General features: G+C 62.1%; 54 protein-coding genes (1 of these 54 only partly in view). 35 read left to right on the plus strand and 19 right to left on the minus strand.

Going from position 1 to position 55983, the window contains the following annotated elements; genetic code table 11:
• Nucleotides 1-194: 194 nt before the first annotated feature.
• Nucleotides 195-410 carry a DUF1127 domain-containing protein gene (locus tag TR61_RS02640; protein ID WP_050928001.1) on the minus strand — a complete coding sequence of 72 codons (216 nt, stop codon included), beginning with the start codon at nt 408-410 and terminating at the stop codon, nt 195-197.
• Nucleotides 411-628: 218 nt separating this feature from the next.
• Between TR61_RS02640 and TR61_RS02645 the strand changes: the two genes are divergently transcribed.
• The 9 genes from TR61_RS02645 to mraY all read left to right on the plus strand — a co-directional run bounded on the left by TR61_RS02645 (nt 629) and on the right by mraY (nt 10383).
• On the plus strand, nt 629-1699 hold the full coding sequence (locus TR61_RS02645) for an Mrp/NBP35 family ATP-binding protein (protein ID WP_050928002.1): 1071 nt from the start codon (nt 629-631) through the stop codon (nt 1697-1699).
• Complete coding sequence (locus tag TR61_RS02650) at nt 1696-2028, plus strand: gamma-glutamylcyclotransferase family protein (RefSeq protein WP_050928003.1); 333 nt, start codon at nt 1696-1698, stop codon at nt 2026-2028. The genes TR61_RS02645 and TR61_RS02650 overlap by 4 nt, the downstream gene beginning before the upstream one ends.
• 628 nt (nt 2029-2656) lie before the next feature.
• On the plus strand, nt 2657-3160 hold the full coding sequence (mraZ, locus tag TR61_RS02655) for a division/cell wall cluster transcriptional repressor MraZ (RefSeq protein ID WP_082181816.1): 504 nt from the start codon (nt 2657-2659) through the stop codon (nt 3158-3160).
• A gap of 2 nt (nt 3161-3162) precedes the next feature.
• Nucleotides 3163-4158: a 16S rRNA (cytosine(1402)-N(4))-methyltransferase RsmH gene (rsmH, locus tag TR61_RS02660; protein WP_050928005.1), complete on the plus strand. Its 996-nt coding sequence runs from the start codon at nt 3163-3165 to the stop codon at nt 4156-4158.
• Nucleotides 4155-4520, plus strand: a complete 366-nt coding sequence (ftsL, locus tag TR61_RS02665; protein ID WP_050928006.1) for a cell division protein FtsL — start codon at nt 4155-4157, stop codon at nt 4518-4520. Before rsmH ends, ftsL begins: the two co-directional genes overlap by 4 nt.
• Nucleotides 4517-6301 (plus strand): peptidoglycan D,D-transpeptidase FtsI family protein, encoded by a 1785-nt coding sequence (locus TR61_RS02670; protein WP_050928007.1) that lies wholly within the window; start codon nt 4517-4519, stop codon nt 6299-6301. The genes ftsL and TR61_RS02670 overlap by 4 nt, the downstream gene beginning before the upstream one ends.
• 18 nt (nt 6302-6319) lie before the next feature.
• Nucleotides 6320-7801 (plus strand): UDP-N-acetylmuramoyl-L-alanyl-D-glutamate--2,6-diaminopimelate ligase, encoded by a 1482-nt coding sequence (locus TR61_RS02675; protein WP_050928008.1) that lies wholly within the window; start codon nt 6320-6322, stop codon nt 7799-7801.
• On the plus strand, nt 7798-9225 hold the full coding sequence (locus TR61_RS02680) for a UDP-N-acetylmuramoyl-tripeptide--D-alanyl-D-alanine ligase (protein WP_050928009.1): 1428 nt from the start codon (nt 7798-7800) through the stop codon (nt 9223-9225). Before TR61_RS02675 ends, TR61_RS02680 begins: the two co-directional genes overlap by 4 nt.
• 36 nt (nt 9226-9261) lie before the next feature.
• A complete protein-coding gene (gene mraY, locus TR61_RS02685) occupies nt 9262-10383 on the plus strand; it encodes a phospho-N-acetylmuramoyl-pentapeptide-transferase (protein WP_050928010.1) in 1122 nt (373 codons plus the stop codon).
• A gap of 109 nt (nt 10384-10492) precedes the next feature.
• On the opposite strand, the gene TR61_RS02690 is transcribed toward mraY, so the two are convergent.
• On the minus strand, nt 10493-10744 hold the full coding sequence (locus tag TR61_RS02690; RefSeq protein WP_050928011.1) for a hypothetical protein: 252 nt from the start codon (nt 10742-10744) through the stop codon (nt 10493-10495).
• Nucleotides 10745-11168: 424 nt separating this feature from the next.
• On the opposite strand from TR61_RS02690, the gene TR61_RS02700 reads away from it, so the two are divergent.
• Genes TR61_RS02700 through murD form a run of 3 tightly spaced genes read left to right on the plus strand, consistent with a single transcriptional unit; the run spans nt 11169 to nt 13685 of the window.
• Nucleotides 11169-11822 carry an SDR family NAD(P)-dependent oxidoreductase gene (locus tag TR61_RS02700; RefSeq protein ID WP_050928013.1) on the plus strand — a complete coding sequence of 218 codons (654 nt, stop codon included), beginning with the start codon at nt 11169-11171 and terminating at the stop codon, nt 11820-11822.
• Nucleotides 11816-12223 (plus strand): ACT domain-containing protein, encoded by a 408-nt coding sequence (locus TR61_RS02705; protein WP_050928014.1) that lies wholly within the window; start codon nt 11816-11818, stop codon nt 12221-12223. The genes TR61_RS02700 and TR61_RS02705 overlap by 7 nt, the downstream gene beginning before the upstream one ends.
• A gap of 52 nt (nt 12224-12275) precedes the next feature.
• Nucleotides 12276-13685, plus strand: a complete 1410-nt coding sequence (gene murD, locus TR61_RS02710; protein ID WP_050928015.1) for a UDP-N-acetylmuramoyl-L-alanine--D-glutamate ligase — start codon at nt 12276-12278, stop codon at nt 13683-13685.
• A gap of 115 nt (nt 13686-13800) precedes the next feature.
• Here murD and TR61_RS02715 read toward each other — a convergent pair whose 3' ends face one another.
• Nucleotides 13801-14988, minus strand: a complete 1188-nt coding sequence (locus TR61_RS02715) for a BaiN/RdsA family NAD(P)/FAD-dependent oxidoreductase (RefSeq protein ID WP_050928016.1) — start codon at nt 14986-14988, stop codon at nt 13801-13803.
• 130 nt (nt 14989-15118) lie between these two features.
• Between TR61_RS02715 and ftsW the strand changes: the two genes are divergently transcribed.
• From ftsW to TR61_RS02795, 16 genes are all read left to right on the plus strand, one after another.
• Entirely contained in the window at nt 15119-16285 is a 1167-nt protein-coding gene (gene ftsW / locus TR61_RS02720; RefSeq protein ID WP_050928017.1) for a putative lipid II flippase FtsW, read from the plus strand.
• Nucleotides 16282-17382, plus strand: a complete 1101-nt coding sequence (locus TR61_RS02725; protein ID WP_050928018.1) for a UDP-N-acetylglucosamine--N-acetylmuramyl-(pentapeptide) pyrophosphoryl-undecaprenol N-acetylglucosamine transferase — start codon at nt 16282-16284, stop codon at nt 17380-17382. The genes ftsW and TR61_RS02725 overlap by 4 nt, the downstream gene beginning before the upstream one ends.
• Nucleotides 17379-18776 (plus strand): UDP-N-acetylmuramate--L-alanine ligase, encoded by a 1398-nt coding sequence (gene murC, locus TR61_RS02730; RefSeq protein WP_050928019.1) that lies wholly within the window; start codon nt 17379-17381, stop codon nt 18774-18776. Before TR61_RS02725 ends, murC begins: the two co-directional genes overlap by 4 nt.
• A gap of 5 nt (nt 18777-18781) precedes the next feature.
• The gene (locus TR61_RS02735; protein WP_050928020.1) at nt 18782-19975 is read left to right on the plus strand and encodes an APC family permease; all 1194 of its coding nucleotides are present in this window, start codon (nt 18782-18784) and stop codon (nt 19973-19975) included.
• Entirely contained in the window at nt 19972-20226 is a 255-nt protein-coding gene (locus TR61_RS02740; protein ID WP_050928021.1) for a DUF2484 family protein, read from the plus strand. The genes TR61_RS02735 and TR61_RS02740 overlap by 4 nt, the downstream gene beginning before the upstream one ends.
• Nucleotides 20223-20480: a DUF2484 family protein gene (locus TR61_RS02745; protein ID WP_050928022.1), complete on the plus strand. Its 258-nt coding sequence runs from the start codon at nt 20223-20225 to the stop codon at nt 20478-20480. Before TR61_RS02740 ends, TR61_RS02745 begins: the two co-directional genes overlap by 4 nt.
• Before the next feature lie 41 nt (nt 20481-20521).
• Nucleotides 20522-20809 (plus strand): hypothetical protein, encoded by a 288-nt coding sequence (locus TR61_RS02750; protein WP_050928023.1) that lies wholly within the window; start codon nt 20522-20524, stop codon nt 20807-20809.
• The gene (gene murB, locus TR61_RS02755) at nt 20802-21764 is read left to right on the plus strand and encodes a UDP-N-acetylmuramate dehydrogenase (protein WP_050928024.1); all 963 of its coding nucleotides are present in this window, start codon (nt 20802-20804) and stop codon (nt 21762-21764) included. The genes TR61_RS02750 and murB overlap by 8 nt, the downstream gene beginning before the upstream one ends.
• Nucleotides 21765-21866: 102 nt before the next feature.
• Nucleotides 21867-22745 (plus strand): D-alanine--D-alanine ligase, encoded by an 879-nt coding sequence (locus TR61_RS02760; protein WP_050928025.1) that lies wholly within the window; start codon nt 21867-21869, stop codon nt 22743-22745.
• On the plus strand, nt 22733-23611 hold the full coding sequence (locus TR61_RS02765; RefSeq protein WP_050928026.1) for a cell division protein FtsQ/DivIB: 879 nt from the start codon (nt 22733-22735) through the stop codon (nt 23609-23611). Before TR61_RS02760 ends, TR61_RS02765 begins: the two co-directional genes overlap by 13 nt.
• 41 nt (nt 23612-23652) lie before the next feature.
• Complete coding sequence (gene ftsA / locus TR61_RS02770) at nt 23653-24987, plus strand: cell division protein FtsA (RefSeq protein WP_050928027.1); 1335 nt, start codon at nt 23653-23655, stop codon at nt 24985-24987.
• Between the two features lie 424 nt (nt 24988-25411).
• Nucleotides 25412-27028 (plus strand): cell division protein FtsZ, encoded by a 1617-nt coding sequence (gene ftsZ / locus TR61_RS02775; protein ID WP_050928028.1) that lies wholly within the window; start codon nt 25412-25414, stop codon nt 27026-27028.
• 217 nt (nt 27029-27245) lie between these two features.
• Nucleotides 27246-28169, plus strand: coding sequence for a UDP-3-O-acyl-N-acetylglucosamine deacetylase (gene lpxC, locus TR61_RS02780; protein WP_050928029.1), 924 nt, complete (start codon nt 27246-27248; stop codon nt 28167-28169).
• 151 nt (nt 28170-28320) lie between these two features.
• Nucleotides 28321-29172 carry an outer membrane protein assembly factor BamD gene (locus TR61_RS02785; protein WP_050928127.1) on the plus strand — a complete coding sequence of 284 codons (852 nt, stop codon included), beginning with the start codon at nt 28321-28323 and terminating at the stop codon, nt 29170-29172.
• Between the two features lie 38 nt (nt 29173-29210).
• Nucleotides 29211-30860, plus strand: coding sequence for a DNA repair protein RecN (gene recN, locus TR61_RS02790; protein ID WP_050928030.1), 1650 nt, complete (start codon nt 29211-29213; stop codon nt 30858-30860).
• A gap of 91 nt (nt 30861-30951) precedes the next feature.
• Nucleotides 30952-32637: a chloride channel protein gene (locus TR61_RS02795; protein ID WP_050928031.1), complete on the plus strand. Its 1686-nt coding sequence runs from the start codon at nt 30952-30954 to the stop codon at nt 32635-32637.
• Between the two features lie 37 nt (nt 32638-32674).
• On the opposite strand, the gene TR61_RS02800 is transcribed toward TR61_RS02795, so the two are convergent.
• From TR61_RS02800 to TR61_RS02825, 6 genes are all read right to left on the minus strand, one after another.
• Nucleotides 32675-33019: a DUF427 domain-containing protein gene (locus tag TR61_RS02800; protein ID WP_050928032.1), complete on the minus strand. Its 345-nt coding sequence runs from the start codon at nt 33017-33019 to the stop codon at nt 32675-32677.
• A 91-nt stretch (nt 33020-33110) separates the two neighbouring features.
• Nucleotides 33111-34904, minus strand: a complete 1794-nt coding sequence (locus TR61_RS02805; RefSeq protein ID WP_050928033.1) for an aminopeptidase P family protein — start codon at nt 34902-34904, stop codon at nt 33111-33113.
• A gap of 172 nt (nt 34905-35076) precedes the next feature.
• Entirely contained in the window at nt 35077-36954 is a 1878-nt protein-coding gene (gene cobT, locus TR61_RS02810) for a cobaltochelatase subunit CobT (RefSeq protein WP_050928034.1), read from the minus strand.
• Nucleotides 36951-37628: an aspartate/glutamate racemase family protein gene (locus TR61_RS02815; RefSeq protein WP_050928035.1), complete on the minus strand. Its 678-nt coding sequence runs from the start codon at nt 37626-37628 to the stop codon at nt 36951-36953. The genes cobT and TR61_RS02815 overlap by 4 nt, the downstream gene beginning before the upstream one ends.
• A gap of 1 nt (nt 37629) precedes the next feature.
• Nucleotides 37630-38616, minus strand: a complete 987-nt coding sequence (gene cobS, locus TR61_RS02820; RefSeq protein ID WP_050928128.1) for a cobaltochelatase subunit CobS — start codon at nt 38614-38616, stop codon at nt 37630-37632.
• Between the two features lie 223 nt (nt 38617-38839).
• Nucleotides 38840-39463: a DnaJ domain-containing protein gene (locus TR61_RS02825; RefSeq protein ID WP_050928036.1), complete on the minus strand. Its 624-nt coding sequence runs from the start codon at nt 39461-39463 to the stop codon at nt 38840-38842.
• Between the two features lie 138 nt (nt 39464-39601).
• Between TR61_RS02825 and TR61_RS02830 the strand changes: the two genes are divergently transcribed.
• Nucleotides 39602-39859, plus strand: a complete 258-nt coding sequence (locus tag TR61_RS02830) for a BolA family protein (RefSeq protein WP_050928037.1) — start codon at nt 39602-39604, stop codon at nt 39857-39859.
• 2 nt (nt 39860-39861) lie between these two features.
• Here the strand turns inward: TR61_RS02830 and TR61_RS19580 are convergent, their stop codons facing one another.
• The 10 genes from TR61_RS19580 to pepN all read right to left on the minus strand — a co-directional run bounded on the left by TR61_RS19580 (nt 39862) and on the right by pepN (nt 49453).
• Nucleotides 39862-40284: a DUF4177 domain-containing protein gene (locus TR61_RS19580; RefSeq protein ID WP_082181818.1), complete on the minus strand. Its 423-nt coding sequence runs from the start codon at nt 40282-40284 to the stop codon at nt 39862-39864.
• A 61-nt stretch (nt 40285-40345) separates the two neighbouring features.
• Entirely contained in the window at nt 40346-40819 is a 474-nt protein-coding gene (locus TR61_RS02840; RefSeq protein WP_050928038.1) for a thioesterase family protein, read from the minus strand.
• A 73-nt stretch (nt 40820-40892) separates the two neighbouring features.
• Complete coding sequence (locus TR61_RS02845) at nt 40893-41246, minus strand: carboxymuconolactone decarboxylase family protein (RefSeq protein WP_050928039.1); 354 nt, start codon at nt 41244-41246, stop codon at nt 40893-40895.
• Nucleotides 41247-41372: 126 nt separating this feature from the next.
• On the minus strand, nt 41373-41942 hold the full coding sequence (locus TR61_RS02850) for an MASE1 domain-containing protein (RefSeq protein WP_050928040.1): 570 nt from the start codon (nt 41940-41942) through the stop codon (nt 41373-41375).
• Nucleotides 41943-42041: 99 nt separating this feature from the next.
• On the minus strand, nt 42042-42308 hold the full coding sequence (locus tag TR61_RS02855; RefSeq protein WP_245626802.1) for a hypothetical protein: 267 nt from the start codon (nt 42306-42308) through the stop codon (nt 42042-42044).
• Between the two features lie 450 nt (nt 42309-42758).
• Complete coding sequence (gene gatB, locus TR61_RS02860; RefSeq protein ID WP_050928042.1) at nt 42759-44270, minus strand: Asp-tRNA(Asn)/Glu-tRNA(Gln) amidotransferase subunit GatB; 1512 nt, start codon at nt 44268-44270, stop codon at nt 42759-42761.
• Between the two features lie 68 nt (nt 44271-44338).
• A complete protein-coding gene (locus TR61_RS02865; protein ID WP_082181819.1) occupies nt 44339-45595 on the minus strand; it encodes a hypothetical protein in 1257 nt (418 codons plus the stop codon).
• A gap of 134 nt (nt 45596-45729) precedes the next feature.
• The gene (locus TR61_RS02870; protein WP_050928043.1) at nt 45730-46161 is read right to left on the minus strand and encodes a hypothetical protein; all 432 of its coding nucleotides are present in this window, start codon (nt 46159-46161) and stop codon (nt 45730-45732) included.
• Nucleotides 46161-46880, minus strand: a complete 720-nt coding sequence (locus tag TR61_RS02875) for an SDR family oxidoreductase (RefSeq protein WP_050928044.1) — start codon at nt 46878-46880, stop codon at nt 46161-46163. Before TR61_RS02875 ends, TR61_RS02870 begins: the two co-directional genes overlap by 1 nt.
• Nucleotides 46877-49453 carry an aminopeptidase N gene (gene pepN / locus TR61_RS02880; RefSeq protein WP_050928045.1) on the minus strand — a complete coding sequence of 859 codons (2577 nt, stop codon included), beginning with the start codon at nt 49451-49453 and terminating at the stop codon, nt 46877-46879. Before pepN ends, TR61_RS02875 begins: the two co-directional genes overlap by 4 nt.
• Nucleotides 49454-49552: 99 nt before the next feature.
• Between pepN and TR61_RS02885 the strand changes: the two genes are divergently transcribed.
• The 6 genes from TR61_RS02885 to TR61_RS02905 all read left to right on the plus strand — a co-directional run.
• Nucleotides 49553-51055 (plus strand): FAD-binding domain-containing protein, encoded by a 1503-nt coding sequence (locus tag TR61_RS02885; protein ID WP_050928130.1) that lies wholly within the window; start codon nt 49553-49555, stop codon nt 51053-51055.
• On the plus strand, nt 51055-51228 hold the full coding sequence (locus tag TR61_RS19585; RefSeq protein ID WP_082181820.1) for a DUF2256 domain-containing protein: 174 nt from the start codon (nt 51055-51057) through the stop codon (nt 51226-51228). The genes TR61_RS02885 and TR61_RS19585 overlap by 1 nt, the downstream gene beginning before the upstream one ends.
• Nucleotides 51229-51310: 82 nt before the next feature.
• Nucleotides 51311-53458, plus strand: a complete 2148-nt coding sequence (locus TR61_RS02890) for a malate synthase G (protein WP_050928046.1) — start codon at nt 51311-51313, stop codon at nt 53456-53458.
• A gap of 74 nt (nt 53459-53532) precedes the next feature.
• Nucleotides 53533-53958: a GlcG/HbpS family heme-binding protein gene (locus tag TR61_RS02895; RefSeq protein WP_050928047.1), complete on the plus strand. Its 426-nt coding sequence runs from the start codon at nt 53533-53535 to the stop codon at nt 53956-53958.
• Between the two features lie 159 nt (nt 53959-54117).
• Nucleotides 54118-54897, plus strand: coding sequence for a gamma-glutamyl-gamma-aminobutyrate hydrolase family protein (locus TR61_RS02900; protein WP_050928048.1), 780 nt, complete (start codon nt 54118-54120; stop codon nt 54895-54897).
• A 118-nt stretch (nt 54898-55015) separates the two neighbouring features.
• Nucleotides 55016-55983, plus strand: the 5' portion of a protein-coding gene (locus TR61_RS02905; protein WP_050928049.1) for a ferredoxin reductase family protein. The gene runs 358 nt beyond the window's last position; only the first 968 of its 1326 coding nucleotides appear in the window; its start codon is at nt 55016-55018; the stop codon falls past the right edge of the window.

Consider the following 55983-nt stretch of genomic DNA (forward strand, 5'->3'; position numbering starts at 1 on the left):
TTGTGTGCGCGCCAGCCCAAGGGAGGAGGAGCGGGCCGCGCGCCTGAGACACCAAACCAGGGAGGAGGAGCGGCCTGGTGTCCATCACGGTGCCGGGCGTGCCCGGCGATATAAAAAGCGGCGGCATCTAGGGAGGAGAAGCGATGCCGCCGCAGATCACAGACCCCAGGGAGGAGGAGAGGGGCCTGATCCGTTTAACTTTCGTACACGGCCATGAGGGCCACGCGTTTCAATTCCGACCGGTGCAGGCCCAGATCGGCCAGCTCCCGGTTTGACAGAGACGCCATTTCACCCAGCGTCTGGCGATACAGCCGCCAGCGGGTAAACCGGGCCTGAAGATCCTGCCACTTACCCGCTAGACCCCAATTGCGGAGGGAAGCGCTTTGGGTGGTCTCGGTCAGTGTGGTCATCGTTCCGGCCTGTGGCTCTCTGCTTGTGGATATTAGAATAGGTTTATGCTGCAGGTGCACAATACCTGCATGTGAAATGCTGCTATGCAGAAATCGCATGGGTGATCTGGTGATTTCCTAAGCGCATTGCATTTTTCTTGGGCGAATTGCCCGGGACGCCTTGCACCTGACGCAACGTTCGCCACTTAAAGGGGCGGCAAGATAGAAAGGTCAGCAGCATGCAAATCACCAAGGACCAGATTCTCTCAACACTCGAACGGTTCGCGCTGCCCGATGGCGGCACGCTTGTCTCGCGCGACATGATTCGCGCACTCACCGTCGAGGGGGATGTGGTCCGCTTCGTGATAGAGGCCCCAAGCGCCGCCATCGCCCAGCAGATGGAGCCGCTGCGAAAGGCGGTCGAGGCGGCCGTGATGCAGCTTGACGGCGTCGCCCAAGCCTCGGTCGTGCTGACAGCGCATGGACCCGCCGAAAAGCCGCCGGCGCCCAGCCTCAAGATCGGCGGGCACCCGAAACCCCAGGCCGGGCCCACGAAACCGTCGGGCGTGCAGCGCATCATTGCCATCGGATCGGGCAAGGGCGGGGTGGGCAAATCCACCGTGTCCGCGAACCTCGCCGTGGCGCTGGCCAAACAGGGCCGCAAGGTGGGGCTGCTTGATGCCGATATCTACGGCCCCTCGCAGCCGCGCATGATGGGCATCAACAAACGCCCCGCCAGCCCGGACGGCAAAACCATCATCCCCCTGCACGCCCATGGCGTCACGCTCATGTCCATCGGCTTCATGCTCGAGGAGGACAAGGCCGTGATCTGGCGTGGCCCGATGCTGATGGGCGCGCTCCAGCAGATGCTGGGGCAGGTCGAATGGGGTGAGTTGGACGTGCTTCTTGTCGACCTGCCGCCGGGCACGGGCGATGTGCAGCTGACGCTGTGCACCAAGTCGGAACTCACCGGTGCGATCGTCGTCTCCACACCGCAGGACGTGGCGCTTCTGGATGCGCGCAAGGCGCTCAACATGTTCGACACGTTGAAAACCCCTGTCCTGGGCCTGATCGAGAACATGTCGATGTTCACCTGCCCGACCTGCGGCACGACCCATGAAATCTTTGGGCAGGGCGGTGTCGCGGCCGAGGCCGAAAAGATGGGCGTCCCGCTTCTGGCGCAGCTGCCCATCGACCTCGACACGCGACTTGCGGGCGATGGCGGCACACCTATCGCGGCGGGCGACAGCCCAATGGCGCAGGCTTATGCCCAGCTGGCCGACCGGCTGGTGCAGGGCGGCATGGCGTGAGCGCAGACACGCGTCTGGCGGCCTACGGCACGCTGGCGCCGGGACGCAAACATGCCGATCAGCTGGCGGGCCTGTCAGGCCGTTGGATCGCGGGCCATGTGCGCGGCCATCTGACCGTGATCCCCAGTGGCCCCGCGCACGGCTATCCCGGCCTGACCCTCGACACCCTGGCCGATCCGGTACCCGTGCAGCTATTTCAATCGCCGGATCTGCCGGATCATTGGGGGCGGCTCGATCGGTTCGAGGGGCCCGCCTATCTGCGCGTCATCGCAGAGGTGATCACCGATCAGGGCAGGCTCAGCGCCTTTCTCTACGCATTGCGGGCCTGACCGCCCTCCCATGGGAGATCATGGGACACACGGGAAATCGTGGGGCAAGGTGCTTTCGCCCTGGTGATTTGCGACGAATCACGCGCCTTAGGGTGGGAATTTCCTGCTGAATCTCTCTCCACTCCCCCCAAAATCACATGTTTCTTAGCGTTCGCCCCGAAAAATCGGGGAAATCATGGGAAGTTTTCCGGCGGGGGTGGTGCGACTATATATTGTGTTTATTTTTCACTGAGAAACAAATTGAGCCAAAATTCGCTGAAAATGTGCCACAATATCTTGTTCCGACCAGCCTTCAAAAACAACATCCGGTGCAATTTCCCTCAAATTCTTATTGATTTCCATGATTTCCCATGTCATCCCTAATATATCAGATAGGCAGCGGCACTCGGGGCACCAAACGACCCCACCGAAACAAAAGACTAAGCAGGTTTCATACAGGCACACGCTTTTATCTGACACCGAGATCCGGCGCGCGGGCGAGCAGACATCCCCCCAGGTGGCGCGCGCAGCTGGACACCCCGCTAGGCGGGACGAGGGCGGCGGGTTGATCAATGGCAGCTGATCAACCCGCCGTTTTCTCATCAAGGGGGACGAATTCGCGGGGGCGCGGAGAAAAAGGGACAGGACCTTGGCAAAAAGGTTCAGAGGTGAAAGCCACCACAAGGTGGACAGCAAGGGTAGGGTGTCGATCCCGGCCTCTTTTCGCCGTGTGCTCGAAGCCTCCGACCCGTCCTGGGAAACCGGCAAGAACCCCGAACTGGTCATCGTCTATGGCGATCACCGCCGCAATTATCTTGAATGCTACACGATCGAAGCGATTGAAGAGGTCGATGCCAAGATCGACCGCCTTCCGCGTGGCTCGGTCCAGCGCAAAATGCTCTCGACGCTCTTTCAGGGCCAATCGCTACCCACATCCGTGGATGAAACCGGGCGTCTGGTCCTGCCCGCCAAGCTCCGCGCCAAGATCGGGCTTGATGACGAGGCGTTCTTCATCGCGGCAGGCGACACCTTCCAGATCTGGAAGCCCGAGACCTACGAGGCCGAGGAGCTTGCCCGCACCGAAGCCTGGCTCGATGAGCTGCCCGAGGATGTCGATCCTCTCATTTATCTCGACGGCATAGAGGAGGGGTAAGGATGGCGGCTGCTGCCCGTCCTGATGACAGCGCCCCCCATATCCCTGTCCTGTTGCGTCCGCTTCTGGCAGCGATTGCTCCTGTGCAGGGCACGTGGCTGGACGGCACCTTCGGCGCGGGCGGCTATACCCGCGCGCTGCTGGATGCCGGGGCCGACCGCGTGATCGCCGTCGACCGCGATCCCCTGGCCTTTGACATGGCCGCCGACTGGGTGGCCGACTATGGCGACCGGCTGATCCTGCGGCATGGTGTCTTCTCGAAAATGGATGAATACGCCACGGATCTGGATGGCGTGGTTCTGGATCTGGGCGTGTCCTCGATGCAGCTTGATCAGGCCGAACGCGGGTTTTCCTTCATGAAAGAGGGGCCTCTGGACATGCGCATGTCCCAGGAGGGCCCCTCTGCCGCCGATCTGGTCAACACCGCCCCCGAAGAAGACCTGGCCAGCATCCTGTTCCACTATGGCGAAGAACGCGCCAGCCGCCGCATCGCCCGCGCCATCACCCGCGCCCGGGCCGAGGCGCCGATCACCACAACCCTGCGCCTTGCCGAGATCATCGAAAGCTGCCTGCCGCGCGCCAAGCCTGGTCAAAGTCACCCTGCCACGCGCAGCTTCCAGGCCCTGCGCATAGCCGTAAACGATGAATATGGTGAGCTTTTCCAAGGTCTTATGGCAGCCGAACGCGCTTTGAAGCCCGGCGGCAAGCTGGCCGTCGTCACCTTCCACTCCATCGAAGACCGTATGGTCAAACGCTTTTTCCAAGCCCGCAGCGGCCAGACCGGCCGCGCCAACCGCTATGCGCCCGAGGCGGAAGAGGCCAAACCGCAGTTCACCTTGCCGTCCCGCAAGGCCATCGGCCCGGACGACCGCGAACTGGCCGAAAACCCGCGCGCCCGATCCGCCAAGCTGCGCGTGGGCATCCGCACCGACGCGCCCAGCGGCCCGATTGACGCCAAATCCATTTCAATGCCCATGCTGGAGGGGCAGAGGCGATGAAAACCTTTCTTTACATCCTGACCGCCGTTGCCGTGATGGGCCTTGCCTTCTGGGCCTATCGCGAGAACTACAAGACCCAGACCGCGCTTGACGATCTGCAGCATCTTCAGCGCGAGGTGGGGCAGGCCCACGCGCGCCTGAACGTGCTGCGCGCCGAATGGGCGTACCTGAACCGCCCCGAACGCCTGCGCGAACTGGCCGATCTGAATTTCGACCGTCTGGGCCTTCTGCCGCTGCGCGCCGACCAATTCGGCCGCGTCGACGAGGTTGCCTTCCCGCCCGAAGAGCCGCTGCCCATCACCAACCCGGTCGAGGTCATGGACCGCGGCGATATGGGCGACACAGGAGAGGTCCGCCCATGATCCGTACACCCCTTCGCCCTCTGGCCCGAATTCTTGAAGCCCGCCGCAAAGGCGAAAACCCAGACGCCATCGAACGCGAGAATATCCGCCTGCGTCACGAGGAAATGCAGGACCGCGCCCGCGCGCGTGCCGAAAGCCGCCTTCTGGTGTTGGGGCTGTTCTTTTTCTGCGCCTTCATGGTCATCGGCGGCCGGATGGGCCTTGTCGCCATGTCCGAGCCGATGGAGCCGCGCGCCCAGGCCCCCGGCGCTCAGATCGCGGCCCAACGCGCCGATATCGTCGACCGCCATGGCCGCATTCTGGCCACCAATTTCGAAACCCACGCGCTTTACGCCCAGCCGCCGCAGATGATCGATCCGGAAGGTGCCGCCGAGAAACTGGCCGAAATCTTCCCCGATCTGGATCGCGAAAAACTGCACCGCCAGTTCACCGGCAAACGCAAATTCGTCTGGGTCAAACGCAAGATCAGCCCCGAACAGAAACAGGCTGTGCATGATCTGGGTGAACCGGGCCTCCTGTTTGGCCCGCGCGAGATGCGCCTTTACCCCAATGGCAAGCTGGCCGCCCATGTGCTGGGCGGTGCGTCCTTCGGCAAGGAAGGCGTCAGCGCGGCCGAGGTCATTGGCGTAGCCGGCGTCGAAAAGCAATTCGACCAGTTCCTGCGCGACCCGGCCAATGGCGGCAAGGCGCTGCAGCTGTCTTTGGATCTCACCATTCAGGCCGCTGCGGAACAGGTGCTTTACGGCGGCATGCGGATCATGAACGCCAAGGGCGCGACCTCGATACTGATGGATGTGCATACGGGCGAGGTGATTTCGGTCGTGTCGCTTCCCGATTTCGACCCGAACGACCGTCCCCGCCCACCCACCGAAGGCGATCCGTCCGACAGCCCTCTTTTCAACCGCGCGGTGCAGGGCGTCTATGAACTGGGCTCTACCTACAAGATCTTCGCCGCCGCCCAGGCGATGGAGCTGGGTCTCGTGAACCCCGACACGATCATCGACACCTCTGGTCCGATGCGGATCGGTGGCTTTCCCATTGGCGAGTTTCGCAACAAGAACTATGGCAAATTGTCTGTCGCCGACATCATCGTGAACTCGTCCAACCGGGGCACGGGCCGCATGGCGCTGGAGATCGGTCCGACGCGCCAGAAAGAGTTTTTGTCGAATCTTGGCATGCTCGACCCCACCCCGTTCGAGATCGTCGAGGCCGCAGGTGGTCAGCCGTTGTTCCCCCAGCGTTGGGGTGAACTCAGTACGGTGACCATCTCCTATGGCCATGGTATGTCGAACACGCCGATGCATCTGGCCGCAGGCTATGCGGCGATTGCCAATGGTGGTCACTATGTCAGCCCGACAATCTTGAAGCAGAACGGGCCCCAATACGGTCCTCGGGTGCTCTCGCCAGAGGTGGCAAAGGCCAGCCAGAAGATCCTGCGCAAGGTGGTTACTGACGGCACCGCCAGTTTCGCCCACGTTCCCGGCTATCCGGTTGGGGGCAAGACCGGCACCGCCGACAAGCCCAAAGCGCGTGGCGGCTATTACGACGACAAGGTGATCGCCACTTTTGCGTCGATGTTCCCCGCCGATGATCCGCAATATGTGCTGGTGGTGACGCTGGATGAACCCGTTGAGACCTCGGGCGACAAACCGCGCCGCACCGCAGGCTGGACCGCCGTGCCCGTGGCCGCTGAAATGATCGCCCGCATCGCACCCCTTCTGGGCATCAGGCCGCAGCTTGAGCCCGGCCCCCGCGCTGCTATAACGCTGACATCAAATTAACACTGTCAGCGGGGGCGCATGGGCAGACCGGCACAGACACTCAGCCAGTTGGCGCTCACCGCCCAGGGCGGACGCGATCCTGAAATCACGGGCCTTGCCGTCGACAGCCGACAGGTCAAGGACGGCTTCCTGTTCGCAGCCTTGCCCGGCTCGCGCGTGCATGGGGGCGAATTCATCCAATACGCCCTGCGAATGGGGGCCGCCGCCATCCTGACCGACAGCGAAGGGGCGCGGATTGCGGCGTCTGAACTCGCGGCCTCCAACGCGGCCCTGATCGTGTCCGAAGACCCGCGTGAGACGCTGGCCTTCACCGCCGCCATCTGGTTCGGCGCGCAGCCCGGCACCATGGTCGCGGTCACCGGAACGAACGGCAAAACCTCGGTCGCCACCTTCGTGCGCCAGATCTGGACGGAACTGGGCCACAACGCCGTCAATGTGGGCACCACCGGCGTCGAAGGTGCGTGGACGGCCCCCTTGGCCCATACCACGCCGGAACCCATCACGTTGCACCGCACCCTGGCCGAAGCCGTGGAACACGGCATCACCCACGCCGCGATGGAGGCCTCGTCCCACGGCCTTGACCAACGCCGCCTCGATGCGGTGCAGATCAAGGCTGCCGCGTTTTCGAACCTCAGCCAGGACCACCTCGATTACCACGCGAATTTCGACGAATACTTCGCCGCCAAGGCTGGTCTTTTCCGCCGCGTCCTGCCCGAAGACGGCACCGCTGTGATCAATCTCGAAGATCCCAAAGGCGTGGAAATGCGCGCCATCGCCGCCGCCCGCGGACAAGAGATCCTGACCGTAGGACGAGGCATGGGCGATCTGAACCTGCTGGGCCAGCGTTTTGACGCAACGGGCCAGGACCTGCGCTTTGCCTTCCGGGGCAATCCGCAGATGGTGCGGCTGAACCTGATCGGCGGCTTTCAGGCGGAAAACATCCTGCTGGCCTGCGGTCTGGTGATCGCAGCCGGGGAGGAGCCTGACCGCGTGTTCGAAACCCTCCCGCACCTGACCACCGTGCGCGGCCGCATGCAGCTTGCCGCCACCCGTGCAAACGGGGCGGCTGTCTATGTCGATTACGCCCATACGCCCGATGCCATCGCCACGGCGCTGAAAGCCCTGCGCCCGCATGTGATCGGTCGGCTGATCGCGATTGTCGGGGCAGGGGGAGACCGCGACACGACCAAACGTCCGCTGATGGGACAAGCCGCCCATGAAAACGCCGACATCGTCTTTGTTACCGACGACAACCCGCGCAGCGAAGACCCCGCCGGCATTCGCGCCGCCGTCATGGCCGGTGCGCCAGATGCCATCGAAGTGGGCGACCGGGCTGAGGCGATCTTGCGCGGCGTCGATGCCCTGCAACCGGGCGACGCGCTGCTGATTGCGGGCAAGGGGCACGAGACGGGCCAGATTGTCGGTGACGACATCCTGCCCTTCGATGACGTGGAACAGGCCTCGGTCGCCGTGGCCGCACTGGACGGGGGGATCGCATGAGCCTTTGGACCGCATCGGAAGCCGCCGCTGCCACAGGTGGCCGCGCCACGGGCAATTGGGAGGTCACAGGCATCTCCATCGACACCCGCACGATCGAACCGGGCGATCTGTTCGTGGCGCTTAAGGCTGCCCGCGACGGTCACGATTTCGTGGCGCAGGCGCTGGATAAAGGGGCAGGCGCGGCCATGGTCTCGCGCATTCCGGACGGTGTGGACCCCGATGCCCCCCTCCTGATCGTCGATGATGTGCAAACCGCGCTCGAAGCACTGGGCCGCGCCGCGCGCGCGCGCACATCTGCGCAGGTCGTGGCAATCACCGGATCGGTCGGCAAGACCTCCACCAAGGAAATGATCGCCAGGATGCTGGGCGATCAGGGCAAGACCCATGCCTCGGTCGCGTCCTACAACAACCACTGGGGTGTGCCGCTGACGCTGGCGCGCATGCCCCGCGACACCGAATACGCGGTGATCGAGATCGGCATGAACCACCCCGGCGAAATCGCCCCGCTGGCGAAAATGGCCCAACCCCATGTGGCGATGATCACCACCGTGGGCAAAGCCCATCTGGAAAACTTCCCCAATGAAGAAGGGATCGCCATCGAAAAGGCGTCGATCCTCGACGGGCTTCTCCCCGGCGGCGCGGCGGTTCTGAATGCCGATATCCCCTTCTCCGGCCTCCTGCACAGAAAAGCGCAGGACGTGGGTGCGCAGACCATCGGCTTTGGCAGGCAGGCGGCGGAGTTCACACTGACCGACGTGAAGGTGCAGGGAGAGGTCACCGTGATCAAAGCCATGGCAGGCGACGATCCACTCCTTTTCAAACTCAACACGCCGGGCACCCATTTCGCCATGAACGCGCTGGGCGCTTTGGCCTGTGTGGACGCCCTCAACGCCGACATGGCGCTTGCCGCCCAATCCTTGGGCCGGTGGAGCCCCTATAAGGGCCGGGGCGTGCGCGAGGTGATCCAGCTGGACGCGGCAGACGAAAACCTCGCCCTCACGCTGATCGACGACAGCTATAACGCCAACCCCGACAGCATGCGCGCCGCTTTGGACGTGCTGGCCGCCTCCACCCCGCGCGACAAGACCGGCCGGGTCAGCAAGGGCCGCCGCATCGCCATTCTGGGCGATATGAAGGAACTGGGTGCGGCCGAACGCGATATGCATGCAGCCCTTGCCGGACTTCCCTCAATGGCGGCGATCGACAAGCTACACACCGTGGGCCCCTTGATGAACGCGCTCCACGCCGCGCTACCTGAAGACAAACGCGGCCTGCATTGCGACACCGCCGCCGAGATGGCCGAAAAGATCCGCGCCCGGCTCGACAGTGGCGATGTTGTGCTGGTCAAGGCCTCTCTCTCCACCGGATTGGGCGTTGTCGTTGACGCGATCCGCAAAATGGGCCAAAGCCCCTCGTCAACATGACGCCATACACAAGATACTGAGTCAGGACCCCGTTATATGCTCTATTGGTTGACCGCGCTGTCTGACGGAGGGGATGTTTTCAACCTCTTCCGCTATATCACCTTCCGCGCGGGCGGGGCCTTCATGACGGCGCTGATCTTCGGCTTTCTCTTCGGCCGTCCCCTGATCAACGTGCTGCGCAAACGGCAAGGCAAGGGACAGCCCATCCGCGATGACGGCCCCGAAAGCCATTTCGCCAAGGCCGGCACGCCCACCATGGGCGGCCTTCTGATCGTGGGCGCGCTTGTCACCTCGACACTGCTCTGGGCCAGATGGGATAACCCCTTTGTCTGGCTTGTTCTTTTCGTCACGCTCAGCTTTGGCCTGATCGGCTTTCTGGACGATTACGCCAAAGTCTCCAAAGGCAATCACAAGGGCGTTCCGGGCCGCGTGCGCCTTCTGGCGGGCTTTGCGATTGCAGGCATTGCCACCTATTGGGCGATGTATGCGCACGGCATCAACGACGCCGATCTGCTCGCGCGGGTCGAGGATTACGACGCCCTGTCAGGTCGCCTTGCGCTGCCTGTCTTCAAGGACGTGCTGATCAATCTGGGCTGGTTCTTCATCCCCTTCGGCATGATCGTGATCGTGGGATCGGCCAACGCGGTGAACCTCACCGATGGCCTTGATGGCCTCGCCATCATGCCCGTGATGATCGCCGCCGGCACCCTTGGCATCATCGCCTATGCCGTGGGCCGGGTCGATTTTACCGAATATCTCGACGTGCACTACGTCCCCGGCACGGGCGAAATCCTGATCTTCTGCGCCGGCCTCTTCGGCGGGGGCCTGGGCTTTTTGTGGTACAACGCCCCGCCCGCAGCCGTCTTTATGGGCGACACCGGATCGCTGGCCCTTGGCGGGGCGCTGGGCGCCATCGCGGTCTCAACCAAGCACGAGCTGGTCCTGGCCATCGTCGGCGGCCTTTTCGTGGTCGAGGCGCTGTCGGTCATCATCCAGGTCGCCTATTTCAAAGCCACCGGCAAACGCGTCTTCCTGATGGCCCCGATCCACCACCATTACGAGAAAAAAGGCTGGGCCGAACCCCAGATCGTGATCCGCTTCTGGATCATCTCGCTCATTCTGGCGATGATCGGATTGGCCACGCTGAAGGTGAGGTAACGGGACAAAGCGCCAAATCGCTGCGGTTGAACCAACGGCGGCTTTCAGAATACACCTTGCCAAAATCGGCCGTCATCGCCGGAGGCAATAACGTGTGGGTTTTGACAGATTAGCGACTTTCTAGCCAACCGAGATCAGCGCGCGCGCCACGTTCACAGTCTTCGAGACTGGCATAGTAGCCTGACATTTCTGGACAAGACCAATAGCCTCCATCGGGGTGGAAAAGTAGCTCATCCTCGCTGACCTTTGTCCAAACATTTTCGTAGTAACGGAAGAACTTGCGGTCGGGGCTCACGCGTATCTCGACGTTGCGTGTCCCGTCCTTGCTTTCAATCTTCTTTTCTACGACCCAGATTTGCATGTCGCCAGTCTAGCAGACCTGCTCCTTAAGCGCCCTAGAAAATTTGAACAATGTGGTCTGCGGCACCAACCCTTGGAAAAACTCCATTTGATCTTTTTTTTCGTTTTTGACCACGTCCAAAGTAGCGGACGTTGGTGTATGACGCAGCATCCAGTAATTTGGGCTCAAAGCCCTCATTCGCCCCTTCCATTCACCCAACTCACGCACCATCCACCCATTAACCGACCGCTGACCTTTCCCACCGCTCGCCGCATTAACCACGATCCGGTGCACAAGACGGTGCACGGGTTGTGCACGCGTTGTGCACGCCCTGTGCACAGCGATTTTCCTTAAAACACAGGCGTTAACCCCACCGAACGCAGCCCCGCGCTGTTCCCGCCGCCGCGCGTTGCGCCGTTCCCCACCGCGCGCTACATGTTTCCCCATGAAAACCGCTCTCATCACCGGTGCAAATCGCGGCATCGGCTATGCCATCGCCAAAGGCTTGCGCCCCGATCACCGCGTCATCATCGGCGCGCGCGATCCCAAGGCAGGCCGTCAGGCTGCGCAGGAACTTGATTGCGACTGGGTGCACCTGGATCTCGAAGATCCCGACACCTTCGGCCCGGCGCTGACCAAGGCAAATGGCATCGATGTGCTGGTCAACAATGCCGGAATTCTTATCGAAACCTCGATGATGGAATACCCGCAAGACTTTGAAACCTCTATGCAAATCATGCTGCACGGCCCCTATCACCTGATCGGCGCCTGCCGGGCGCATATGGAAACGCGGGGCTGGGGCCGCATCGTCAATGTCTCCTCCGGCTGGGGCGCGTTTTCCGAAGGCATGGAGGGGCCGGGCGCCTATGGCGTCGCCAAAGCGGCGCTGAACGCGCTCACCTTCGCGTTGCCTCGCGATCTGCCGGACTGCATCAAGATCAACGCCATGTGCCCCGGCTGGGTCCATACCCGCATGGGCGGCGCCTCGGCCCCCCGCACGCCCGAGGAAGGCGCCGACACTGCCCTCTGGCTCGCGCGCCTGCCCGATGACGGCCCCACCGGCGGCTTCTTCCGCGACCGGAGCCCGATCCCATGGTAACCCCCGTCAAGGACACCCGAGCCATGATCCAGGCCATGGCCCCGACGCGCGCCAACGGCCGGTTCATCTTCTGCACAACTGCCGATCAGGAGCAGGCCAAGCGTTTGATTTCAAAGGCTTTGGCCAGCTTTCAGGAAGGCGAGGGGATGTCTCTGATCCTCCCCCTCGATCTGGCGAAAACCGAAGGCTTCGACACCACACTGCCCATGGTGCAGATCACGCTGCAGGTCCATTCCGCGCTGGACGGTGTGGGCCTGACTACCGCCGTCGCGACCGCGCTCGCGGATCACGGCATCCCTTGCAACATGGTGGCAGGCTATCACCACGACCACGCCTTTGTGCCAGAGGATATGGCGGATGAGGCGCTGGCCATCCTCACGGCGCGCGCGGCCGCATCTTGAACCCGGCAGCCGCCCAAGCCACTGTCAGGCCAAGGAAAAGGCGAGGTGGCAGATGATTCCCGTCCAAGGATTTCAGGATCAACAGGTGGCCGTTCTGGGCCTGGGCCGCTCTGGTCTGACCGCCGCCCGCGCTTTGACCGCAGGGGGCGCCAAACCCTTGGTCTGGGACGATAATCCAGCCGCGCGCGAGGCGGCCGAGGCCGAAGGCTTCACCGTCACCGACCTGCGCAAACAAGGCGCTTTCGACGGCGTCGCGACGCTCATCACCTCGCCCGGCATCCCCCATCTCTATCCCACGCCAAACCCGGTGATCGCCGCCGCTCTGGACGCGGGCGTGCCCGTCGACAACGACATCGGCCTGTTCTTCCGATCGCTGGCCACAAATGACTGGAATCGCTTCGACACCCCGCCGCGCGTGGTCGCGATCACCGGATCGAATGGCAAATCAACGACCTCGGCGCTTTTACACCATATCCTTGAAAACGCAGGAAAAACGGCCCAACTGGCAGGCAATATCGGCCGCGGCGTGCTGGATCTGGACCCGCCCGGCGACGGCGATGTGATCGTGCTGGAGCTTTCCAGCTACCAGACCGAACTGGCCCGTGCATTGACGCCAGACGTGGCGGTCTTCACCAATCTCTCCCCTGACCATTTGGACCGTCACGCAGGCATGGGCGGATATTTCGCCGCCAAGCGCCGCCTCTTCTCCGAAGGCGGTCCCGACCGCGCCGTGATCGGCGTGGACGAAGACGAAGGGCGGTTCCTTGCCGGCCAACTCTCCGAAGGCCCGGGCGATGATCGGGTGATCCGCATCTCGTCCGCGCGAAAGCTTTCGGGGCCAGGCTGGTCGGTCTTTGCGCGCAAAGGCTTCCTCGTTGAACAGCGCAAAGCCCGCCAGGTCGCGTCCATCGATCTGCGCGATATCGCAGGGCTTCCCGGGGTTCACAACCACCAGAACGCCTGCGCGGCCTACGCTGCTGCCCGCGCGCTTGGTCTGTCCCCCAAGGCGATCGAGGCCGGTCTGCGCAGTTTCGCGGGTTTGCCCCACCGCAGCCAACTCATCGCCGAAGCGGGCGGGGTGCGCTATGTCAACGACAGCAAAGCCACCAATATCGACAGCGCAATCAAGGCCTTGGCTGCTTTCCCGTCGATCCGCTGGATCTGCGGCGGGCTCGAAAAGGAAGGCGGGCTTCAGGCGCTGAACGCGGCCACTGGTTCGGTCAAAAAAGCCTATGTCATCGGTCGCGAAGCAGCCGGTTTCGCGCTTCAACTGGATGTGGAGGCGGAGGTCTGCACCACCATGGCAGAGGCCGTGCGCCAGGCGATGGCTGATGCGGAAGAAGGCGACACCGTCCTTCTGGCCCCAGCAGCGGCCAGCTTTGATCAATACAACAACTTCGAAGAGCGGGGCGAGGATTTCGCACGCGAAGTGCGCACCCGTCTGGACGCCCGCGAAGGGTAGAGCGGTCTCTGGGGTATTTTTTAGCCAGAAAGAAGCCGCACAGCGCCCCTGCTTCTTTCTGGCGGAAAATACCCCCGCCGGAGGCAACAAAATCAAAAGAATGCGCCGCAGGCGCTCAATTGGACTGCGCAACGTGAATGGCCTGGCCTGCGGCATGGCCCGAGGCCCAGGCCCATTGGAAGTTGTACCCCCCAAGCCAGCCCGTGACATCCATCGCCTCGCCAATGGCATAGAGGCCAGGGACGGTCTTGCATTCCATGGTAGAGGAGGAGAAGCCCTCCGTCGCGATGCCACCCAGCGTCACCTCCGCCGTACGGTAGCCTTCGGAGCCCGAGGGCAAAAGCTGCCAGTCGGTCAGCGCCGCGCAAATCTTGGATAGGCGCGTATCGGACACATCAGCCAATCGCTTTTCCAGCTTCAGCGCAGGGGAAAGGTGGTCTACCAGCCGCGCGGGTAAATGCGCGGCAAGGGCCGTTTTCACCTGAACCCGTCCGGCGTTTTGGCGCTGGGTGCGTAGGGCGGCGAACAGATCAAGGCCCGGCGCGAGATTGATCGAAATCTCCTCCCCTTCGCGCCAATAGGACGACAACTGGAGGATAGCAGGCCCTGATAACCCCCTATGCGTAAAGAGCATTCCTTCCTCGAAGCCGGTACGTGCATTAGAGGCCCGCACCGGGACCGACACACCGGAAAGATCCGCAAATCGCTTGTCAGGAAAGGTCAGCGGCACGAGGGCGGGCCGTGTTTCGGTCACTGGCAATCCGAACTGTCGTGCCACGTCATAGGCAAAGCCCGTGGCCCCCATCTTCGGGATTGACTTGCCGCCCGAAGCCAGCACCAGCGCCCGAGCCCTCAGGCTGAGGCGGGCGCCCTCCCGCTCTACATCCAGCGCAAAATGACCGTCGCGGTGGGATAGGTCCCTGATGGATGTGTTCAGCCAAAGCTGTGCGCCCGCGCGCTCCATCTCCTCCACCAGCATGGCCACGATCTGGGTGGACTTGCCGTCGCAAAAGAGCTGCCCCAGCGTCTTTTCATGCCAGGCGATGCCATGGGCGTTCACCAGATCGATGAAATCCCACTGCGTATAGCGGGCGAGGGCCGATTTCGCGAAATGGGGGTTTTCCGACAGGAAGTTTTCGGGCCCTGCATAAAGGTTCGTGAAATTGCACCGCCCACCGCCCGAGATGCGGATCTTTTCACCCGGCGCTTTCGCATGGTCGATCACCAGAACGCGCCCGCCCGCATGCGCCGCGCACATCATGCCGGCCGCACCTGCGCCAATGATGATCGTGTCGAATTCCATGCCCCGCGAGGTGCCGCGAAATGACACCCATGGCAAGCGGATAAGGCTGGCACGAAGGCCGATTTCGCGCTAGACTAACAAGATGGACCCCATAAGGGGCGAGCAGAGGCAGACAATCAGGCGGTGATCCATGACGGAAATGGTCTATGGGGCGGTGCCCGCGCAAGGCGGGGAACCTATCCTTCCCAAATGGTGGCGAACCATTGATAAATGGACGATTTCCTGCGTCCTGATCCTTTTCGCCATCGGGCTTCTTCTGGGCTTTGCCGCTTCTCCGCCTTTGGCCGAGCGCAATGGCCACGACCCTTTCCATTATGTCGAACGGCAGGCCTTTTTCGGGGGGCTTGCGCTGATTGCGATGATCGTGACGTCGATGATGTCACCCACTCTGGTGCGGCGCCTGGCGGTGCTGGGTTTTCTGGTGGCCTTCGTGGGCCTTGCGCTTCTGCCTTTCTTTGGCACGGATTTCGGCAAGGGGGCGGTGCGCTGGTATAGCTTGGGCTTTGCCTCGGTCCAGCCTTCGGAATTTCTCAAACCCGGTTTCGTGGTGGTGGCCGCCTGGATGATGGCAGCGAGCCACCAGATCCATGGCCCCCCCGGCACGGCATGGAGCTTTGCGCTCTGTGTGGCGATTGTTCTGATGCTGGCGCTGCAGCCCGATTTCGGGCAGGCGTGTCTGGTGCTGTTCGGCTGGGGCGTGATGTATTTCGTGGCTGGCGCGCCGATGCTGCTTCTGGTGATCATGGCGGGGATGGTCGTGCTGGCAGGATCTTTCGCCTATGCCAATTCCGAACATTTCGCCCGCCGCATCGACGGCTTCCTGAACCCCGAAATCGACCCGACCACCCAGCTTGGCTATGCCACGAACGCGATCCGCGAAGGCGGTCTTCTGGGCGTCGGAGTGGGCGAGGGGGAAGTGAAATGGTCGCTTCCCGATGCCCATACGGATTTCATCATCGCCGTCGCGGCCGAGGAATATGGCCTGATCCTGGTGCTGATCATCATTGGCCTTTACACGTCCATCGTGGTCCGGTCGCTTCTGCGGCTGATGCGGGAGCGTGACACCTTCGTGCGTCTGGCAGGCACGGGATTGGCCTGCATCTTTGCCGTCCAGGCGATGATCAACATGGGCGTTGCGGTGCGGCTCTTGCCCGCCAAGGGCATGACACTGCCTTTCGTCAGCTATGGCGGGTCCTCGCTGATTGCGGGGGGCATTGCCGTGGGCATGCTTCTGGCCTTTACCCGTACCCGGCCCCAGGGCCAGATCGGGGATATTCTGCGCGGAAGGGTGCGATGACAGGCCAGCCCTTATGTCTGATCGCAGCGGGGGGGACCGGGGGGCATATGTTCCCCGCCCAGGCGCTGGCCGAGACGCTTTTGAAACGCGGGTGGCGGGTGAAGCTGTCGACGGATGCGCGCGGTGCGCGCTATACCGGTGGCTTCCCCCATTCGACTGAAATCACGCAGGTCTCTTCCGCGACCTTTGCGCGTGGCGGGGTGTTGGCGAAACTGGCCGTGATCCCCAAGATCGCTTTTGGGGTATTGGGGTCCGCGCGGGCCATGCGGCGCGACCGGCCTTCCGTCGTGGTGGGCTTTGGCGGGTATCCCACGATCCCCGCGCTGGGTGCGGCAACCCTGTTGAAGCTGCCGCGCATGATCCACGAACAAAACGGCGTGCTGGGCCGGGTGAACCAGATCTTTGCGCCGCGCGTGGCCAAGGTGGCCTGCGGTGTCTGGCCAACGCAGCTGCCGGATGGGGCCAAGCCCGTTCATACCGGCAACCCGGTGCGCAAGGCGGTGATGGAGCGGGCCGGATCGCCCTATATCCCGCCCGGCGATTACCCGATGCAGCTTCTGGTCATGGGCGGTAGTCAGGGTGCCCGCATTCTGTCGGATGTGGTGCCGCAAGCCATTGCCGATCTGCCAGCGCAGGTTCTGTCAAACCTTCGCGTCAGCCATCAGGCCCGCGACGAGGATGGCGAACGGGTCAAGGCGTTCTACGCTCAGCATGGCATCAAGGCCGATGTGCAGCCCTTCTTCCAGGACGCGCCGCGCCTGATTTCCGAGGCGCAGTTGGTGATCAGCCGGGCAGGCGCCTCGTCTGTCGCCGATCTGACCGTGATCGGTCGGCCGTCGATCCTTGTGCCCTTCGCCGCCGCGGCAGGCGATCACCAGACCGCCAATGCCCGCGGGCTGGTCGAGGCGGGCGGCGCAATCATGATCCCGGAAAACCTGCTTGACCCCGGCAGTCTGACGGCGCACATGGCCGCCGTCCTGACCAATCCTGGCGCGGCGGTGAAAATGGCCCACGCGGCGCTGGCCGCCGCCAAGCCCGACGCGGCCGAGGAACTGGCGGATCTGGTCGAAACCCTAGCGCAGAAAGGCGCCTCATGAGCCCAGCCACGAAACTGCCCGGTGATGTCGGTCCGATCCATTTTGTTGGCATTGGCGGGATCGGCATGTCGGGCATTGCCGAGGTGCTTTTGAACCATGGCTATGTGGTGCAGGGGTCGGACCTGAAACGGTCGAAAATCACCGACAGGCTGGAAAAGCAGGGCGCGCTGATCTTCGAAGGCCAGCGGGCCGAGAACCTGAAACATGCCGAGGTCGTGGTCATCTCGTCTGCCATCAAACCCGGCAATCCCGAGCTGGACGAGGCCCGCCGCAAGGGCCTGCCAGTCGTGCGCCGGGCCGAAATGCTGGCCGAGCTGATGCGGCTGAAATCCAACATCGCCGTGGCGGGCACCCATGGTAAGACCACCACGACGACCATGGTGGCGACGCTTCTGGACGCAGGCCATTTTGACCCGACAGTGGTGAATGGCGGGATCATCCATGCTTATGGCTCGAACGCGCGGATGGGGCAGGGCGAATGGATGGTGGTGGAGGCAGACGAAAGCGACGGCACCTTCAACCGCCTGCCTGCCACCATCGCCACCGTCACCAATATCGACCCCGAGCATATGGAGCATTGGGGCGATTTCGACCGTCTGCGCGACGGGTTTTACGAATTTGTCTCGAACATCCCGTTCTATGGGCTTGCGGTCTGCTGTACCGACCATGAAGAGGTGCAGCGCCTTGTGGGCCGCATCACCGACCGGCGCGTTGTGACCTACGGATTCAACGCGCAGGCCGATGTGCGCGCGATCAACCTGAGCTATGAACGCGGCATTGCGCAGTTCGATATTGCGCTGCAGACCGAAGACGTGATCATCGAAGGCTGCACCCTGCCGATGCCCGGCGATCACAACGTGTCAAACGCCCTGGCCGCCGTGGCGGTGGCCCGCCATCTGGGCATGACCGGCGACGAGATCCGGACGGCGCTGGCCAAATTCGGTGGCGTGAACCGGCGCTTCACCAAGGTGGGCGAAGTGAATGGTGTGACCATCATCGACGATTATGGCCACCACCCGGTGGAAATCGCCGCCGTGCTGAAAGCCGCGCGTCAGGCCACTGAAGGCCGGGTCATCGCGGTCCACCAGCCGCATCGCTACACGCGGCTGTCCTCGCTCTTCGACGATTTCTGCGCCTGTTTCAACGAGGCCGACGTGGTGGGCATTGCCGAAGTGTTTGCCGCGGGCGAAGACCCCATCCCCGGTGTTTCGCGCGATGATCTGGTCGCGGGGCTTGTGCGCCATGGCCACCGCGACGCCCATGCCATCACATCGGAAGACGACCTGCTGAACCTTGTCAAATCCGAAGCCAAACCGGGTGATATGGTTGTGTGCCTGGGCGCGGGCACGATCAGCGCCTGGGCCAATGCCTTGCCGGGTCGTCTGAAGGGTTAGCGACGATGACAGACACCCTCAAACGCCGGATCGGTCTGCCTTTGCTGACGGCCTATGGCGTGGGGGTGATGGTGGGCGCAGGCATTTACGTGCTGACCGGCGCGGCGGCGGGGGCTGCGGGCATGTGGGCGCCGCTTGCCTTTCTTCTGGCCGGACTTGTGGCGGTTCCTACCGCGCTGACCTTCTCGGAACTCAGCGCGCGTGTCCCAGAAGCGGCGGGCGACAGTTCATATATCGAGGTCGGGCTGAACCTTCATTGGCTTGCCGTGGCGGTGGGGGCCGTCAATATCATCGCGGGCACCGTTGCCGCAGCGGCGGTTTTGCGCGGCGGGGTCGGGTATCTTTTGTCGATCGTCGATATTCCCTTCACGCTTGCGGTTGTCGGCATCGGGGTTGGCTTGACGCTGATCGCTTTCATCGGCGTGCTGGAAAGCCTGGCCTTTGCGGCGCTGATGACGGTGATCGAGGTGGTGGGCCTGTGCCTTGTCGTCTGGGCCGGGTTTTCTGCGCCGCCCGTGACCGACTGGAGCATGCCACTCCCCCAGATCGAATGGACCGGGCTGATCGCCGCCACGATCTTTGGGTTCTTTGCCTTCATCGGCTTTGACGACATGGTCAATATCGCCGAGGAAACCCGCGAACCCCAGCGCGCCATGCCGCGCGCGATCCTGCTGGCCCTGGCGATCACCGCCGTGCTTTACGTGCTTGTGTCGCTGGCGGCAGTGCGGGCCGTCCCGCGTGAGGTTCTTGCTACGTCCGAGCAGCCGCTTGCGCTGGTCTGGCAGATCGGCACCGGCACCAGCGGCGCGTTTCTGGCCGCCATCGCCGTGGCCGCAGCGCTGAACGGGGTTCTGGCGCAGATCGTGATGGCCTCGCGCGTGTTCTTCGGACTGGCCAAACGCTCACCAGTGCTGCGGCCTTTCCGTCATACTGCCAAGCGGTTTGGCACGCCGATCCTGGGCACCCTGCTTGTGGGCGGCTGCGTGATCCTGTCGTCCCTGACCTTGCCCGTCGCCACGCTGGCCGAGATTACGACACAGGCGCTTTTGATCGTTTTTACCGTCGTCAATATCGCGCTGATTGGCTTGAAGCGGAAAGAGCCGGAAACCCCCTTCCGCGTGCCGGATTACGTCCCCTGGCTGGGCGCCATCGCATCGCTTGGAACGCTGGCCGCTTCCGTGATCGGAGGGTTGGTATGAGCTTTTCCGTTGCCCTGTCGATCTTCTGGGTCATCGCCTCGACCATCGTGGCCTTTCTGCCGATGCGGCGCCAATATCTGCCGGGGGGAATCCTGTTGATCCTCGCCCCCGTGGTGATCCTGTTTCTGGGCTATCAACATGGCTGGCTGTGGTCGGTCCCGGCCTTGCTTGCCTTTTTGTCCATGTACCGAAATCCCCTGCGTTATCTCTGGAAGAAGTGGCGCGGACATCCTGTGGAGAGGCCGGAATGACCCTTTCTCTGACCCTTGCGGCCGCCTGGGCCGTTCTGGCCAATGTGCTGGCCATGCTCCCCAGCCGGGACAACCATTGGAGGCGGGCCTATATGCTGATCGCCATCGGCGTGCCGATCCTTGGCTATGTCACCTATGAGAACGGGCCGTGGATCGGATTGCTGGTTCTGCTGGCGGGCATGTCCCTGCTGCGCTGGCCCGTGATCTATGCCGCCCGCTGGATCGGCCGCACCTTTGGTGGGCGCACGCCATAGGCGGGCTTCGCTTTCCGGTTCGGCCCTGCTAGGAAGTTTGCATGAATATCATGGTCTATGTCCTGCCGCTGGTATGTGCGGCAATCGGTTTTTATCTTTCCACTCAGCTTGGCCTGCGCGGGCGTATCCGGCCTGTTGGTGTCATGGTCCTTGTGTCGGCGGGTCTGTTCTGGCTCTGTATCGAGCTGGGTCAAGGCTCGACCGGCTGGGACGGGATCGGCTATGTCATTCTGGCGCTGTTCGTGGTCGTGCCTTTTGCCATCGGGCTGATTTTCGGCCTGATTTTCGGGCTGCTGCGCAGGCGCAGGGCGAAGGCGGCCCATGACTGACACGGCCATGCCGGCGGTGCGCGGGCGCCTGACCCAAAACCGCAGTCTGGCCGATCTGACCTGGCTGCGCGTGGGCGGGCCTGCGGATTGGCTGTTCCAGCCTGCCGATCCCGAGGATCTGCAGGATTTTCTGCGCGCCTTGCGCGGCGATACCCCGGTGTTTCCCATGGGCGTCGGATCGAACCTGATCGTGCGCGACGGGGGGCTGCGTGCTGTGGTGATCCGCCTGGGCCGCGGCTTCAACACGATCACGGTTGACGGCGACACGGTGACCTGCGGGGCCGCGGTACTGGATGCGCATGTGGCGCGCAAGGCCGCCGATCATGGTATCGACCTGACTTTCCTGCGCACCATCCCCGGTGCCATTGGTGGGGCGGTTCGCATGAATGCGGGCTGCTATGGCAGCTATATGGCCGATGTGTTCGTCTCGGCCCGTGCGGTGACACGCGCGGGCGAGGTGATCACGCTTCGCCCTGATGATCTGAATTTCCAGTACCGCCAGACCGATCTGGCCCCCGACACCGTGATTTTCGAGGTCACGCTGCGCGGCCCCACAGGTGATCCGCAGGCCTTGCACGCCCGCATGGAAGACCAGCTTGCCAAGCGCGACGCGACCCAGCCCACGAAGGACCGCAGCGCGGGTTCGACCTTTCGCAACCCTGCCGGTTTCAGTTCCACCGGGAGGGCGGACGATGTCCATGACCTCAAGGCCTGGAAGGTGATTGACGAGGCCGGATTGCGCGGCCACAGCCGCGGCGGCGCGCAGATGAGCGAGAAACATTCCAACTTCATGATCAACATCGGCACCGCCACCGCCGCCGATCTGGAAGGATTGGGCGAAGAGGTGCGAAAAAAGGTTTACGATTCCAGTGGGATCACGCTAGAATGGGAAATCATGCGTGTCGGCGAACCGGCACCGGAAAAAGATCCCGGGCAGGGCGATAAACAGGCATAAAAACACGCGCCGCTGATCCGGATAACAAGGGCCAAAAAGGCCCAGGGCATTGAGGCGGTTCACGTGGGGCAATCAAGCAGTACCCCCAAGGTTGCAGTATTGATGGGTGGCGCGTCGGCGGAGCGCGAGGTTTCGCTGTCGACAGGTCACGAATGCACGGTCGCGTTGCGCGCCGAAGGCTATGAGGTCGTGCAAATCGACGCGGGCGCGGATGTGTTCAGCCGCCTGATGGAGGCCGAGCCCGACGTCGTCTTCAACGCGCTGCATGGCCGCTGGGGCGAAGATGGCTGCGTGCAGGGGATCCTGGAATGGATGGGGCTGCCTTACACCAATTCGGGCGTTCTGGCCTCGGCCCTGGCGATGGACAAGGAACGCTCCAAGGCTGCATTCCGCGCGGCCGGCCTACCCGTTGTTGACAGCGTTCTGGCCTCGAAAGAGGCGGTGCGCGCGGCCCATGTGATGGAACCGCCCTATGTGGTGAAGCCCAACAATGAAGGCTCCTCTGTTGGGGTCTATCTGGTGCAGGAGGGGGCGAACGCGCCGCCGCAGCTGTCAGATGACATGCCCGACATCGTCATGGTCGAAACCTATGCCCCGGGGCGTGAGTTGACGACGACAGTGATGGGGTACCGCGCGCTGACGGTGACCGATATCATCACCGAGGGCTGGTACGATTACGACGCCAAATACAAACCCGGCGGGTCGCGCCATGTGCTGCCCGCAGACATCCCGTCGGAAATTTTCGACGCCTGTCTGGATTATGCTCTGCGCGCCCATAACGCGCTAGGCTGCCGTGGTGTGTCGCGCACCGATTTTCGTTGGGATGAAAACCGGGGTCTGGATGGGCTGATCCTTTTGGAAACCAACACGCAGCCGGGCCTGACACCGACCTCTCTGGTTCCCGAGCAGGCCGAATATTGTGGTATCAATTTCGGCGCCTTGTGCCGTTGGATGGTGGAGGACGCCTCATGCGACCGCTGAAATCCGACGCGACCCGGCCTGATCCTGCGCCCTCGCGGCTGAGCTACCGGATGCAGCGCTGGCTGCTGACGCCGGGTGTGAAACTGCTCTTGCGCGCAGGCATCCCCTTTGCCTTGGTCTTTGGCGGGGTCACCGGATACATGGCGGATGAAGAGCGGCGCGATGCCTTCAACATGGCGCTCGTGGACATGCGCAACTCGATCGAACAGCGGCCTGAATTCATGGTCAACCTGATGGCTGTCGATGGTGCGGGCACCTCGGTCGCGAGCGACATCCGGGAAATCGTGCCGATTGATTTCCCCGTCAGCTCGTTCGATCTGGATCTGGAAGAGATCCGCCAGACCATCGTGGGTCTGGACCCGGTCAAGGAAGCCAGCGTGCGCATCCGCCCCGGTGGGATCCTGCAGATCGACGTGATCGAACGCATTCCCGCCCTTGTCTGGCGCACCCGCGAGGGGATCGAGCTTTTGGACGACACAGGCGCGCATGTGGGCTTCATCTCCTCGCGCGCCGAATATCCCGACCTGCCGCTGATCGCGGGTGAGGGGGCGGACAAACACGTGGCCCAGGCCGAACGCCTGTTTGCAGCCGCCAAGCCGCTGGGTGACCGGATGCGCGGGCTGGTGCGCGTGGGCGAACGCCGCTGGGATGTGGTTCTGGACCGCGACCAGCGCATCCTTCTGCCCGTCGACCGCCCCGTGCAGGCGCTGGAGCGGGTGATCGAACTGAGCGAAGTGGACGACATGCTGGAGCGCGATGTCACCGTCATCGACATGCGCCTGTCCCAGCGCCCCACCTTGCGGATGAGCCAGGACGCCGTGCAGGACTGGTGGGCCATCCGGCAAATCAACGGGATCGGCCAATGATCCCGACCGAACAATAATAAAGACCATGGGCAGATAAGAACATGACCGACCTCTATACCTCCCAAAGGGCCATGCGGCAGATGCGCAAACAGGCGCTGCAACGCGGTGTTGTCGCTATTCTGGATGTGGGCAGTTCCAAGATCGCCTGTCTTGTGCTGCGTTTTGACGGCACCGGCCGTCTGGGCGATGACGGGGAAATCGGATCGCTTGCCGGCCAATCGGGCTTCCGCGTGGTGGGCGCCGCCACGACCCGGTCGCGCGGGGTGCAGTTCGGCGAAGTCACCGCCATGCAGGAAACCGAACGCGCCATTCGCACCGCCCTGCAGGCGGCGCAGAAGATGGCCAATATCCGGGTCGATCACGTGATCGCGTGTTTCTCGGGGGCCGAGCCGCGTTCCTACGGGCTGGACGCGCAGATCGAGGTCGAGGATCAGGTGGTCAGCGAACAGGACATCGCCCGCGTGCTGGCGGCCTGCGATGTGCCGGAATATGGTGCGGGGCGCGAGGTGCTGCATGCGCAACCGGTGAATTTCGCCCTGGATCATCGCTCGGGCCTGTCTGATCCGCGTGGGCAGATCGGGTCGGACCTGTCGGTGGATATGCATATGCTGACCGTCGATGCGACGGCGATCCAGAACCTGATCTATTGCATCAAGCGTTGCGATCTGGAACTGGCGGGGATTGCGTCCTCGGCCTATGTGTCGGGGATCGCGGCACTGGTCGAGGACGAGCAGGAACTGGGCGCGGCCTGTATCGACCTGGGCGGCGGGTCGACCGGCGTGTCGATCTTCATGAAGAAACACATGATCTATGCCGATGCGGTGCGTATGGGCGGCGATCACATCACCGGCGATATCTCGATGGGGCTGGGCGTGCCCATGTCCAAGGCCGAATGGATCAAGACCATGCATGGCGGTGTGCACGCCACCGGCATGGATGACCGCGAAATGATCGAGATCGGCGGAGAGACCGGCGATTGGGAACATGACCGCCGCACCGCCTCGCGCGCGGAACTGATCGGGATCATGCGGCCACGCGTCGAGGAAATTCTGGAAGAGGTGCGCGCGCGCCTGGACGCGGCGGGTTTTGACCACATGCCGTCCCAGCAAATCGTGCTGACCGGAGGCGGCAGCCAGATCCCGGGCCTTGATATGCTGGCCAGCCGCATTCTGGGACAGCAGGTGCGCCTGGGCCGTCCGCTGCGCGTGCATGGCCTGCCGCAGGCGGCCACCGGGCCGGGCTTTGCCAGCGCGGTGGGTCTCAGCCTTTTTGCGGCCTGTCCGCAAGACGAATGGTGGGATTTCGAAGTGCCGGTCGACCGCTATCCGGCGCGCAGCCTGAAGCGCGCGGTGAAGTGGTTCCGGGACAACTGGTGAGAGAGAGGGTGGGGCAGGGGCGCGCCAGCTTTTCGCCCGCGCAATGAACCCGATCAAATGGCACCTGACGGCCCAGTTTCCGGGTGACGCCCCGCCGACGAATCTGTTAACCTTTTTACATGGGGCGAAGATCCCAAGGGCAGGGCGAGCAGTCTACCCACATGACCGATGATTCTTTCTGTCTCGTACGGCAACGCGTGCGAGTTCGTCTCTTGTGCGTCTATATCTACGCAAGTGCCAGTCAAAACCGGCAAGATTTTGCCCATATGTAAAGATGCCGGGGGTCAGCCCCCAGAAATCCCCATATTTTGGGGTTTTTCCGCGTTTTTTGCGTGACGTTGCCGGGATGCACCAGTAGGATTAGCCCCGGATAGGCAAGAAAAACCCCGCCACAGCGCGGGCAGCAGAACAGGCGGAACGTCACATGACATTGAATCTCTCGATGCCCGGTCAAGAAGAGCTGAAACCCAGGATCACCGTGTTTGGTGTTGGCGGTGCCGGTGGGAACGCGGTTAACAACATGATCGAAAAGCAGCTCGATGGTGTTGATTTTGTCACTGCAAACACCGACGCACAGGCGCTGCAGCAATCGCTGGCCCAGTCGAAGATCCAGATGGGCGTGAAAGTCACCGAAGGTCTGGGCGCAGGCGCACGGGCGACCGTGGGGGCCGCTGCCGCCGAAGAAAGCATCGAACAGATCGTCGACCATCTGGCCGGGTCGCATATGTGTTTCATCACCGCCGGGATGGGCGGTGGTACCGGCACCGGCGCGGCGCCGATCATCGCACAGGCGGCGCGTGAATTGGGCGTGCTGACCGTGGGTGTTGTGACCAAGCCCTTCCAGTTCGAAGGCGTCAAGCGCATGCGTCAGGCCGAAGACGGTGTCGAGGCGCTGCAAAAGGTGGTCGATACGCTGATCATCATTCCCAACCAGAACCTGTTCCGCCTTGCCAACGAAAAGACCACCTTTACCGAAGCCTTCTCGATGGCCGATGACGTGCTTTACCAGGGTGTGAAGGGCGTGACTGACCTGATGGTCCGTCCGGGCCTGATCAACCTTGATTTCGCCGATGTCCGCGCCGTGATGGACGAGATGGGCAAAGCCATGATGGGCACAGGCGAAGCCGATGGCGAAGATCGCGCCATTCAGGCGGCTGAAAAAGCCATCGCCAACCCGCTTCTGGACGAGATTTCCCTGCGTGGCGCGAAAGGCGTGCTGATCAACATCACCGGCAGCCACGATCTGACGCTGTTCGAACTGGACGAAGCCGCCAACCGCATTCGCGAAGAGGTGGATCCCGAAGCGAACATCATCGTGGGCTCGACCCTCGACACCGCGATGGAAGGCATGATGCGCGTCAGCGTTGTCGCCACCGGCATCGACGCGAGCGAAGTGCATTCAGACATTCCAGTGCCGCGCCGGTCGCTCTCCAAGCCGCTGGTCACCCCGCAAGTGGCCGAGGAAGAGGCCGTGGCCGAAGAAGAGCCGCTTGAGCTGAATGAGCCCGTCGCCGCCGAGATGTCGGAGGAGCCGGAACCCTCTCTCTTCCCCGGCATGGATGTGGAGCAGGTGGCCGCTCAGGATCTGGGCGAAGACATCTTCGATGACGCGGAAGAAGATGACGGCCTGCCGCCGCCTGCCTATCAACCCGTGGCCGAAGCCCCGGCAGAACCTGCCTATGCCGAACCGGCAGAAGATCCTGCCGCCAGCTTTGTTGCTCCCCGCGCCCCGGCACCCGGCACACCCTCGCCCGAGGCTTTGGAACGGTTGCGCGCCGCCGCCCAGCGGACCCAACCGGCAGCGCCGGCGGCCCGTTCAGAACCTGCCGCCCCTGCGGAAAAACGCGGCTTTGGCATCAACTCGCTGATCAACCGCATGACCGGTCACGCTGCCGACACCCCGGCCCAGCCGCAGCGCCAGCAGCCTGTCATGCGTCAGTCCGCGCCCCAGGCCGGCGCCGCCGCGCAACCCAGCGAGGCACAGGATCCCGATCAGGAACGCATCGAGATTCCCGCGTTTCTGCGTCGTCAGGCGAACTAATTTCAGTCACGATTACTGCAAAAAGGGCCGCCAGCGCGCGGCCCTTTTTCTTTAGAAAACAATAGCTTGAAATCGTTTGGGCAGTGTTTCGCCGAACTGTTACAAATACATTTCACTCCGTTACAAAGAGTGAGTTGAGCCTGCGCCAACACCGCTTTAACCACATACCTACGTCGCCTAAGTAGAGCGGCATGGCGAAACAACCTACAGGCACATCGTGCAAAATACGCTGAAACATCCCGTGACTTTCACGTCCGTCGGCCTGCATTCGGGTCGTCCTGCGCGTATGGTCATCCGGCCTGCTTCGGCCGAGCACGGCATCTGGTTTCGCCGGACCGATATCGTTGGCCGCGACAACCTGATCTCAGCTGTTTGGAACGCGGCCGAACACTCCGCGCTTTGCACCAAGCTGGTGAACGCCGCGGGCGTGTCGGTCTCGACCGTGGAACATGTGATGGCCGCCTTGGCCGGCTGCGGCGTACATAATGCGCTGATCGACGTGGATGGCCCCGAGGTACCGATCCTTGACGGGTCCGCGGCACCTTTCGTGCGTGGCATCATGGCGCGTGGCCTGCAACGGCTGACAGCGCCCGTCCGCGCAATAGAAGTCCTTAAAGAGGTGCGCGTCGAACGCGATGGCGCCGTCGCCTCCATCGCGCCATCCGATACGCTGAAGATCGACTTCCATATCGATTTCGAAGATGCCGCCATCGGTCGTCAGAGCAAGATGCTGGTGATGAACAACGGCGCCTTCGCCCGTGAACTGTGCGACAGCCGCACCTTCTGCCGGCAGGCCGATATTGACGCGATGCACGCCAATGGTCTGGCCCTTGGCGGCGCACCCGGCGTGAACGCCGTGGTCTTTGACGGTAATCTGGTCACCAGCCCCGGCGGCCTGCGCCACCGCGACGAACCCGTCCGCCACAAGATGCTGGATGCGCTGGGCGATCTGGCATTGGCAGGGGGGCCGATCCTGGGCCATTACACCGGTATCCGCGCCGGCCATACGCTGACAAACATGCTGTTGCGCACGCTGTTTGCCACACCGGGCGCCGCACGCATGATCGTCTGCAGCCCCGAACAGACCGCGCGTCTGCCGGGTGTCGGTCTGCACTGGGCTGAAATTCCCGAAGTTGCCTGATCGCAGGCCGGTTCAAACAGCCACACAAGCTTCCGACTTGGTAACTAAAGCATTTTGCACCTGAAATGAATGTGCTAGACCAGCCTGAAAGAAGGGCGATGAGCCAAAGACTAGGCGGTAGGGTATGGCGCGCAAGACAGGCAAAGCAGCGATGTACAAGGTGATCCGTTGGTGTGCGGCCATGGGCCTTGTCGCGACACTGGCGGCCTGCGGCGGAGGCGGGTTGTTCGGCGGGCCTTCTGTGGACCGCGATGAAAGCCTTGAAGCCTTCACGCCACAACAGATCTTCGAGCGCGGCGAATATGAACTGGATCGCGGGCGCACGGATGATGCGGCCTGGTATTTCTCGGAAATCGAACGGCTCTATCCGTATTCGTCCTGGGCGCGCCGCGCGCTGATCATGCAGGCCTATGCCTATCACACGGGCCGCGATTACCCCAATTCCCGCTCGGCCGCGCAGCGATACATCGATTTCTATCCGGCGGATGAAGACGCGGCTTATGCGCAATATCTTCTGGCGCTCAGCTATTATGATCAGATCGACGAGGTGGGCCGCGACCAGGGGCTGACCTTTCAGGCGCTGCAGGCCCTGCGCGGTGTGATCGAACGCTATCCGGACAGCCAGTATGCCGACAGTGCGATCCTGAAATTCGATCTGGCCTTCGACCATCTGGCGGGCAAGGAAATGGAGATCGGCCGTTATTATCTGCGCCGCGACCATTATGCCGCCGCGATCAACCGCTTCCGCGTCGTGGTAGAGGATTTCCAGACCACATCCCACACGCCCGAGGCGCTGCACCGCCTGGTGGAAGCCTATCTGTCGCTGGGTCTGACGGACGAAGCGCAGACCGCGGGCGCGATCCTGGGCTTCAACTATCAATCCACCGACTGGTACGAGGACAGCTATCGCCTGCTGACCGGACGCGGGCTTGAGCCGCGCGCGTTGGGCAATAACTGGCTGTCGGCGATCTATCGTCAAACGATCAAGGGCGAATGGTTGTAGCATTTGGTGCGTGTCACCACGCATCCCACAGGTGAGCGATGCTGCGAGCGCTTGAAATCAGGGACATGCTGATCATTGACCGGCTGGAGCTTGAGCTGCAGCCGGGTCTCAACGTGCTGACCGGAGAGACCGGTGCAGGCAAGTCCATCCTTCTGGATTCGCTGGGTTTCGTGCTGGGCTGGCGGGGCCGGGCTGAACTTGTCCGTCAGGGCGCCGATCAGGGTGAGGTCGTGGCCGTCTTCGATCTGGGCGAGGGACATCCGGCACGCGCCATCCTGGACGAGGCCGGGCTGCCGTCGGGCGACGAACTGATCCTGCGCCGGATCAATACGGCTGACGGGCGCAAGACCGCCTGGATCAATGATCGCCGCGCCAGCGGGGACGTGCTGCGTGCGCTGTCGGATGTGCTGATCGAACTGCATGGCCAGCATGATGACCGGGGGCTTCTGAACCCGCGCGGCCATCGTCTGCTTCTGGATGAATTCGGGGGGTATGACGACCTTGTGAACGGGGTCAAAACCGCGTGGGCCGACATGGCAGAGGCGAGCAAGGCCCTGAAAGCGTTGGAAGAACAGGTCGCCGCCGCGCGCGCTGAAGAAGATTTTCTGCGCCACTCGGTGAAGGAACTCGACACGCTCAACCCCGAACCGGGGGAGGAAGCCACCCTCGACACCCGCCGCCGCATGATGCAAGCCGCCGAAAAGATCCGCGACGACATTGCCCGCGCGCATCAGCTTCTGGGGATTGAAGGCGGTGAAGGCGCGCTCAGCGACGCTGCCCGCTGGCTGGAAGGGGTGGCCGATCAGGCCGGCGAGGCGCTGGATGAACCCATTGCGGCCTTGTCCCGCGCCCTTGTGGAATTGGGAGAGGCGCAATCCGGCGTGGAACGGGTGCTGGAAAGCCTTGATTTCAATCCGGCCGAGCTGGAAGAGGCCGAAGAACGCCTCTTTGCCATACGCGCGCTGGCCCGCAAACATGGCGTGGCCCCTGACGATCTGGGCGATTTCGCGGAAGACCTGCGCGGGCGGCTTGCAGCCCTTGACGCGGGGGAGGCCGGTTTGGGCACGCGGGCAAAGGCGCTCAAGGCGGCGGAGGCAGCTTATGACGCCGCCGCGACGGCGCTGACCCAGGCCCGTCAAGCCGCGGCGCAAAAGCTGGACAAGGCGGTGATGGCGGAACTCGCGCCCCTGAAAATGGATCGCGCCGTGTTCGAAACACAGATCGCGCCCACCGATCCCGGCCCCGAAGGGCGCGATGCGGTCACTTTTACCGTGGCCACCAACCCGGGCGCGCCAGCCGGGCCGCTTAACAAGATCGCTTCGGGCGGGGAACTCAGCCGGTTTCTTCTTGCGCTGAAGGTCTGTCTGACCGGCACCGACAGCGGCCGCACCCTGATCTTTGACGAGATCGACCGCGGTGTGGGCGGGGCCACCGCCGATGCCGTGGGCCGGCGCCTTGCGTCGCTGGCGGGGCAGGGACAGGTTCTGGTCGTCACCCATTCCCCCCAGGTGGCTGCGCGCGGCGCACATCACTGGCGGGTGGAAAAACAGGTCCGCGATGGCGCGACCCTGTCTACCGTGACCCCGCTGCCCGAAACCGCCCGCGTGGACGAGATTGCGCGGATGCTGGCAGGCGACACCGTCACGGACGAGGCGCGCGCCGCCGCCCGTGCGCTTCTGGATGCATAAAGCACGTCTCTCATCTTATTGAGCATGAACGGGCTTTTCTGTCCGGCCTCTCTGTCCTAGACAGGGATGAACCCTGGCCAAAGGCAGGTCGATGGCCCGCGAACGCTCACTTCTGTCTCAACAGCTGGATCAGGCCGTCAGCGCCTGCAAGGAAGGCTGGCGCGTGCTGCGCCTGCGCGGGCCGTCTCAGGTGCAGTTCTGGTTCATTGCGCTGGCCATCGGGATCGCGGCTGGCTTTGCTGCGCTTTTGTTCCGCAAAGGGATCGAGGCGCTACAGGCTTGGCTGTACAGGTCAGACGATATCCAGATGATCCACACCCATGCGGAATCGTTGCCCTGGTACATGATCCTTCTGATCCCCGTTGTGGGCGGGCTGATCGTGGGGCTGATCCTGCACCGTTTCACGCCGGATGGCCGCGTCCGGTCGGTGGCGGATGTGATCGAAGGGGCCGCATTGCATGATGGCCGGGTGGAAACGCGGGCCGGGTTGGCCTCGGCCGTCGCATCGCTCATCACGCTCAGCTCTGGCGGGTCTTCGGGCCGGGAAGGGCCGGTGGTCCACCTGGCAGGTGTGCTCTCGACGAAAGTCTCCCGCTGGATCAAGGCCGATGGCATCACCGGGCGCGACCTTCTGGGGTGTGCGGTGGCCGCGGCTGTCTCGGCCAGCTTCAACGCGCCCATCGCCGGGGCGCTCTTCGCGCTTGAGGTGGTGCTGCGCCATTTCGCCGTGCACGCCTTTGCCCCCATCGCCATCGCCTCGGTTGCGGGCACTGTGATCAACCGGTTGGAGTTCGGTGATATCACCGAATTTTCCCTGCAGCAAAACGGCGCGCTGCAATTCTATGTCGAACTGCCCGCCTTCATGCTTCTTGGCCTGATCTCCGGCCTTGTTGCCGTGGCGCTGATGAAATCCATCTTCTTTGCCGAAGACTTCGCAGATCACATCCAAAGCCGTACGGGCCTGCCGCGCTGGCTCAGGCCGGCCATTGCAGGGCTTCTGCTGGGTGCGTTGGCGATATGGTTTCCCCATATCATTGGCGTCGGATATGAGACGACCACACGCGCCCTTGCAGGCGGGCTCTTGCTGCACGAGGTCATTGTTTTTGCGATCCTCAAGGTCATCGCCGTCGCGATCACCATTGCGGGCCGGATGGGCGGTGGGGTTTTCTCGCCCTCGCTGATGCTCGGTGCGCTGACGGGGCTGGGCTTTGGGCTGATCGCCACCTCGGTCTTTCCTGACGTGTCAGGCTCTTACACCCTCTACGCGCTTGCGGGCACCGGTGCGGTTGCGGCGGCTGTGCTGGGTGCGCCGATTTCCACCACGCTGATCGTGTTTGAACTGACCGGCGACTGGCAGACCGGGCTTGCGGTGATGGTGTCAGTGTCGCTTTCGACCGCGCTTGCCTCCCGCCTCGTGGACAGGTCCTTCTTCCTAAGTCAGCTGGAACGGCGCGGAATTCACCTGGCCGCGGGACCACAGGCGTATCTGCTGGCGATGTTCAGGGTCTCTTCTGTCATGCGCGAGTTGGAGCATCAGCGTGCAGCCCCCGTATCGGAATGCTGGGACATGATTGCCGAGGGCATCTATATCGACGCCTCTGCCACGCTTGAGGCCGCAATGCCCGTCTTTGACCGCATGTCGGTGTCCTTCATCCCGGTTGTGACGCTGACCGGGGAGAACGCAGCGCCCGAGTTGCAGGGCGCGTTGTTCCAGGTCGATGCGCTGAAGGCTTATAACCGGGCTCTGGCCGCGACGGCTGCGGAAGAACACTCCTAGGCCCGCAGCGCAGGTGTGAAGATTGACCGCCTGCGCGTCAGACCCGTTCCACGGTCACCCGATCGCCCACATAGAAGGCCAGATGATCCTTGATGGCCGCCACGGACTCCTTCGGATCTTCATAGCTCCACACCGCGTTCTCGATCGTGCCGGATTTGTTCACGATCGAAAAATAGCTGGCATCCCCCTTGTGCGGGCAATGAGTTGTCTTTTCGGTGCGATCCAGAAAGGCCATCGCAATATCGCCGCGCGGAAAATAGATCACCGGAGGATAGTCGCCCTCGCTCAGTTCCAGCGCATTGGCGCTTTCACCCAACACGGCCCCACCAGACCGCACGGTCCAGACACCTTCTGCCTTGCGAATGCGAATATGGTCAGCCATTCCCGGCCCTCCTCCTCAGATCTTCAAATTCATCTGCCCGAACAAAGCGACACAGGTGTAACACGCAAAGCGCCTGTCACACGCGCAAAAGTCAGATCGGGGCAGAAGCCGCATCCAACCACATCTGCGCCGCCTTGCCCAGACGTGAGTGCAGTTTTTCCCGCACCTCGGCGTGATATCTGTTCAGCCAGGCCAGCTCCTCGCGGCTCATCATATCGGGCAGGATCAGGCGCCGGTCCAGCGGCACGAATGTCAGCGTGCGCCAGGACAGCATGGGCCGATGCGCATCGCCGCCCATGGGCACTTCGACCTCTTCCACCACGATCAGGTTTTCCAGCCGGATGCCGAAGGCCCCCTCACGGTAGTACCCCGGCTCGTTCGACAGGATCATGCCCGGCTCCAGAGGCACCTGGCTGACCCGGCTCAACCGTTGGGGGCCTTCATGCACGTTCAGATAGGTGCCAACACCATGGCCCAGGCCATGGTCGAAATCCTGATGCGCCAACCAAAGCGGCATGCGCCCTGCCATTTCGATGTCGCGGCCCGCCAGCCCCTTGGGCCAGATCAGGCGCGACATGGCAATCATGCCCTGCAACACGCGGGTATAGCAGGCTTTTTCCTCGTCCCCCACATCGCCGATGGCAATGGTCCGGGTGATATCGGTGGTGCCGTCCAGATATTGTCCGCCACTGTCCAGAACCAGCAGATGACCGTTTTCCAGCACGCTGTCGGTCTCTTCGGTCACCCGGTAATGCATGATCGCCCCATTGGGCCCGGTGCCCGAGATCGTATCGAACGAGATATCCTGCAGCGCATTATCCTTGCGCCGCAGTTCCTCCAGCTTCTTGACCACCGAAATCTCGGTCAGGCTGCCGGGTGTCTGATCGTCAAGCCAGGCCAAAAGTTCGATCATCGCGACCGCATCGCGCAGATGCGCCTCTGCCGTACCGGCAATCTCGACCGGGTTCTTGCGCGCCTTGGGCAGGGCGCATGGGTCGCGGCCCAGAACCGGCTCGGCGCAGGCCTCGAAGAGGGCATAGGGTACAGTTTCACTTGCCAGAAGCACACGGCCCTTCAAAGCGCGTACGGTCTCCTCTAGCGCGTCAGGCTCGGCCTGCTGCACCGCGTCACCCAGATGATCCCCCAGATCAGTCAGCTTTTCCGGATGGGTAAACAGATCGACCCGCCCATCTGCATGGAGAATGGCAAAGCATTGCATGACCGGGTTCCGCTCAACATCCGCGCCGCGGATATTCAGCAGCCACATGATACTGTCGGGAAGGGTGATCACCGCCGCCGCCAGACCCTGCTGGCGCAGGTCTTGGGCCAGGCGCACGCGTTTGTCCTCATGCGCCTCGCCCGCGAATTCCAGCGGATGCACCTTGGCGGGTTCCATGGGCGGGGCAGGCTGATCCTCCCAGATGCGGTCCACGAGGTTGTCCGCCACGGGCACCAGCTCGATCCCGCTGCCATCCAGAGCATCGCGCGCCTGCGCCACCTGGCTTTGTGACATCAGCCAGGGATCAAACCCGATCCGGGCCGCGCCATCGAACTGGTCTTTCAGCCAATCGGCCAGCGTGGTCTCGGGCCAGGGCACAGGCGTGAAGTGATCCAGATCGACCTGAGCCTTCACCTGCGTGCGATAGCGCCCGTCGATGAACACCCCCGCCTTTTCAGCCAGCGCCACGCAAAACCCGGCCGATCCGGTAAAGCCCGTCAGCCACGCCAGCCGCGCATCGCGTGCAGCCACATATTCTCCCTGATGGGCATCCGCACGGGGCACGATGAAACCATCCAACCCCTCCGCTTCCATTTCCTCGCGCAACGCGGCCAAACGCGGCGGACCCTGATCGGGGCGCGCGGTGACGTCGAATGTCTGAAACATGAACGCTCTCCCTTTCAGGTCAAAGACTTGGCGCGCGGCTGAGTGAAAGTCCAGCGCTCATCGCGCAGATGACCTGCGCCCTCTACACACCGGCGGGCCGCCCTTGCCGGAACGGCCCGTCTTCTTCTCTTTCCAAATACGGAATCCCGCCGCCAGCCCGGCAGCGCAACACTCAACTGGCGCGTTTCATCCCCATCACGCGGGCCCTTGCGCGCGGATCGGAATCAAACAGCGACGCCAGCTGTTCCGTCATCGCACCGGCCAATTGCTCCACATCCGTGATGGTCACCGCCCGGTCATAATAGCGCGTCACGTCATGGCCGATACCGATGGCCAGCAGTTCCACCAGCTTCTTCTTCTCCACCATCGCAATCACGTCACGCAGGTGTTTTTCCAGGTAATTCGCAGGGTTCACGGACAAAGTTGAATCGTCCACCGGCGCGCCATCCGAAATCACCATCAGGATCTTGCGCTGCTCGCGTCGCGCCAGCATCCGCCGGTGCGCCCATTCCAGCGCCTCTCCATCGATGTTTTCCTTCAGAAGGCCTTCCTTCATCATCAGCCCCAGATTGGGCCGCGTCCGCCGCCATGGCGCATCGGCGGATTTATAGATGATGTGGCGCAGATCGTTCAGCCGTCCCGGCGTCTGAGGCCGCCCGTCATTCAACCACGCCTCCCGCGCCTGACCGCCTTTCCACGCGCGTGTGGTAAAACCCAGAATTTCCACCTTTACGTCGCAGCGCTCCAGCGTGCGTGCCAGAACATCGGCACAGATCGCAGCAATCGAAATGGGCCGCCCGCGCATGGAGCCGGAATTGTCCAGCAAAAGCGTCACCACCGTGTCGCGGAACTCGGTATCCTTCTCGACCTTGAAGGACAAAGGCGTCGTCGGGTTCGCCACCACCCGCGCCAGACGACCGGCATCCAGAATACCTTCCTCCCGATCGAACTCCCAGCTGCGGTTCTGCTGCGCCTGCAAGCGCCGCTGCAGCTTGTTGGCCAGCCGCGATACCGCGCCTTTCAACGGCTCCAGCTGCTGGTCCAGATAGGCGCGCAGCCGTTCCAGCTCCACCGGATCAGCCAATTCTTCCGCGCCGATCTCCTCGTCATTGTCGGTCTTGTAGACTTTGTAATCCGGATCGGCATCCGACACGGGCTGAGGGGCAGGGGGTTCCAGCGGAGCCTCGCCCTCGGGCATCTCGGTCTCTTCGCCCATCTCCTGATCGGCCATGTCATCCATGCTGACCTGAGCTTGGGCGGCGTCCTGCTGATCTTCCTGAGCCTGTTCGGGATTGGCTTCCGCGTCTTCTTCCTCGCTGTCATCCTGACCGGTGCTGTCGGGATCCTGCTCCTCTTCGGCGTTTTCCTCTGCGCCGTCTTCTTCGTCTTCGTCGATCTCATCCGGATCGTCGCCCAGCTGATCGCCATAGCCCAGATCGGTGATCACCTGCCGCGCGAAGCGGGCAAATTCCGACTGATCCGCCAGGATATCCTGCAGGTTTTCCAAGGTGCCGCCGGCCTGATCCTCGATAAACCCGCGCCACAGATCCATGACGTTCTGTGCTCCGCCGGGCAAATCGCGCCCCGTCGCCAAGTGCCGGATCAGATAGCCCGCCGCGACAGCCAAAGGCGCCTCCGACGCCTCCTTCACTTGGTCATAGCCCCGCCGCAGCGCCTCATGGGCGATCTTCACGTCGATATTTCCGGCCGTTCCGGGCATGTCCCGCGCGCCCATCGCCTCGCAGCGCGCCATCTCCATCGCCTCATAAAGATCGCGCGCCATCTCGCCCGCAGGGGCATATTTCGCATGTGTGCCCGCGTCGTGATACTTGTGCTGCAACGCCAGCGCATCGGCGGTGCCGCGTGCCAGCAGAACCTCTTCCCGGCTCATCCGGCGAGAGACCTGCGGCAGGCGCATGGCATCCCCCGACAGGCCCGAGGGGTCAACCGAATAGCTCACCGAAAGCTCAGGGTCGTCCGCCATCACCTTCGTGGCTTCGGCCAGGGCCTTCTTGAAAGGATCGGCCGGATTGTCGGTGGGTTTGTTCATGTCACATCGTCCAAAGTCATCTGCCCTGTCGCCAGCCGCGCCAACACATCCACGTGGATGTCCAGCGCATCCACAACCCTATACCCCGGATCGGCCGCGTCAAACACAAGGCCCAGATCCGTGCCGCCCAGAACCACCGCATCCGCGCCCCGGTCGATCAGCTTTTGCCCTTCCGCCAGGAACATCGCTGTCTCCTCAGCCCTGGCCGCGCCCCGGATTGCCATCGCTTGATAGGCCTGCCCGATCCTGCCCAGATCGCCTTCCGGCACCAAGGCGGTGGTCTTCTCAAGCGCGCCGTAAAACCCCGTCTCCATTACGCGCCCGGTCCCAAGAATGCCGATCGTTCCCAGTTCTTCTCTTTCAAAATACGGATCCAGCGGCGTGACCCCACTCACCAGCGGTAGGGAAGACAGCGCCACCGTCTCCGCAAAACAGAAATGCCCACCCAACGACGTGATCGCCACGCAGTCACAGCCCGCAGCCTTCAACCCGTCAATCAGCCCGGCATAGATCTGCGCCTGCGCCGCTCGGTCATCGGCGTTGAAATTCCGCTCAAGGTCAGAGACTTGCGCGTGAGCAATGGTCAGTTCGATCCGATCAACGGCCGCTGTCAAACGCTGGTAATAGGCGACCGTGGCCGCCACCCCGATCCCGCCGATCAGGCCGATATGCATCTCAGACCAGCGCGGCGCTCGCCGCACTTTCTGGCAGTTCCTCGTCAAAGCAGCGCTGATAGAACTCCGCAACGGTCTGGCGCTCCAGCTCGTCGCATTTGTTCAGGAAGCTCAGCCGGAACGCATAACCCACATTGCGGAAGATCTCGGCGTTTTGCGCCCAGGTGATCACGGTCCGCGGGCTCATCACCGTGGACAGATCGCCATTCATAAAGGCCGTCCGCGTCAGATCCGCCAGCGTCACCATTTGACCAACCGTCTTGCGGCCCTTCTCGGTGTTGTAATGCGGCGCTTTGGCCAGAACGATCGCCACTTCAGCGTCATGGCTCAGATAGTTCAGCGTCGCCACCAGCGACCAGCGGTCCATCTGTGCCTGGTTGATCTGCTGCGTGCCGTGATAAAGGCCCGTCGTGTCGCCCAGACCCACGGTGTTGGCCGTGGCGAACAGGCGGAAATAGGGGTTCGGTGTGATGATCTCGTTCTGATCCAGAAGGGTCAGCTTGCCGTCATGCTCCAGCACCCGCTGGATCACGAACATCACATCCGCGCGGCCTGCGTCATATTCGTCGAATACGATGGCGCAGGGGTTGCGCAGCGCCCAGGGCAGGATGCCTTCGTGGAATTCGGTCACCTGCATGCCGTCGCGCAGCTTGATCGCGTCCTTCCCGATCAGGTCGATCCGGGAGATGTGGCTGTCCAGATTCACCCGCACCGTGGGCCAGTTCAGACGCGCAGCGACCTGTTCGATATGGGTCGACTTCCCGGTGCCGTGATAGCCCTGGATCATCACACGCCGGTTGCGCGAAAAGCCCGCCAGAATGGCCAGCGTGGTTTCGGGGTCGAACTTGTAGGTATGGTCGACATCCGGCACCCGTTCGGTCCGCTCGGGAAAGGCGCGTACCATCATGTCAGTGTCGATGCCAAAGACCTCGCGCACCGATACGTCTTCGGTGGGTTTGGCATTCATGTCGATTGCGCCGTCAGCCATAAGATGTCCTTTCATTCCTGCCCGGTGGCAGGCCCGTTTTCCAACCCGCACGTGGTGCAACATATTGCGGTGACGTGCAAGGGGAAGGCCGGGTTTTTGCCCCCGCTGTCAGATTGCGTTTTCTGACGCAGAAAACGCGGGGAATTTGACGCAAATTCCCCCACTCGAATGTCCCTATCTCTGCGTCAGAGATGGGGCAGAGTTTGCGTCAAACTCTGCCTGCTCATTCCTTGAAGCTGCGGCTGACCTTGATCTGGTCCCACGCCCAGACAACTTCCTGAAGCTGTTCTTCCTGACTGCGGTCGCCGCCATTCATATCTGGGTGCAGCACCTTGATTAGCTTCTTATAGGCTTTGCGGATCTCCGTCTTGGTCCAGGTGGCTTCGGCCTCCAGGATCTCGATCGCGCGTTTTTCCGTGGGGGGCAGCTTGCGCCCGCCGGTACTGCGTCCGGGGTTTTTCGTGGCATTGCCGCCCAGAACCTGATGCGGATCCTCGATGCCCAGCCGCGCCCAGGCCCGCGCTTCCGGATCGCCCATCGGCTTGGTCTGACGCTCCCAAACCTTGTCCTTGGATTGCTGGGCGTTGATCTCGGCCTCCGTCGTGCCGTCGAAGAAATTCCACTTCTGGTTATATTCCCGCACATGCTGCTGGCAGAACCAGAAGTAATCATCCAGCACATCCGGCGCCTTGGGCGCGCGATATTTCCCCGGCTCCTCGCAGCCGTCGTGATCGCAAATCCGGGTCGAGGTCTCAGACGCCCCCGACATGCCACGCCGCCCGCGCGGGTTCTTCTTCTTTGCGGAAGAAACCGACATATCAAACCCAAAGGGATCACTTTTGCTCATAACACATCACCTTCCGACTGCTCGGCGCGCCGCTCTTTTCGACTCGGACGGCTGAGTTTAATCTGTCCGCCACCAGATAGAAGAGGGCGGGGGCAAAAAAATCGCTTCCCCACGTAAATCCGCAAAAAGGCACAGCACATGAGCGTCACTTCAGAGATCACCCAGAAACTACAATCCGCGTTCGCCCCGCGCGAGTTGGAGGTGATCGACGACAGCGAAAGCCATCGCGGCCATGCCGGATATCAGGAGGGCGGAGAAAGCCATTTCAATGTGCGCATCCGGTCCGACGCGTTCAAGGGGCAAAGCCGTATTGCGCGCCACCGCGCGGTCCATGCGGCGCTGGGCCCCGAACTGGTGGGCCGGATCCACGCCTTGGCTTTGGATATCGACGCGTAACGCTATTCTGCCGCTTTGATCGCGGCCGCGCGGGCTCTCAATCCGGCGGTGACACCGGCGCCTGCGCTGATGTCTTCCGCGCGCGGCCCCTCGACGGGCACAGGTTGCAGCGGGGGCGGATCACGCCGCGCCTCCGCCGACACGGGGGCAGGGGCCGCAATCTCGCGCGGGGCAAACACCTCCAGGCTGCCGCCGCGCACCCTGCGAAACACCAGCAGATTGCGCCAATTCGTCGTCGATCCGGTCAGACCCTGCCGTTCTTCGCTGGGCAGCATGTCGGCGCGCACGTATTCCCAGCCTTCACCGGCCAGTTCGTTCATCAGGGTTTCCACCGCATGGGCGAACCGCGCCTCTGGCGTTTTCACACCTTTGGCCTTCGCGCCCTTGGTCGGGGCGGGCACTACTTTGTATTCGAATTCCGGCATGTCCAATTCTCACTCACACGAAAACGCAGTCTAACCCGCCCTGGCCAAAGGAGCCAGTGGCTCAGCCCCGCGGGATTCCAATCTTGCGGCCCACCCGTTCAGGCCGGGGCAGGGCCTTATGCGCCTGCAAGACCCCCTGCATTTTTGAAAACACATCCTCGGGCATGGGCGCGACCCTGGGCCCGCTGATGTCGATATGCAGGCCCAGCCCTTCCCCCGTGGCCGACAGCCAGCCATCCGCATGGTGAAGCTCCTGATAGAAATGAAACCGCTTCTCATCCATGTCGATCAGCTGAGAGGTCACGTAAACCGCATCCCCTTCCTTTAGCTCGCGCAGATAGCAGACGTGAAACTCGGCCGAAAACGTGCTGAAGCCGCGTGTTTTGGGGTAATTCGGACCGATCCCGAACTCGGAAAACAGATCATCCGCGCCCCGGTCGAACAGGACGTTGTAATAGGCCATGTTCAGATGGCCATTATAGTCGATCCATTGCGGTTCGACCGTCATCATGCGGGAACGGTGGGGGGCGGTCATGAGGATCCCTTGCGGCTTTCAACGCGCGGACCCTATGCCAGCGCACTGCCCAAGGACAAGGCCCCGCCGCCGCTCAGTCGGTCGGGCCGTCGAACTGCTCCCAGGCATCCAGCGCCTGCGCGGCATACATCAGCGACGGACCCCCGCCCATATAGACAGCGACGCCCAAAATCTCCTGAAACTCGGCCCGTGTCGTGCCCAGTTTGATCAGGGTGCGGGTGTGAAACCCGATGCAGCCGTCGCAGCGCAGAGCAATGGCGATGCCCATGGCGATCAGTTCCTTGGTCTTTTCATCCAGTGCCGCACTCTGCGTTGCGCCCTGCGCCAGGGCCGCAAACCCCTTCATCGTGGCGGGGATACCCTGTCTTAACTGACCCACCTGCCTCGAGATTGCATCGGTCAATGCGGGATAGGACGTGTTGCTCATCTGGCGCTCCTTTTGGCTCTTGCAGAAAAGCGCCTAACACCGTGCACCGCCCGGTGTTTTGAGCTGGATCAAACCTGTGAAAAAGCGAGCGTGATGCATTCAAATCGCACCTGTAAAGGCGCGACCCTAGCGTTGCACGGAACTGCGTCTGCCGCGCATCCAGCGAAAGATATACATCAGCGCCACCATACACAGGACAAGCCCCAGCAGATCGCCAACCGCGTAGATCAGTAGGACTTCATTGGCCAGGTCGAACTGCATGATTCCCGAAAAAACAAGCGTTTGCCCGACAGAGTTGATCACCGACGACACTGCGCCAATCAGAATCATGCCCCTCCATCGCAGTCTCTGCGCGCCGCCCGAATAGAAATGGAACCCCGCCAGCCGAAACAGCTCAAAGGCCAGAAATGCCGAAACCGCACCCACCAGAATGCTTTCGATCAACACAGGTTCCAGCAGGTTCAGATCGTCGCTGGGGGTAAACATCACCGATGCCAGCACGCTGCCCAGAACCAACGCCGGAAGGGCCTTCCAGCCCAGGGCCCAAGTGGCCAGAACCCGGACACCATGGGGCAAATAGATCAAACTGGCAAAGACGGTCGCTTCGGGAAGAACACTGGATTGGAGCGGATAGACCAAAAAAGTCGTCAGACCGTGGCACAGCACATATGCCGCAACGATCCAAAGAAAACTCATCACGGCACAATCCTGCCCAAGACATATCTGATTGACGTCAATAGCGCGTCATAAATCATTGTTTTACAGTGCTTAATCAAGTTTTCAGCTTACTCAGGTTCATGAGTCCGCCCGTTCGCTTCGAACCACATAATGGCGCGATTTATACCCATCGGCCCGCTCAAGCAGCCCCAGTTCAAGAAGGGATCTGAGCGCGCGGTGATAGGTCGCCTGCGCCAACTCCGAGACCAGCGAGTGCCTGCGGATCTGATCAGACGGCACCGCTTCGCCCTCCTTGGGTGTCACTGCATGGGCGGCAAGAAAAACGTCAAGTTCGGTCGGTGTCAGATCGTCCAGCCCGATGTCCCGCTCCATCTCGCGAAACATGCATCTTAGCTCAAACAGTGTCGTAATCTTATTCACGAAATCGAATATCCTGAAATATGCATGTCCTCTGCAATGCCCGTTTACACCTCTTCAGGTCAAGTGGGGATGCAAAAAACTATCACATTGACAATTTTCCAAAACTGTTTGAGCATCTTCGCCGGGAAGTATCCGTGAGTGGTGAAATCCCGGTATTTGAAATAATTTCTTCCCCGGTCGTGGCAATCGACCGGGGAAATTTTTTTTGCCTGTCGCCATTTCTTTGCGTTGCGTCAATCCGCAACTGCCCTCAACCATCTTGCCGGCGCAAGCGTCTTGGAAGACGCTTGGCGCGCCTCGCTCAAACGTGTTTCATATGCTCAGAGGGCGAGGTGCCCACAGCATTTTGCGGGTGCAAAACGAACAATCGCACCCGCAAGTCTTGTACAAAACGCACAAAACACAGGGCGTGGGTCACAGACCCAGCTTGGCAGCCACGATTTCGTTCACGGCTTTCGGGTTGGCTTTACCGCCGGTCGCCTTCATCACCTGACCCACGAACCAGCCCGCCAGTTTCGGGTTCTGTTTCGCCTTTTCGACCTGCGCGGGATTGTCGGCGATCACCTGGTCGACGGCCGCTTCAATCGCGCCCGTGTCGGTGACCTGCTTCATGCCTTTTTCTTCAACAATTTCAGCAGGATCGCCGCCTTCTGTATAGACGATCTCGAACAGGTCCTTGGCGATTTTTCCGCTGATATCGCCCTTGGCGATCAGGTCGATGATCCCGCCCAGTTGCGCCGGAGAGACAGGGCTTTCGGTGATGTCATGATCTTCCTTCTTGAGCCGGCCGAACAGCTCGTTGATCACCCAGTTCGCGGCCATCTTTCCGTCGCGGCCCGCAGCCACGTTTTCGAAATACGCGGCGGCTTCCACCTCGGCCGTCAGCACCGATGCGTCATAATCGGTCAGGCCGAAGTCCTTGATAAAGCGTGCCTTTTTCTCGTCCGGAAGCTCTGGCAGATTGGCGGCAATCTCATCGACCCAGGCCTGTTCGATCTCCAGCGGCAGCAGATCAGGGTCGGGGAAATAGCGGTAATCATGCGCCTCTTCCTTCGAACGCATGGACCGCGTTTCGCCCTTGTCGGGATCGTAGAGCCGGGTTTCCTGCACCACTTCGCCGCCCGCCTCGACAATGGCGATCTGGCGGCGCGCTTCAACTTCGATCGCCTGCTGGATGAAGCGCATGGAGTTCATGTTCTTGATCTCGCAGCGCGTGCCAAGGTGGGAAAAATCCTGTGTTTCCTGATACTTCTCGTAATCGCCGGGCCGGCAGATCGACACGTTCACATCCGCTCGCATGTTGCCGTTCTGCATGTTCCCGTCACAGGTGCCCAGGTACAGCATGATCTGCCGCAGCTTGGTCAGATAGGCAGCGGCTTCTTCTGGTCCGCGGATATCAGGGCGCGAGACGATTTCCATCAGCGCGACGCCAGTGCGGTTCAGGTCCACGAAAGACATGTTGGGATCCATGTCGTGAATGGATTTCCCCGCGTCCTGTTCGATATGGATCCGTTCGATCCGTACCCGGCGCGCCACGCCTTCGCCCATCTCGACCAGCACTTCGCCTTCGCCGACGATCGGGTGGTAAAGCTGGCTGATCTGATAGCCCTGCGGCAGGTCGGGATAGAAATAATTCTTGCGATCAAAGGCACTTACGAGGTTGATCTGGGCTTTCAGCCCAAGCCCGGTGCGCACCGCCTGTTCCACGCAGAATTCGTTGATGACCGGCAGCATGCCCGGCATTGCGGCATCCACGAAAGCGACGTTCGAATTGGGTTCGGCCCCAAATTGCGTGGACGCGCCCGAGAAAAGCTTGGCCTTGGACGAGACCTGCGCATGTACCTCCATCCCGATCACAAGCTCCCAATCGTGCTTGGCGCCGGCGATGGTTTTGGGCTTTGGGGCGTCGTAAGTCAGATCCAGCATGGTGCAGGCCTCTCTCGCGTCATATCACGCAAGGCTTCTAGGCCAGCGGATGGGGCTGGGCAAGAGGGTCAGGGCGTGATCTCAACCCCTTCCGGGGTAAAGGTGATCTGCTGACCTTCGGCAATCTCGGCCTCGAACAGATCGCTCAGCACCGCAAGCGCGCGCGCCTTGCCATGGGCGGCAAACCGGCTGAGCGAGGTGACTGAGGCGGCATTGTCAAACCCTTCGGCCGCATGGGCCCAGATAAGCGGGTGCAATTCGGTCATATGGTCACGGATCACCCATTCGGCGCAGGCCGCAAGGGTGGGGGCGGTGGCGTGATGCGGCCCGTGGCGCGCGATGGAGACCGCGCAATAAGCCGCCAGCAGGTTTGCGGTGGCCTGACCGGGTCTGCGCAGAAGAATGTCCTTCAGCCCGTCAATAAAGAAATCGGTATCCACCACCGCGCAGGCGCCTTCGTCATTGGCGACCGCGTCGAACATGACCCAGGTATATCCCGCATGGCCCCAGATATCCTGGCTGCGCGAAGCGGTGCGCCGCGCCTCAAGCTCAAGCTGGGCATAATCGCCGAACCAACGCGGCAGCAGGTGGTTGCCCATGGCGCGCATGTGACGCTCGTTATGGGGGTCAAGGTCGATCAGATCCTCGTAATCATCGGCAATGCGGGCGCGTGGATCGCGCAATCCCGGCAGCAGAGCACATCGTGCAGCCGCCAGCGCAGGGCTGTCGAGTTCGACCCCGTTGAACCGGTCGAGGATCTTGCCTGCGCGGTCGAAATGCGCGGCAAAGGCTGATTTGTGTTGTTTGGGTACGTCGATCTCAGCATCCGATCCGCGCCAGGCCCATCCAATGTCGATATGGGCAAGGGCCACAACCAGTGCGATGGCCGGGTCGGTATCATGTTCGGACAGAACCGCCTCGAGCCCGCCGATCCCAGACAAAAGCGCAGGCGATCCTGCAGGCACGCCTTCTGAAATCGCGTGTTCGGCGGCGGCCACCACGTCATTGCGCGCGCCAAAGGCCAGAAGATCGGTCACCGGCATACCGCCCGGCGTTTTCGACCGCGCGCGTTCGGCCATGCGGATCTTGGCCGCCAGATCGCACCAGCGGTCCTGGCGCGCCAGAAATTGGCCCACGCTGCGCAGGCGGGTGCATTCATCATCTTCTTCGGTGGTGTTGCGGACGGGGATATGCAGCAGACGTTCCGCATCGGCCAGAGAGGCGCGCGCGGCCGTGGGCAAGAGCGGATCCAGCACATCATCGGCAGGGCTGGCCCATGCCTTTACCTGTCGCGCCCAACGCGAAAAAGGTCCTGAATTTTCCATGGCCGTCCTGCAATACTCGTTCACGCTCGTTCCCTTGGGAATAGGCGGTGTTTTGGACGAATTGATGGCAGCTGGATGGAGGGGGGCAGGCAAATCCAAGCTGTTTTTCCGGCAAAGCTGGGGCGCAGCTGCAGTCAGAGCAGAGAGAAATGATGTCGTTCGGTTCTAAGCCCGCGATTTTGGCATTCGGCCTCGAGGATCTTGTGCGGCGGAAGCGCATCATAGGGCAGGCGAATGCGCGTCTTATCGGGCGTCACGGCGCTGACCCTCACGGAAAAATCCAGCCGCGTGTCAAAGCGCATATGGTCGATCTCGGCCAGGTCCATATGGGCCTGGCCGCGCCCGCTCCACCATTCCAGGCGATCGTCGCCAAGCCGCAGGCCTGCGCGGCGATTGGTGTAGATATCCCAAAGCGCGGGCAGGGTGAACAGCGCAACGAACACAACGATCCACCAGGCCGCGTCAAGCAGCAGCCAGGCTCCCAGCAAGACGGTATAGATACAGGCCAGTATGATCAGCGCACGCGTGCTGCGCCCGCTGGTTTCATACTGAAACGGGTCCGCCATCAGCGCCCGCCGGTGACGTCGATGGCGCTTCCGGTGACATAGCTGGCCTGATCCGACATCAGCCACAAGATCACCTCGGCCACTTCTTCGGCTGTTCCCTTGCGCTTCATCGGCACCTTGGGTGCAAGGCGGTCCGCGCGGTCAGGTTCGCCCCCCTTGGCGTGGATGTCGGTGTCGATGATGCCGGGCCTGACAGATACGACGCGGATACCCTGGCCCGCGACCTCGTCCGACAGACCCTTGGTGAAAGTGTCGATGGCCCCTTTGGAGGCGGCATAATCGAGGTACTGATTGCCCGATCCCAACCGCGCCGCGGCGGACGAGACATTGACGATCACGCCCTTGTCCATGCGCAAAACGGCCTCTTTCGCGACCAGCATTGCGCCGATCACATTGACATCGAACATCCGTTTCAGCCGCGCGTGGTCCATATCGGTCAGCCGCGCGGTCTGGCCCACGATGCCTGCATTGTTGATCAGCCCGTCCAGCCGGGGGATATGCGCAAACATGGCTGAGATCGCTTCGGGATCGCCCACATCGGCCTGAAGAACTGTCGCCGTGGCCCCGGCAGCCCGCGCCGCTTCGGCAGAGGCTTCGGCACCCGCCGCATCGGAATTGTAGTTGAGATAAAGGTCATAGCCCCGTTCGGCTGCGAGCCGCGCGCAGGCAGCACCGATCCCGGCGGACGCGCCGGTAATAAGAATGGTTTTACGTGTCATGCGTTCAAAATCCTGCCAATCATTTCACCGGTGTCACGAGAGAGGCCCTGTTGCCCCATGATCCGCTCCATCGCGTCGCGCATCAGGCCTTGGCGGTCGCCGTCATAGCGCTTCCAGGTCTGGAACGCCGAACACATCCGTGCTGTGGTCTGTGGGTTGACCGGATCCAGCTTGATCAGCCAATCGGTCATCAGCCCATAGCCCGAGCCATCGGCGGCGTGAAACCCTGCATGGTTCATCGCAAAAGCGCCAAGGGTCGAGCGGAAGCGATTTGGGTTTTTCCAATTGAAATCAGGGTGTTCTGTGAGGGTTTGCGTGACGGCTGCGGCCTTGGTTGGATCGGCATGCACGATTTGCAACATGAACCATTTGTCGATCACCAGCCGGTCGGCCTGCCACTGGTCGTAGAAGGCTTGCAGCTCTTCTTCCCCGGCTTCGGCAGAGAGCAGACATCCCAAAGCAGACAGCTGCAAGGTCATATTGTCGGCCTTTTGGTACTGTTGCGCCGCCTGCGCTCCGCCATCCAGCCGGGAGAGCAGCGACAGCGCCGCACTGGCCAGCGCGCGCTTGCCCGATTGTTCGGCATCGGGGCGGTAGGGGGCATCGACATGAGATTCCGCATAAAGGCGCGGCAGAAGGTCCTGGCAATGCTGGGCCAGCGCCTGTTTCAGCGTCTCGGACGCCTGCCAGATCTTCATCGGATCCGGCGTCATCCCCGCCTGCGCGATGGAGCCCGCCAGGTCCGACTGCCCCGGCATGCCCAGCATCAGCGCGCGATAGGCCGGATCAAGGCTGTCGTCACGCAGCACCGCCGCGATCCCGTCCAAATAGGCGGTTTCCGGCGTGGCACCTTCGGTGGCCATGGCGCTCAGCGTGGCCCGCGCCAAGGCACGGCCTGCTTCCCAGCGATTGAACGGATCGGTGTCATGGGCCAGCAGAAAGGCACGCTCAGCACTGTCTGCCTCGCGATCAAGCACAACCGGCGCCGAGAAATCCCGCAGGATCGATGGGGTGGGTTTCGTCGCAAGGCCGTCAAAGGTAAAGCTCTGGGTTGCTTCCGTCATCTCAAGCATCGTGGTGGGCACGACCTCATCCCCGTTGGGGGACAAGAGGCCAATATTGATCGGAATGACCTGCGGCTGCGGATCGGGTGTCGTGGCGCTGGGCGGCAGGGTTTGCGTGAAGGTGAGGGTATAGGTGCCGTCCTCCCACGCCTCCGCAACGCTCAGCCGAGGCGTTCCGGCCTGAGAATACCAGCGCTTAAACTGGCTCAGATCGCGGCCGGTGGTGTCTTCGAACACCTTCAGCCAGTCTTCGATGGTGCAGGCCTGCCCATCGTGCCGGTCGAAATAGAGATCCAGCGCCTTTTTATAGGCCTCATCGCCAACAAGGCGCTTGAGCATGCCTATGACCTCAGCGCCTTTTTCATAGACTGTTGCGGTATAGAAGTTGTTGATTTCCTGAAAGCTTTCGGGCCTGACAGGGTGCGAAAGCGGCCCCTGGTCTTCGGGAAACTGCCGCCCACGCAAGTCGATCACATCGTTGATCCGCTTGACCGGAGCCGAGCGCATATCGGCGGTGAACTGGGCATCGCGATAGACCGTCAGCCCTTCCTTCAGACACAGCTGGAACCAATCCCGGCAGGTGATCCGATTGCCGGTCCAGTTGTGGAAATACTCATGCGCGACGATGGCTTCGATCCGTTCAAAATTCAGATCGGTCGCGGTTTCGGGGGAGGCCAGAACGGCCGACGAGTTGAAGATGTTCAGCCCCTTATTCTCCATCGCGCCCATGTTGAAATCATCCACGGCCACGATGTTGAATTCGTCCAGATCGTATTCGCGCCCGTAAACCTCTTCATCCCAGGTCATGGATTTCTTCAGCGCTTCCATGGCGAAGGCGCATTTGTGCTCGTCCCCGGGCCGGACCCAGATCGCCAGTTTCACATGTTTGCCGGACGCGGTGGTAAAGCTGTCCTCATGCGCGATCAGATGGCCAGCAACCAAAGCAAACAGATACGCGGGCTTGGGCCACGGGTCATGCCAGACAGCGTAATGCGTGTCGGGCGCATCGCTGCCCATGCCTTCGGGATTGCCGTTTGAGAGCAGCACGGGCATCTCGTCCTGCGGGGCGGTGATGCGCACGGTGAAAACGCCCATCACATCCGGGCGGTCCGGGTAATAGGTGATTTTGCGGAACCCCTCGGCCTCGCATTGGGTGCAATACATGCCGTTCGACATGTAAAGCCCCTCCAGCGCGGTGTTGGCCTGGGGGTTGATCTCGACCTCCGCCTCGAAGGTGAAGGGCGCGTCGGGTGCATCGCAGGTCAGGCCTGTGTCGGTCACCTCTGGCGTAACGGGCGCCCCGTCGATGGCCGCGCTGATCAGCTTCAATTGCTCGCCATGCAGAAAAAACGTCCGATCCGTCGTCTCGGGGTTGGGCCGGAATGCGATGCGGCTTTTCACGCGGGTGGCTGTGGGGTGCAGCGTGAACTCCAGCTCCACATTGTCCACACAATAGCCGAACGGGGCATAGTCTTTCAGGTAAATCGTCGTCGGGGCAGCGTCGCGCATCGCGGTCCTCATGTCAGTTGAACGGGCAGACGGTATGTCGATCCAGATAGGGCTGCAAGCGGGGTTTCCATGGGCGCTTGGCGTCTTATCTTCTGCGCCATGAGCGCTCCGGTTCTTTTGTGGTTCAAACGAGATTTGCGGGTGTCCGATCACCCGGCGCTGGCCTACGCGGCCAGTCAGGGTCCTGTTGTGCCTGTCTATATTGTTGAGCCCGAATATTGGCGGCTCGATGATGTCTCGGGCCGCCAGTTTGCGTTTTTGGGCGAATGCGTGCGGGATTTGCGGCAGCAGCTTGCAAAAACGGGCCTGTCACTCTGCCTGCGCGTGGGCGACGCGGTGGAGGTTTTGGATGCCCTGCGGGTTGAAACCGGCGCGCACCTGCTGGTCAGCCATGAGGAAACCGGGAACGGCTGGACCTTTGCGCGCGACAAGCGCGTGGCAGCATGGGCGCGGGTGCAGGGGGTGCGGTGGTCTGAGTTGCCGCAATCGGGTGTCGTGCGGCGCTTGGACAGCCGCGATGGCTGGGCCGCCAAGCGAAATCGGTTTTTGCGCGAGCCGCAGATTGACGTGCCGTCTGTGACACCGGGTCCGGATTTGCCAAGTGATGACTGGCCGGGTCTCTTGCCCGACGATTGCCCGCAGCGGCAACCGGGTGGCCGCGCGCAGGCGCTGTCGCTGCTCTGTGGGTTCCTGACCGAACGCGGGCGGGATTATCGCCGCGCGATGTCCTCGCCGCTCAGCGGGGAACAGGCCTGTTCGCGTCTGTCGCCCCATCTGGCGCTGGGCACGCTGTCGGGGCGCGAAGCCGCGCAAGCCACCGCCGCGCGTCAGCGAGAAGTCAAAGGCACGCGCGAGGGCTGGGGCGGGTCGCTGAAAAGCTATCAGGCGCGGCTCGCCTGGCGGGACCACTTCATGCAGAAGCTGGAGGATGAACCGGCGATGGAGTTTCGCTGCCTGCATTCGGCTTATCATGGCCTGCGGGGGGATGATGTCGCGCGCAGGCAGGCCTGGGAAAAGGGCGAAACCGGCGTGCCCTTTGTCGACGCCTGCATGCGCTACCTGAACGCCACCGGCTGGTTGAATTTCCGCATGCGGTCGATGGTTCAGTCCTTTGCCTCCTATCATCTTTGGCTCGACTGGCGGCAAACGGGCCTGCATCTGGCGCGGCAGTTCACCGATTACGAACCCGGCATTCATTGGAGCCAGGTGCAGATGCAATCAGGCACCACCGGCATGAACACCGTGCGTATCTATAACCCCGTCAAACAGGGCCATGATCAGGACCCCGAGGGCCTTTTCACCCGCCGCTGGGTGCCCGAATTGGCGGACGTGCCCGATCAGTTCCTGCAAGAGCCTTGGCGTTGGGATGGGGCAGGGCGCTTGGCCTATCCCGCCCCGATCATCGATGTGGCCGGAGCTGCAAAAGAGGCGCGCCAGAAAATCTGGGCGGTGCGCAAAGGCGGCGCGTTCCGTGACGAGGCGGCGCGGGTCATTGAAAAACACGCCTCGCGCAAGGATGCGGACGGGCATTTCGTGAACGACCGCGCCCCGCGCCGCCGCAAGGCCAAATCGGATCCAAGGCAATTGGGGCTAGACCTCTGATGCCGCGCGGTGTGGCCAAGACGAACCTGCCGGAAAAGACCTGCCTGACCTGCGGCAGACCCTTCACATGGCGTAAGAAATGGGAGCGTGTCTGGGACGAGGTCAAATACTGCTCGGACCGCTGTCGCCGGGAACGCCCCAAGCGCACATTCAAAACTGGTCAAAATAGCTGACCACGGCTGTTGCCTATAGGAAACTTTCGTTCTAAATGCGCCCTGCATACCATCGCGCACAATCGGATGAGGAGAGCGGGACATGAGCGAGCGGCAGGCAATCGAGGGGCTGAAAATCGCCCCTGAATTGGTAGATTTCATTGAAAATCAAGCGCTTCCGGGCACCGGAATTGATGCGGCCGCTTTCTGGTCAGGTCTCTCGCGTATGATCCACGAGCTGGGCCCGGAAAACCGCCGTTTCCTGGAACTGCGCGAAGAGATTCAGGCGAAAATCGACACCTGGCATATTGAACACCGTGACGGCGCGCATGATCACGCCGCCTATCGCGCCTTCCTGGAAGAGATCGGGTATCTGAAACCCGAAGGTGAGGCGTTCGAGATCGAAACCGCCAATGTCGATCCCGAAATCGCCGAAGTGCCTGGACCTCAGCTTGTTGTTCCGATCACCAACGCCCGCTATGCGCTGAACGCCGCAAACGCCCGCTGGGGCAGCCTTTACGATGGCTTCTATGGCACCGACGCGATGGGCAGCCCCGCACCCAAAGGCGGGTATGACAAGGGTCGGGGCGCGAGGGTTGTTGCCCGCGCCCGGGTGTTTCTGGACGAGGCGTTCCCCATCGACGGTGGCAGTCACGCGGATGCGCAGCGCTATTACGTGCATGATGGCGCTCTGTTGATCGACGACATGCCGCTGGCCCAGCCCGAGAAATTCGTGGGCTACAAAGGCCACCCCAAAGCCCCTGATGCGGTTCTGCTGCGCAACAATGGCCTGCATGTGGAACTGGTGTTTGACCGCACGCACCCCATTGGCAGCCGCGATCAGGCGGGTCTGGCCGATGTGGTCATGGAAAGTGCCGTGTCCGCGATCATGGATTGCGAGGATTCTGTCGCCTGCGTGGATGCCGAAGACAAGGTGCTCGCCTATTCCAACTGGCTGGGCCTGATGAAAGGCGATCTGGAAGAGACGTTCGAGAAGGGCGGCGAAACGCTGACCCGCAAACTGAACGCAGATCGGGTTTACACCGCGCCGGACGGGGGCGAGGTGACCATCAAGGGCCGCGCGCTGATGCTGGTGCGCAACGTGGGTCACCTGATGACGAACCCTGCGATTCTGGACAAGGACGGCAATGAAGCGTTCGAGGGGCTGATGGATGCCCTGATCACCACGATGATCGCGATCCATGATCTGAAGCGCGACAGCGGCAATTCGGTCAAAGGGTCGGTCTATGTGGTCAAGCCCAAGATGCATGGGCCTGATGAGGTGGCTTTTGCCGACCGCATCTTCACCATGGTGGAAGAGATCCTGGGCCTGCCGCAATACACGGTGAAGCTGGGCATCATGGATGAGGAACGGCGCACGTCGGTCAACCTCAAGGAGTGCATCCGGGCTGCCAAGCATCGCGTGGCCTTCATCAACACCGGGTTCCTGGATCGGACGGGGGATGAGATCCACACCTCGATGGAAGCAGGGCCCTTCAGCCGCAAGGATTTCATCAAGCGCAAGGGGTGGATCGGGGCCTATGAGAACCTGAACGTGGATATCGGCCTGGAATGCGGTCTGCAGGGCAAGGCGCAGATCGGCAAGGGCATGTGGGCCATGCCCGACATGATGGCCGCGATGCTGGAACAGAAGATCGAACATCCCAAAGCGGGCGCGAACTGTGCCTGGGTGCCGTCACCCACCGCGGCCACGCTGCACGCGCTGCATTACCACAAGGTCGATGTGTTCGCGGTGCAGAACAAGCTGAAAGCGGGCGGACGGCGGGCCCATGTGGACGGCATTCTGGACATTCCGCTGGCCACCTTCCGCAAGTGGAACGAAGGCCAGATCATCCGCGAAGTGGAAAACAACGCCCAAGGCATCTTGGGCTATGTGGTGCGCTGGATCGACCAGGGCGTGGGGTGTTCTAAAGTGCCGGACATCAACAATGTGGGCCTGATGGAAGACCGCGCGACCTGCCGGATTTCTGCCCAGCACATCGCCAACTGGCTGCATCACGGGGTGGTCAGCGAGGATCAGGTGATGGAGGTCATGAAAAAGATGGCCGAAGTGGTGGACGAGCAGAACAAGGGCGACAACAACTATACACGCATGGCGCCTGGCTTTGACGGGATCGCCTTCCAGGCGGCCTGCGATCTGGTTTTCAAAGGCCGGGTGCAGCCCTCGGGCTATACCGAGCCGGTTCTGCATGCGCGCCGATTGGAGCTGAAAGCCAGCCTGCGCGGGTGACTGAGTGAGGGAGTGAGGGGCCAGCCCCTCACACTCCCCGCCGTATTTTGAGCAAGAAGAACAGGGAGGCCCGCATGGCCATTTCGCTGAGAAAAGCACGCACGATCATCCGCAAAGCTCTGGAAAAGGGGCGCGAGCTGGAACTGAAGCCTCTTTCGGTTGTCGTTCTGGATGCAGGCGGCCATGTGCAGGCGTTTGAACGGGAAGATGGTGCTGCACCGGGGCGGTTCGCCATTGCACATGGTAAGGCCTATGGCTCGGTCATGTTGGGCATGGCGGGCACGGCGCAGATGGCGCGGGCAGAAGCGCAGGCCTATTTCATGGGGGCGGTGAACGGTCTTTACGGTGGCAAGGTTGTGCCCGTGCCGGGCGGTGTTCTGGTGCGCGATCGCAAAGGTGCGGTGATCGGGGCGGTCGGCGTCACGGGCGACACATCCGACAATGATGCCATTGCGGCCATGGCCGGGATCGAAGCGGCAGGACTGACGGGCGAGATCTGATCCTCCGGACCTTTCCGCGCGTCCAACCGGCTTTGCCGTGATTTTGGGCGCGGTGTTTGCGCACATCTTGTTGTGCGGCACCGCGCATGGGTTCGAGTTGCCGTTTGGCCGGCATCCTTCTATTTATGGCTCAAGAAGCCAAGTGAGGGATATCGAGCCATGGCGCGTCCGGTTGTGGGCATCATCGGCAATTCGTATCTGATTAATGATCAATACCCCACCCATGCGGGCGGGACGATGAATTCCTGCGCGGTGTCAGAAGTGTCGGGCTGCATCCCCCTCGTGATTCCGGCCGATCCGCGCTATGTCTCGGTCGCGGAACTGATGGAGGTTTGCGACGGCTTCCTGTTGACCGGTGGGCGGCCCAATGTGCATCCGGAAGAATATGGCGAGCCCGAGACGGAAGCCCATGGTGTGTTCGACCGCGCCCGTGATGCGATCACCTTGCCTTTGGTGCGCGCCTGTGTGGCATCCGGGCAGCCCTTTCTGGGTATCTGCCGCGGCTTTCAGGAGGTCAACGTCGCCATGGGCGGCACCCTTTACCCAGAAATCCGCGATCTGCCTGGACGGATGAACCACCGCATGCCCCCGGATGGCACGCTGGAAGAGAAGTTCGCCCTGCGCCACAAGGTCACTCTGACGGAAGGCGGCGTTTTCCACCGGGTTTTCGGCGCCAGCGAAGTGATGACGAACACGCTGCATGGTCAGGGGATCAAGACGCCCGGTCAGCGCGTGGTGATTGAAGGCCATGCACCCGATGGCACGCCCGAGGCGATCTATATCGACGGTGCACCCGGCTTTACGCTTGCGGTGCAATGGCACCCGGAGTGGGACGCGGCGAATGATCCGGTCTCGCGCCCGCTGTTTAGCGCTTTCGGTGATGCTGTCCGGGCCTGGGCGTCGGGCGAACGGCCCGCGGGGCTAAAGGCGACGGGCTGAGGCAAAACGCGCCTGTTAAACATGATCTTGCGCAATGATCTATCGGTGCGGCCCGGCTAGACTGGGAGTGCCGGGTTGAACACACCTATTGAGCAGACCGGCGCGTGCAGGAGATAAGATGCCAGGTTTCGTTCTTTTCGTCTTTTACGTGATCATCGCGTTGGCCCCTTTGGGCCTTTCCTGGGTCGCCGGGTTTCCCCGTCGTCCGTTGATGGATGAGCTGTCTTCGGCCCTGGCCATGACCGCTTTTGCGGTCTTGCTGCTGGATTTCGCGTTGTCGGGCCGGTTTCGTCTGATGTCTGGCCGGATCGGCATTGATCACACCATGCGATGGCACCAGCTGTTCGGCCGCGTCGTTCTGGTTCTGGTGATCGCGCACCCCTTTCTTTACACCCTGCCGATTCCGGTTGTGGCCCCTGCCTGGGATCCCAGCGCGGCGGAATATCTCAGGCTGGATGGCCTGGGTCTGATCACCGGCGCTTTGGGCTGGGTTCTTCTGATCACGCTGATCCTCTCTGCCATCTGGCGCGATGCGCTGCCCTTGTCTTACGAAGCCTGGCGGCTGACCCATGGGTTGGGTGCGGCGCTTGTGGCGGGGCTGACGGCGCTTCACGCGTTCGAAGCGGGCCGATACAGCGGTACCCAAACGCTGACCTGGTTCTGGGCTGCGCTTCTTGGGCTGGCGGCGTTGACGCTGGTTTATGTGTATCTCCTCTCTCCGCTGATGCAGCTTCGCGACCCGTTCCGCGTGACCTCGGTCAAGCGTATTGCGGAACGAACCTGGGAGTTGAACATCGCCCGGCGCGATGGCAGGCCTCTTTCGTTCAGGCCGGGCCAATTTGTCTGGCTGAGCCTTGCGCGTCATCCGTTGACCCTTCGCGAAAACCCGTTTTCGATCGCTTCAGATCCGGGACGCGATGAGTTGAGCTTTGTCATAAAGGAAGTCGGCGATTTCACCAAAAGCCTCGGGCAGGTGACGCCGGATCAGGCGGCCTGGATCGACGGACCGCATGGCGCGCTCGTGCTGCCCGACATGCAGGAGGCGCCTGGGATCGGGCTAATCGCAGGCGGGGTGGGGATCGCGCC

This window comes from Aestuariivita boseongensis (genome assembly GCF_001262635.1).
Classification (GTDB): Bacteria; Pseudomonadota; Alphaproteobacteria; order Rhodobacterales; family Rhodobacteraceae; genus Aestuariivita; species Aestuariivita boseongensis.

What these genes read in the sequence shown, in the direction of transcription:
- TR61_RS02640 (WP_050928001.1), bottom strand. Translation starts at nt 410, where the DNA reads ATGACCACACTGACCGAGACCACCCAAAGCGCTTCCCTCCGCAATTGG.
- TR61_RS02645 (WP_050928002.1), top strand. Translation starts at nt 629, where the DNA reads ATGCAAATCACCAAGGACCAGATTCTCTCAACACTCGAACGGTTCGCG.
- rsmH (WP_050928005.1), top strand. Translation starts at nt 3,163, where the DNA reads ATGGCGGCTGCTGCCCGTCCTGATGACAGCGCCCCCCATATCCCTGTC.
- ftsL (WP_050928006.1), top strand. Translation starts at nt 4,155, where the DNA reads ATGAAAACCTTTCTTTACATCCTGACCGCCGTTGCCGTGATGGGCCTT.
- TR61_RS02670 (WP_050928007.1), top strand. Translation starts at nt 4,517, where the DNA reads ATGATCCGTACACCCCTTCGCCCTCTGGCCCGAATTCTTGAAGCCCGC.
- TR61_RS02675 (WP_050928008.1), top strand. Translation starts at nt 6,320, where the DNA reads ATGGGCAGACCGGCACAGACACTCAGCCAGTTGGCGCTCACCGCCCAG.
- TR61_RS02680 (WP_050928009.1), top strand. Translation starts at nt 7,798, where the DNA reads ATGAGCCTTTGGACCGCATCGGAAGCCGCCGCTGCCACAGGTGGCCGC.
- mraY (WP_050928010.1), top strand. Translation starts at nt 9,262, where the DNA reads ATGCTCTATTGGTTGACCGCGCTGTCTGACGGAGGGGATGTTTTCAAC.
- TR61_RS02690 (WP_050928011.1), bottom strand. Translation starts at nt 10,744, where the DNA reads ATGCAAATCTGGGTCGTAGAAAAGAAGATTGAAAGCAAGGACGGGACA.
- TR61_RS02700 (WP_050928013.1), top strand. Translation starts at nt 11,169, where the DNA reads ATGAAAACCGCTCTCATCACCGGTGCAAATCGCGGCATCGGCTATGCC.
- TR61_RS02705 (WP_050928014.1), top strand. Translation starts at nt 11,816, where the DNA reads ATGGTAACCCCCGTCAAGGACACCCGAGCCATGATCCAGGCCATGGCC.
- murD (WP_050928015.1), top strand. Translation starts at nt 12,276, where the DNA reads ATGATTCCCGTCCAAGGATTTCAGGATCAACAGGTGGCCGTTCTGGGC.
- TR61_RS02715 (WP_050928016.1), bottom strand. Translation starts at nt 14,988, where the DNA reads ATGGAATTCGACACGATCATCATTGGCGCAGGTGCGGCCGGCATGATG.
- ftsW (WP_050928017.1), top strand. Translation starts at nt 15,119, where the DNA reads ATGACGGAAATGGTCTATGGGGCGGTGCCCGCGCAAGGCGGGGAACCT.
- TR61_RS02725 (WP_050928018.1), top strand. Translation starts at nt 16,282, where the DNA reads ATGACAGGCCAGCCCTTATGTCTGATCGCAGCGGGGGGGACCGGGGGG.
- murC (WP_050928019.1), top strand. Translation starts at nt 17,379, where the DNA reads ATGAGCCCAGCCACGAAACTGCCCGGTGATGTCGGTCCGATCCATTTT.
- TR61_RS02735 (WP_050928020.1), top strand. Translation starts at nt 18,782, where the DNA reads ATGACAGACACCCTCAAACGCCGGATCGGTCTGCCTTTGCTGACGGCC.
- TR61_RS02740 (WP_050928021.1), top strand. Translation starts at nt 19,972, where the DNA reads ATGAGCTTTTCCGTTGCCCTGTCGATCTTCTGGGTCATCGCCTCGACC.
- TR61_RS02745 (WP_050928022.1), top strand. Translation starts at nt 20,223, where the DNA reads ATGACCCTTTCTCTGACCCTTGCGGCCGCCTGGGCCGTTCTGGCCAAT.
- TR61_RS02750 (WP_050928023.1), top strand. Translation starts at nt 20,522, where the DNA reads ATGAATATCATGGTCTATGTCCTGCCGCTGGTATGTGCGGCAATCGGT.
- murB (WP_050928024.1), top strand. Translation starts at nt 20,802, where the DNA reads ATGACTGACACGGCCATGCCGGCGGTGCGCGGGCGCCTGACCCAAAAC.
- TR61_RS02760 (WP_050928025.1), top strand. Translation starts at nt 21,867, where the DNA reads ATGGGTGGCGCGTCGGCGGAGCGCGAGGTTTCGCTGTCGACAGGTCAC.
- TR61_RS02765 (WP_050928026.1), top strand. Translation starts at nt 22,733, where the DNA reads ATGCGACCGCTGAAATCCGACGCGACCCGGCCTGATCCTGCGCCCTCG.
- ftsA (WP_050928027.1), top strand. Translation starts at nt 23,653, where the DNA reads ATGACCGACCTCTATACCTCCCAAAGGGCCATGCGGCAGATGCGCAAA.
- ftsZ (WP_050928028.1), top strand. Translation starts at nt 25,412, where the DNA reads ATGACATTGAATCTCTCGATGCCCGGTCAAGAAGAGCTGAAACCCAGG.
- TR61_RS02785 (WP_050928127.1), top strand. Translation starts at nt 28,321, where the DNA reads ATGTACAAGGTGATCCGTTGGTGTGCGGCCATGGGCCTTGTCGCGACA.
- recN (WP_050928030.1), top strand. Translation starts at nt 29,211, where the DNA reads ATGCTGCGAGCGCTTGAAATCAGGGACATGCTGATCATTGACCGGCTG.
- TR61_RS02795 (WP_050928031.1), top strand. Translation starts at nt 30,952, where the DNA reads ATGGCCCGCGAACGCTCACTTCTGTCTCAACAGCTGGATCAGGCCGTC.
- TR61_RS02800 (WP_050928032.1), bottom strand. Translation starts at nt 33,019, where the DNA reads ATGGCTGACCATATTCGCATTCGCAAGGCAGAAGGTGTCTGGACCGTG.
- TR61_RS02805 (WP_050928033.1), bottom strand. Translation starts at nt 34,904, where the DNA reads ATGTTTCAGACATTCGACGTCACCGCGCGCCCCGATCAGGGTCCGCCG.
- cobT (WP_050928034.1), bottom strand. Translation starts at nt 36,954, where the DNA reads ATGAACAAACCCACCGACAATCCGGCCGATCCTTTCAAGAAGGCCCTG.
- TR61_RS02815 (WP_050928035.1), bottom strand. Translation starts at nt 37,628, where the DNA reads ATGCATATCGGCCTGATCGGCGGGATCGGGGTGGCGGCCACGGTCGCC.
- cobS (WP_050928128.1), bottom strand. Translation starts at nt 38,616, where the DNA reads ATGGCTGACGGCGCAATCGACATGAATGCCAAACCCACCGAAGACGTA.
- TR61_RS02825 (WP_050928036.1), bottom strand. Translation starts at nt 39,463, where the DNA reads ATGAGCAAAAGTGATCCCTTTGGGTTTGATATGTCGGTTTCTTCCGCA.
- TR61_RS02830 (WP_050928037.1), top strand. Translation starts at nt 39,602, where the DNA reads ATGAGCGTCACTTCAGAGATCACCCAGAAACTACAATCCGCGTTCGCC.
- TR61_RS19580 (WP_082181818.1), bottom strand. Translation starts at nt 40,284, where the DNA reads ATGCCGGAATTCGAATACAAAGTAGTGCCCGCCCCGACCAAGGGCGCG.
- TR61_RS02840 (WP_050928038.1), bottom strand. Translation starts at nt 40,819, where the DNA reads ATGACCGCCCCCCACCGTTCCCGCATGATGACGGTCGAACCGCAATGG.
- TR61_RS02845 (WP_050928039.1), bottom strand. Translation starts at nt 41,246, where the DNA reads ATGAGCAACACGTCCTATCCCGCATTGACCGATGCAATCTCGAGGCAG.
- TR61_RS02850 (WP_050928040.1), bottom strand. Translation starts at nt 41,942, where the DNA reads ATGAGTTTTCTTTGGATCGTTGCGGCATATGTGCTGTGCCACGGTCTG.
- TR61_RS02855 (WP_245626802.1), bottom strand. Translation starts at nt 42,308, where the DNA reads ATGTTTCGCGAGATGGAGCGGGACATCGGGCTGGACGATCTGACACCG.
- gatB (WP_050928042.1), bottom strand. Translation starts at nt 44,270, where the DNA reads ATGCTGGATCTGACTTACGACGCCCCAAAGCCCAAAACCATCGCCGGC.
- TR61_RS02865 (WP_082181819.1), bottom strand. Translation starts at nt 45,595, where the DNA reads ATGGAAAATTCAGGACCTTTTTCGCGTTGGGCGCGACAGGTAAAGGCA.
- TR61_RS02870 (WP_050928043.1), bottom strand. Translation starts at nt 46,161, where the DNA reads ATGGCGGACCCGTTTCAGTATGAAACCAGCGGGCGCAGCACGCGTGCG.
- TR61_RS02875 (WP_050928044.1), bottom strand. Translation starts at nt 46,880, where the DNA reads ATGACACGTAAAACCATTCTTATTACCGGCGCGTCCGCCGGGATCGGT.
- pepN (WP_050928045.1), bottom strand. Translation starts at nt 49,453, where the DNA reads ATGCGCGACGCTGCCCCGACGACGATTTACCTGAAAGACTATGCCCCG.
- TR61_RS02885 (WP_050928130.1), top strand. Translation starts at nt 49,553, where the DNA reads ATGAGCGCTCCGGTTCTTTTGTGGTTCAAACGAGATTTGCGGGTGTCC.
- TR61_RS19585 (WP_082181820.1), top strand. Translation starts at nt 51,055, where the DNA reads ATGCCGCGCGGTGTGGCCAAGACGAACCTGCCGGAAAAGACCTGCCTG.
- TR61_RS02890 (WP_050928046.1), top strand. Translation starts at nt 51,311, where the DNA reads ATGAGCGAGCGGCAGGCAATCGAGGGGCTGAAAATCGCCCCTGAATTG.
- TR61_RS02895 (WP_050928047.1), top strand. Translation starts at nt 53,533, where the DNA reads ATGGCCATTTCGCTGAGAAAAGCACGCACGATCATCCGCAAAGCTCTG.
- TR61_RS02900 (WP_050928048.1), top strand. Translation starts at nt 54,118, where the DNA reads ATGGCGCGTCCGGTTGTGGGCATCATCGGCAATTCGTATCTGATTAAT.